We start from the raw sequence: 55853 nt of genomic DNA, 5'->3' as shown, positions 1-55853 counted from the left end.
CGAGCGTGAGTGTGCCGATCGTGCAGTCCTGCAGGGCCAGCCGGGTTGCCCGCACGCCCGTGAGGTCCAGCTCTCCGATGATGCACCCGCTCACGAGCACATCCGTCAGCTGCGCGCTGCGGAAATTCACATAGTCGAGCTTGCCTCCGTCGAGATGCACACCGTCGAGCCGGCTGTCGTAGAGCTCCGCCGAACCCCACCGCGTGCTCCGCAGCGACGTCTCACGCCAGCTGCTCCGCGGAGCGCGGAAGACCGGGGCGAAGAGGTCGTCGACGGCGCATTCGATGAACCGCGCGCCGCGCAGCTCGGTGTCGTTGAGTGACACTCCCTGCAGGATGCATTCCTGCAGCGTGATCCCGGCGAGCTCCTCACCGTCGAAGGATGCGCGTTCATACAGCTCCCCTTCCCGGTGGTCGCCGTCGAGCAGGTGGGGCTCCTCGACCCGGGTGACGTCCCGCGGTGCCCGCAGGGAGAGTCGCGGGGCGATCGTGGCGCTCGCCCGTGCATTCCTGGCCATGGTCCCTCCGTCGTGACATCACGTCGTCCATCCGTCATCGGTGCGACTGCACCGGCTCGCCAGTCTAGTTGCGCCGTCCGGTGCGGCCGGCGCCGCGGCGCTGCTGCGCTGGGCGCGAACAGGCGTGGCCCGTGCTTTACTGGCATTCGTTCTTCCAGGGGGAAACAGATGGGCAGCGACCGCATGCAGAACACGCACGACCCGCGCTACGACGGGATCTACCAGCGCGGGAATCCTGCGGAGGCCGCGTCCAAAGCGGTGTCTCCCGCGCCGCACGCGCCGGCACTGCCCCGGCCGACAGAAGACACCGCTGCCCCCTCGGTGATCCGCGAGGTCGGATCCGAGGCACCCGGGCAGCCAAGGCTCATCCCGCCCCGCAATCCCTTCGACGTCTGGGCCTGGGTCGTCGCGGCCGTGCTCGTGGCCCTCGGGGTGTACTTCCTCTCGGCCCCGATGATCCACGAGCAGCAGTACATGGAGCAGCTCACCCTGGGGCAGATGGGCACGCCGTACAGCAACCCCTGGTTCAACTACACCGTCACGGCCGCCCCTCCCCTGATCTTCCTCGGCGTCGCGACCGCCGTCGTCCAGCTCTTCGTGCTCTCCATCCGCCACACGCTGCGTACCCGCTGACGGCCGGTGCCGGGGAGGCAGTGCTGCCGTCCCCGTAGGGTGGACAGCATGGAATCGCCGATCGAAAGTTACCTCAGGACCATCCACCGGGAGATCTCCGATCTGCGGGACGGGAAGCCCTACAGCACCATTCCGGCGATGGCGAACGTCGACCCCGACAACTTCGGCATCTGCCTGACCACCGTCGACGGGTACATGTACGAGATCGGTGACACCCGGGAGGAGTTCACCATCCAGTCGATCTCCAAGCCGTTCACCTATGGGCTGGCACTGTCGGACCTGGGGATGGAGGCGGTCGATGCGAAGGTCGACGTGGAGCCCTCGGGCGACTCCTTCAACGAGATCTCGCTGGCACCGGGCAGCGGACGCCCCTCGAACGCGATGATCAACGCCGGCGCCCTGACGGCGACCTCGCTCGTCCAGTCCCGGGGCGGCAACACGCGCTTCCGGCGCATCGTGAACACCTACTCGCAGTTCGCGGGCCGGCAGCTGGGCGTCAACCAGGAGATCTTCCGCTCCGAACTCGAGCACGGCCACCGCAACCGTGCCCTGGCCTACCTGCTGCGGTCCTTCGACATCATCGAGGACGATCCCACGCCCGTCATCGAGGACTACTTCCGGCAGTGCTCCGTGATGGTGAACTGCATCGACCTCTCCGTCATGGCGGCGACGCTCGCCAACGCCGGGCGGAACCCGCTGACGGGTGTCGAGGCGATGGACCTGTTGGCCGTCGAGAGGGTCCTGTCCGTGATGACCACCTGCGGCATGTACGACGACGCCGGATCGTGGATCAGCACCGTGGGAATGCCGGCCAAGAGCGGAGTGGGCGGCGGCACCATCGCCGTCCTGCCTGGCCAGGTGGGCCTCGCCGTGTACTCGCCACCGCTGGACGAGCACGGCAGCAGCGTGCGGGGCATGGCCACGAGCCAGCGGCTGTCCCGTGACATGGAACTGCACTTCGTGCGTGCGGCGCGGGCCGGGCGGTCCGCCATCCGGGCCACCTACGACATCACGGCCGCACCCTCGGGCATCCGACGGACCGACGAGGCGATGGAGGTCCTCCGCGACCAGGGGCACCGCGCCATGGTGATCGAACTCAACGGGGACCTCCTGTTCGCCGGCACCGAGTCGATGGTCCGCGCACTCAGCAGCCTGGACGACGGCGTCGACTTCGTCATCCTCGACCTGCGCCGGGTGGACGAGGTGGCCGACGTCTCCCTCCGCCTGCTGGGCCAGTGCCGTGAGAACCTGGCGAAGGTGGACCGCGAGCTGGTCCTGATCGACGGCGAGGGCACCCTGGCGGAGACCTTCCGGGACGTCGATCGCCCCGTGCCCACTTTGGATACGCGCACCGCCGCCGTCGAATGGTGCGAGAACGAACTCATCACGCGGTACGGCGGGGACCTCATCCTCCCGTCGGAGGTGGAGGTGGCACAGTGCCCTGCGCTGAGTCCCCTCAGCGACGAGGACGTCGAGGCGCTCACGCACCGGATGGAGGACCGCACCTACGAGAAGGGCCACGTGGTCCGCCGGGTCGGGCAGTCCTTCGGGGGCGTCTTCTTCATCCTCTCGGGCAAGATCGTGACCTCCGTCCCCGGGCCCTCCGGCGAGCGCCTCAAGCTCACCACCCTGAGTGCCGGGATGACCTTCGGTGAACTGGCGCTGGGCAGCGACAACCGGCAGGAGACCACGGTGAAGGCGCTGGAGACCGTGCACGTGAAGGTGCTGACCGCACAGGCCATCCGGACCGTCGAGAAGGAGGACCCGCGGCTCGCCGTCGAACTCTGGAAAGCCCTGACCCGTGATGCCTACACGCGCGTGGACCTGTACCTGCGGGAGACCGCGGTGCGGATCCGCGACTAGAGCGGACGGCTCCGACCCCGTACGCGACTAAGGGGTCGCAGTGCACGGAAGCCGAACCGGACCACGAGCCCTTGCCTCTCCCCCGAGTGTCAACTAGTGTTGACAAATGGAGGTGAAGGGATTGAAGACACTCGTTGGATCGATGGATGGTAAGGGACCCGCTGAATCCCTGCAGATCGTTGCTGAACTACACCGGGAGGTAGGGCGTGCAGAGGCCGGCCTCGTCCGGAGCGCCCGTCAGGCCGGATTGTCATGGGAGGCCATCGCCCAGTGCCTCGGGGTGAGCAAGCAGGCAGTCCACCGGAAGTACGGCAAGCAGTAGCGCGAGGCCCAGGGCTCCTCGGTCCGCAGGAGATTCACCGTCCCGGGACCTCTTGGCGACCTTTGCCTCCTGCCGCCCTCATGCCGTCGTGATCGCCCGCCGCTTCATGCCGAGGAGGGCCGTGAGAGCGGCAAGGACAGCGATGTCGAGCATCCACCACGCACCGGTCCAGTCCCTCGTCGTACCGTTCGGCACTGGGGTGCGGGAGAACGGGGAGATGTGCCGGACGTCCTGGTCCAGGCCCACCATCCCACCGAAGATGCCGAGGACGACGCCGGCTCCCAGGAGTGCCCAGCCCATCGCGATGGTGGCCGAGGGTCGGAGGACGAACACCAGCGCGGGGACGGCGAGGTAGATGAGTGCTGCGGGAAGCTGGGCCGCGGCCGTCTCCCACACGGTCCACCCCTCCACGGAGGTGCCGTGCGAGACGGTCAGGGAGACCCAGGCGCCGAATGCCGTCAGGACCATGACCAGCACCACCGAGGCCGCTCCCAGCACCAAGGCGATCCTCCGGCTGCGCCAGGAGGAGGCGGGCGGCACCGCGGAACTACTGCTTGCCGCCCCCGTCGGCCGGATGCGATGACTGGCGAGCTACCTTCGTTTCGCCGCCGGAGAGATTGGGCCACAGCCGCACGTCACCGGGGACGTAAGCCAGGCGGCGGTGCACCTGCACTGACTGCGCCCATGGGCCGAGACCGAAGATGCGGGCCGTCATTCTGGAGCGCCCATTCCGTCCTGGCCACGCCCAGCAGGATTCGGCGCGTACTCGGCATGGACCATCCAAACCGAGCGAACGCGGGCATGTCCTCATCAGGTCGGGCTCGACCAACCTGTACGCCGAGATAGCGGTGGATGAGGAGCAGGTGAACAACCTCGAGGTGGATTGGGGTGCGCTGACCGACTTCTTGCGGGTCGTCACCAATAACAGCGAGGACAGCGTGGGCGGAAGCCCGTAGCCCCTCGGCTCGTGATGTACAGCAGGGCGGCCACGCGGACGGGGGCCGCCCTTTCGTTTGTCAAAGGCGGACGCAGTATCTGCACAATATTGGCTCTCCTGGCCGTCTGAGTATCTCCTCACTCCAGGACCACGGGTAACACTGGTCACATCTCAATTACCTAGTTCTGAAAGCCCGGCGCTGCGGTCTCATCCACTCGTGGAACAACGCTCCGGGCCCCTTCATGGTGCTGTGTTGTCTGGGGAGGCGTCAGCTCGGTCGCATGGCCTTCTCAGCCACGCCCATCAGAAAGTGAACGTCATCAAAAAATCAACAAGCGCTCTACTTGATCGGTCCTCTCCATGAGGAAGTCATTGACCGCGGTCGCCCTGTCTGCGTTGGTTGCCACAGGGTGCTCAGCACCAACATTTGAAGGGACTCGTGCAGCGGTAAGCGCACCAGTCTCCATCGCTCCGGTAGCGGACACGTACGTTCAGGCTGATTTCCCAACCACGAACTACGGCAACAGCGTCCGTTGGAGCACAGAGGGCCGCAACTCCATGCGGCGCAACGCCCTCCTCAAGTTCCATGTGGTCGTACCGGCAGGAGAGCGGATCGTATCCGCCAAGCTCCGGGCCTACGCAGAGGCGAGCGCAACAGCCACTGAGTTCGTTAACGTTTACAAGACGACCGGCGACTGGACCGAGACGGGTGTCACGTGGAAAAACGCACCCGCCCGTGGGACGTGGCTGGGCAAGACTGGTGGCTTCGCAGGTAGCTCGTGGGTGGAGTGGGACGTGACAGCCGCTACGGTGGCTGGGGCGAACAACTTCACGCTCGAATCGGGTGCCCAGAAGTGGATCGGGTTCAAGTCCGACGAGTCCCCTGACCCCGCTCTCCGCCCGAAGCTCGTCATCACCACAGAGCCGACCGGGACCACCCCGACAACGCCTCCTCCTCCCCTAACGGGTGATGGTACGACAGCTGCTTCCACCCAGAACTGGGGTCCTGTGGTAGCTGGGGACGAGTTCAACTACACAGGAGCGCCTGACGCCGCTAAATGGAGTGTCTACAACTCGGCTGGTCACGCAGGTAAGGGACTCCGCAGCCCAGCGCAGGTCACCGTCGACGGGACGAAGGCAGTCCTGACTGGCACCCCGGATGGTACGACAGCCGGGCTGAGCGCGAAGTTCGCCAACCAGATGTACGGGCGTTGGGAAGTCAGAGCCGCAGGCTCAGGCGACGACGAGTACCACATGGTCAGCATCCTCTGGCCTGACAGTGGGAACTGGCCGTGCGACGGTGAGGTTGATTTCGCTGAGACAACCGGCGACTGGAACGTCATCAAGTTCTTCACCCACTACTCGTGCGACAACCTGCAGACCTCAGGGTCGAAGGCCCTTGATGTCAGCCAGTTCCACAACTACGCGGTCGATTGGTCCCCAGCCGGGATCGTCGGATACGTGGATGGTGTGAAGTGGTTCGAGGACAACACGCCCGGCCATCAGCCTCCCGGCCCGATGCACCAGACTCTGCAGCTTGACTGGTTCCCGAACAGCTCCGCTAACGGTGCAGGTGAAATGCGGGTCGATTGGGTCCGCGTCCACAACCCCGCAACCATCACGCAGCCGACTCCTACGCCTACCCTGACACCGCCTCCTTCGACAGGAGGGTCGTTCGACTTCGCCGCCGTGGGTGACATGAATCCGTCAGGCAACACATCAACGACCTCAGCTTCGGGCAAGAACGCCAGCAGCATCAAGGCGGGACTGGCCGATGGGACGCTCGACAACTTCATCGGTATCGGTGACTTCCAGTACAGCGCCGGCAACTGCACGAACAGCAGCTACACGGGTGACACGTTCGCCAAGTGGGAAGCCGCAGGATGGGGTCCCGTAAAGGCGAAGACCCTGTGGACGGCTGGACCGAACCACGACCACGAGCCCGGACGTAACGCCGAGTTCGACAAGTGGATGGATGGTGCGTGTGGAAGCACCGCCAAGTCGGCCACCAGCACTGACCTGACCCGCACGAACGCTGAAGGCTCAGGCACGGCGGCAGGTTTTCAGGCGGCTCACGAGTGGTACTCCGTAGACAAGGGCAACTGGCACATCCTGTTCGCCCCCACCGGAGCGTGGCGCTACAACGCCATACGTGCTCAGGCGATGACAGCCGAGATTGACGCCAACCTTGCAGCCGCCAAGGCTCGGGGGAAGCACCTGGCAGTCGTCTACCATGACCCGTACTTCACGTCGAACACGTCCTCACACAGCCGCTTCACGGAGGCCAAGCCTTGGATCGACGTGTTCCACAAGAACAGGGTGAAGGTCCTGCTCTCGGGTAGCCAGCACAACTACGAGCGCACGTGCCCGGTCAACAACGCTGACCAGTGCACCACCGATGGGATGCAGCAGTTTCAGGTATCCACGGGCGGTATCGGCCTGAGGGCGTTCACGTCCAGCCCGGCGTACGTCCAGAAGCGTTTCAGCGATACGTGGGGTCACCTGCGTATGAGCCTGAATGATAACGGCTCGTACACATGGCGGTTCGTAGCCGTACACGGTGGCACAGGAACCGATAGCGGTTCCCGCCAGTAGTCCAGCTAACTGTGGGGGCTGCCGTGTGGTGGCCCCCACAATCCCATATCTGAAAGGAGGCGAATCGTGAGCGTCACCATGTTTGCGGCTGGTATCACCGAATCGGCCGCCTCGATGGCGCCGGTCCAGATCCAGTAGCCTTACGGTCGCAGACCCTGTCTTGCCACCCTGTCGCGTAAGCAGAGGCGTCGACTTATGACGAAAGAGTCGGCTTCAAGACACTTCTGGGTGAGGCATCGTGGCGCCATGATCACATTGGGTACCGCTCCGCCGGTCACGCTACCGCGCATGAGACCCTGAAGGCCGGAGGCCAAGCCGATCAAGGCTAAGGGCTCGAGTGCGACCGGCTCGCCGAACGCAGCAGGGCCGGTAGAACCTGCGCGAGAATCTCCTCGCCTACATCAACGCGTTCTCCGACAACGTCCGCGACATCTTCACCAAGTACAAAATCGAGGACCGCATCGAAGAACTGGAGGAAAGGAATCTCCTCCTGCTTGTCCTTCAACGGTTTGCTGAGGTCGATCTCCACCCCGCACGGCAGGACCACGTAAGGCACCTAGACTGGCGTTTGGCCCGGCCACCAGGACGGGCCGGTGGAGTGAGGACGGACATGCGATGACGGTGCTGATAGCGGGCTGCGGGGACCTGGGCACCGAAGTGGGGCTGCGGCTGGCAGCTCGCGGCGAGCGGGTGATCGGATGGCGCCGCTCACCCAAACGCATCCCCGAAGGCATCGAGGGTAGAGCCGCCGACCTGACGCAGCCGCTGCCACCGATCCCGCAGGACACCGACGTCGTCGTCATCGCCACCGCCGCCGGTGACCGGAGCGAGGCCGCCTACCGCAGTGCGTACGTCGACGCCACCCGCAACGTACTGGATGCCCTCGAGCGCGACGGCGTGACGCCCCGACGCATCCTCTTCGTCTCCTCGACGGCGGTCTACGGGGATTTCGACGGCGACTGGGTCACCGAGGAGTCGCCGGCGGAGAGCCCCGCCCCGACCGCCCGCCTCGTCCGCGAGGCCGAGCAGGTGCTCCTCCGCCGCTCGGACCGCGGCACGGTCCTTCGGCTGTCCGGCATCTACGGCCCGGGCCGCACGCGACTGATCGACCAGGTGAAGGGCGGGACGGCGGTCCTGCCCGCCGGAACCCAGTGGACCAACAGGATCCATCGCGACGACGCGGCGGCGGCGATCGTGCACCTGACCATGGACCTCGACGATCCCGCGCCGATCTACGTCGGCAGCGACGAACAGCCCGTGGACCTCGGCGACGTACTGCAGTTCCTCGCCGCCGAACTCGGCCTGCCGGAGCCGCCGACCGGCGAGACGTCATCCACCCGGGGTGGGGCCCGCCGCATGGACAGCAGCCGACTGCGGTCCACCGGTTTCTCCTTCGCCTACCCGACGTACCGGGAGGGCTACCGGGCCGTCCTCGCAGGGCAGGGCGTCAGGCACCCCTAGGCGAGCCGGCGGCCGCAGGGACGTCCGCCTTCGCCGTCAGGCGCCCCAGCCGCACCAGGGACCAGAGGAAGATACTGACCACGAGCAGGTTGCGGAGGGTGAGCAGGACGGCGACGGCGGGGTTGAGTTCGTAGCGCAGGGCGTCGTAGAAGACCGGATACACGAGGGTGGTCAGGCCGGCCGTCACCAGCATCGCGATCGCCGGGTAGCGCCACTCGGCCGCGCGGTCGAGCACGAGTCCGGCGGCGATCACGGCGGCGATCCACAGCATGAACTGCGGCGAGCCGACCTTGTTGAAGACCACGAGCGTACTCACGAGGGCCAGTGACCCGGTGGCGAGCAGGGCGCCGGCCTGGGCGCCGCGGTGCAGCGCGATCGCGAGGAACGCGGCGACCAGGACGATGGTCAGGGCGAGCAACGGCGTCATCAGGTCCCCGACCAGTCCGCTCAGCGCACCCCGCACTTCCATGGTGTTGATGACCTCGTCCTCGAAGAAGTAGGCGCCCGACGTCCCGGTGATCGCCTGCCACACCCCGGGCGTGCTGAGCGGAGCCTCGAGCTGCATGCCGCGCGCGCCCTGGGCGCTGAGGAATCCGGTGAGGTTGCGGATGTCCCCGAAGGCCGCGACGACGCCCGCGATGCCCGCGGTGAGCGCGACGCCGGCACCGAGGATGCGGAGCCGCCCGCGCCGGAGAACGACGAGCGACGCGAGCACGACGGCGGCGGGCCACACCTTCATCCACGTCGCCGCGCTGAGCACGAGCGATGCCACGAACGGGCGTGCGGCGACGATGAGCAGTGCGGCCACCACCAGGGGTGCGGTCAGGCCGTCGATCCTGCCGACCGCCACCGGCCCGAGGAGCGCCGTGGCCGCAAGCCACCAGTACGCGGCGGTGAACGACGACGGCGTGCGCTGCCGGACCAGGGCCGCAGTGCCGACGGCGTTGAGGCCGGCGAAGAGCAGGAACCAGGCGAGCTGGTACAGGGAGGAGCCGAAGACCGTCGCCACGACCATCGGCACGAGGGCCCCCACGGGATAGACCCAGGCGGTGTCGATGCCCTGCCAGACGCCGTCGGCCAGGGCCTGGTACGCCCACTCACGGTAGAACCGGAGGTCGCTGAGCACGTCCCCGCCGAGGAGAAAGGGCAGCAGCCGGGCGAGGAACCCCAGATGGACAAGGGCGAAGAACAGCCAGACCGAGCGCACGCTGTTGCGGGTCTCCGGATGGGGCAGGCGGATGCGCACGGGAGCTCCTGGTCGGCGGGGTGGCGGCAGCGGCAAGTCTCTCATTTCCGGCGTCGGCTCCGCTAATTCCCGGGGCGGACACCTCTCAGGGTGCGTCCGCCCGAAGACCCAGCTGGCCGGCAAGGCGCTGGACGGTGTAGTCGAAGAGCACGTCGGGACGCGCGAAGGTGGAAGGCCCGTACTGCCCGAACACCTCGAACGACACGGCGCCGAACAGCGCCGACCAGGCCTGCACGGTCCCCGCGATGAGTGCGTCCGGAGCGGCCAGGGCCAATTCGTCCCGGATGGCCTGGAAGTCGGCAGCGAGCTCCGGGGGCGCTCCGGCCTGGCCGCCGTCGAGGTCGCCTGCACGCCAGGCGTCGTCCAGGATGCGCGCGAGCAGCGTGACGACGCGGGTCCCCTGGGGCGTGGTCCTCTCCGCCGGAGCCGCGTAGCCGGGGACGGGGCTGCCGTAGAGGAGCGCGTAGCGCGACGGTTCGCGAACGGCCCAGCGGCGGACGGCGCCGGCGAGGGCGGTGAAACGGTCGGCGGCGGTGCCGCCCGCTGCCTCGACGGCGGCATCGACCTCGTCGCCGAGTTCGGTGTAGGCATCGACCACCAGGAGCGTCAGCAGTTCGTCGCGGTTGGCGACGTAGCGGTAGACCGCCGAGGACACGACCCCGAGTTCGCGGGCCACGGCGCGGAGGGAGAGCGCCGCGGCTCCGACCTCGCCGAGCTGCCGGCGTCCGATCCGGGTGATGTCCATCAGGGTCTGCTCGCGTGCCCGTTCGCGTGGTGTTCCAGCCATGGAGCCACTCTGGCAGGCGGAAGAGAGCACTGTCAACAAAAGAGAGCAGCGCTCTTGACAGGTCCGTGAACCGGGCACACGCTTGGACCTGAGAGCACTGCTCTCACCCCTCCTCCCGAAAGGCACATCATGTCCCCCTACATCGTCACCGGAGCAGGACCGGTCGGATGGACCGTCGCCGAGCAACTCGCGGCACGCGGTGATGCGGTGCGGATCCTCACGCGGTCGGGCAGCGGCCCCGATCATCCCCTCATCGAGAGGCGTCGTGTGGACGTGTCAGACGCCTCCCTCCTCGCGTCCGCCGTCGCCGGAGCCACCGCCATCTTCCACTGCGTCCACGGCAGCGCCTACAGCGCCGCGACCTGGAAGCGCGAACTCCCCGCGGCGGAGGCCGTGGTGCTCGAGGCGGCAGGCCGTCAGGGCGCCGTCGTCGTGTTCCCCGAGAGCCTGTACTCGTACAGCCACCCCGAGAGGGTCATGACGGAGGACAGCGAGCGTTCCGCCGCGGGCGGCAAGCGCGGAGTCCGTACCGCCCTCCTGGCCGCGAGGGCGGCGTCCCCGACGGACACCGTCTCCGTGGTCGCGTCCGACTTCTTCGGTCCCCGGGTCCGGATGGCCCACGCCGGTGAGCGCATGGTGCCCGCGGTACTGGGTGGGAAGCGGATCCAGGTCATCGGCAACCCCGACGCCCCGCACTCGTTCACCTACGTCCCGGATCTTGCGGCCGCCATGATCGCGGCCGCGGACCTGCCGCGGAAGCGGAACCGGGTGCTGCATGCCCCGACCCTTCCCGCGCTCACCCAGCGCGCGCTCGCCGAGGCGGTCGCGGCCACCGCCGGGGTCGGCGCGCCCCGGATGACCGGCACGCCGGGCCGGCTGGTGCGTGCACTCGGCCTCGTGGTGCCGTCCATGCGGGAGCTGGGCGAGCTGTCCTACCAGTTCGACCGGCCGTTCGTCCTGGACTCCTCGGCATCGGAGCGGGTGCTGGGCCTGTCGCCCACTCCGCTGGATACCGCCGTCGCCGAGACGGTGCAGTGGTGGCGCGGTGAACCGGCCGCCGCCTAGGAGTTCCGCCCGGGCGGCCGGGACGGCACATACCCCAGGGCCTTGTCGACGACGCCGGGCAGCGGCCGCCCCTCCACCCAGAGCAGGAAGTTCCGCTCGAACTGCACCGCGAGGTCGTCCAGCCAGGAATCGGCGTTGCTCGCCATGTGCGGGGTGACGAGCACCGACGGCAGTGACCACAGCGGATTATCCGGGGGCAGCGGCTCGACGGCGACGGTGTCGAGGACGGCGCCCGCCAGCGTCCCGGTCCGCAGGCTGTCCACGAGGGCCGCCTCGTCCACGAGCCGGCCGCGGCCCACGTTGATGAGGACGGCGGAGGGCTTCATCGCCCCGATCACGGCGGCGCTCACGAGGTTCTCGGTGGCAGGAGTCAGGGGCGCCACGAGGATGATCCAGTCGAAGCCGCCGACCACGCGGGCCAGGTCGGCGGAGGCGTGCACGGAGCCGAAGTCGTCGTCGTGCTCCGCCGCCGTCCGCCCCGCCCCCTCGACCTGCACCCCCACGGCCTTCAGGAGCCGCGCGGTGTGCCGGCCGATGCTGCCCGTCCCCACGACCAGGGCCCGCGAGCCTGCGATGTTGCGACCCTCGCGCCACACCCATCGGGCGTCCCGCTGCTGGTCGTGCAGCGGACCGAAGCCCTTCGCGGCGTACAGCATGGCACCGAGGACGTACTCCGCCATGGGCTGGTCGAAGATGCCGTGCGCGTTGGTCACCACGACGTCGGACGCCACGAGTTCCGGGAAGAGGAGCTTGTCCACTCCGGCTGCGGCCACGTGCAGCCAGCGCAGGGAACCGGCCGCATGCCACGCGGCGGGCAGGGCCCCGGAGAAGTAGTCCCAGAGGTAGAGCACGTCGGCGCCGTCGAGGGCCCTGTGCAGGGTCGGTGCCTGGGCCACCCGCACGTCGGCGAGCTCGGCGACGCGCTCGAGTCCGCGCACCGGTCGTTCGCCCTCGAGCACCGCCACCACGGGCCGCCTAGTCATCGGGCTGGTCCGATCGGTGCCCCACGGCACCACTGGTCGGCAGGGCGGCGTCCGGTATGCGTCCGTCCTCCGCCGGCTTCGCGGGAACCGCATCGGGATTCCCGGAGGCGACGCCGGTCTCCGGCCGGTTCTCGATGGACAGGTCGCGCAGGTACCGGAGCACCACGATGGCCACCGCGGTCGTCGGGACGGCGAGGAACGCCCCGATGATACCGAACAGCGTGCCGCCCGCCGTGACGGACGCCAGGACGACCGCCGGGTGGATCTCGAGCGTCCGGCCCACGAGCAGGGGCTGGATGAAGTTGCTCTCGAGCTGCTGCACGAGCACCACCAGCCCGAGCACGATCAGGGCCGTGAGCCAGCCGTAGGCGAGGAAGGCCACGAGGGTCGCGACGAGGCCGGAGACGATGGCGCCGACCACCGGGATGAACGCGGAGAAGAACACCAGCACGGCCAGCGGGATGGCGAGCGGAATGTGCAGCAGCACGAGGCCCAGCCCGATGAACACGGCGTCCACCAGCGCGACGGTGGCCTGCGCGAAGATGTAGGAGGACAGCGTCTTCCAGGAGCCGCTCGCGATCATGGAGGCATGCGCGTAGGCCGCGGAGTTGGTCCAGCGGGATGCCCACGGCAGGAAGCGGTCCCCGTCCTTGAGGCAGAAGAACGTGAAGACGAGTGCCAGCAGCACGACGACGGTCCCCGAGGTCAGTTCGCTCAGTCCCGTGGTGATGCCGGTGACGACGTTCCCGACATTCGCCTGCAGCTGCCCCAGGGCGGTGTCGACGATGCCGTCGAGGTTCGCCGCATCCAGGTTCAGCGGCGGACGCGCGATGAAATCGATGAGGTCGGCCACGTTGTCCCGGGCCAGGCCCGAGAGATCGGTGATCCCGCTCGCGATGGCCGGGACGGTCAGCGCGCCGATCCCGACGACGATGCCGATGAACCCGAACAGCGTCACGAGCGCGGCGAGGACCTTCGGGAGGCCCCGGCGGAGGAACCGGTTGACCGGCCAGAGGACCGAGGCCAGCAGCAGCGCGAACAGCGTGGGCAGGATGATCGACCACAGCGCCCGGGTGAGGTACCAGAGGATCACCAGGCCCGCGAGGACGACGATGCTGCGCCCCGTCCACACGGCACTGACCCTGAGCCCGTCCGAGAAGGCATGGGGCCGAAAGCGGCGGGCCACCGAGGAGCCGTGCGGGTCCGCGGAGGCGCCCGGCGCGACGCGCGGCCTCCACCGCCGGGGGCGGACTGCGGCTGGAGACGGATCAGGGGAGTTCGCGCGTGTCACGTAGCCATCCTGCCCTAATCCGGGATGCCCCGCGCCTGCAGGGCGGACGTGGATGGCCCTTGCATGCTCCGCCCCGCGGGATGGAATGCTCTCCCGCCCTCCGGCGCGCTCCGATCCGGCACCGGGACCGTCTGTCGCACAATGGGGGCATGAGGCGAACCCCCCTCCCCGTCCGGCCCTCCCCCGCGCGGGGCACCTTCCCGAACCGGTCCCGCACCTGCGCCAATGCGTGCAGTCCCTGGCGTAGGAGCGCGTAGTGGCACCGCAGGAACGTGCCGTGGCCACACGGTCGGCGATCATCCGTGCCGCTGCCGGGGTGTTCGAGGAGCACGGCTACGGCGGCACTTCCATCGCCGCCGTGGCCACGCGCGCGGGCGTCACCAAGGGGGCGCTGTACTTCCACTTCGCGGCGAAGGAGGACCTCGCCGTCGCCGTGATCGCGGAGCAGAACGCCATCGCCTCGGCGGAGGGCGCCCGGGTGCACGCCCTGGGACGCCCCGCCCTGGAGACGATGATCCTGATCGGCCGCGTTTTCGCGGTGCAGCTCGTCGAGCATTCGGTCATGCGCGCAGGGGTCCGGCTGACGTTCGAGGCATCGGCCTTCGGGCACGATGTCCATCAGCCGTACCGCGACTGGACCTCCTGGTTCAGTGAGTTCGCGCGCACGGCCATCCAGGACGGCGACCTGCGTCCCGACCTCGACGCCGAGGCATTCGCCCGCCTGCTCGTCGGTGCCTACACCGGGGTGCAGATGGTCTCGAACATCCTGACCGGCAGGGCGGACGTCCTCGACCGGCTCGGCGACCTGTGGGAGATGTTGCTGCCGGGAGTCGTGGCCCCCGATCTGCAGGACGATGTACCGCGATACGTCGCCCTCTTCCGCAAGGGCCTCGAATAAACCGGCCATACGGTTTTTTTCGGCGACCGTCAGGACTAGGCTTGGAAGTGGCAGCGCAGGGGCTCCGTGGGGGAGGTCCCTGCCGGACCCGAAGGGTCCTGCCTGCGGGCTCCCCGCGGGTGCGAACGGCATCCCCGGGGCGCCCGCCTTTCCCGCTGCAGTTCCCGGAGCGACGGAAACCGCCACGGTCCCCCTCCACGGAGGGTCCCGCACTAGGGTGGAGGAAAACCTCCGACCCCAGCAAAGGGAATCCATGCGCTACGTGAAACTCGGCTCCACTGGCCTCGACATCTCACCGCTCGCCCTCGGCTGCATGAGCTACGGCACCCCCGACCGCGGGAACCACGCATGGACCCTGCCCGAGGAGGAGAGCCGCCCCCTCATCCGGGCCGCCGTCGACGCCGGTATCAACTTCTTCGACACCGCGAACGTCTACTCGGACGGATCCAGCGAGGAGATCGTCGGACGCGCGCTGGCCGAGTTCACGCGGCGCGAGGAGATCGTGATCGCCACGAAGGTCCACGGCCGCATGCACGAGGGGCCGAACGGCGCCGGACTGTCCCGGAAGGCGATCCTGGCGGAGCTGGACAACAGCCTCCGGCGCCTCGGGACGGACTACGTGGACCTGTACCAGATCCACCGCTTCGACCCGCACACTCCCCTGGAGGAGACCCTCGAAGCACTGCACGACGTCGTGAAGGCGGGCAAGGTCCGCCACATCGGGGCGTCGTCGATGTATGCCTGGCAGTTCTCCAAGGCGCTCTACCTCCAGCGCATCAACGGCTGGACCCGCTTCGTCACCATGCAGGACCACTACAACCTCATCAACCGCGAGGAGGAGCGCGAGATGTACGGGCTGTGCGCGGACCAGGGCATCGGCGTGCTGCCATGGAGCCCGCTCGCGCGCGGCAAGCTCGCCCGGCCGTGGGACGAGACGACGTCGCGCTCCGAGTCGGACTCCTTCGGCAAGACCCTCTACGGCACGCTGGATGCCGACCGGCGCGTCTCGGACGCGGTCGGCGCCGTCGCGGAAGCACGCGGTGTGACCCGCGCCCAGGTGGCCCTCGCCTGGGTCTCGCGCAATCCCGTGGTGTCGGCGCCGATCGTCGGCGTCGGCAAGCAGCGCCACCTCGAGGACGCCCTCGCCTCGCTGGAGCTCGAGCTGACCGAGGACGAGGTCCGCGCCCTGGAGGAGCACTACGTCCCCCATGCCCTCGTCGGCTTCTGATCCCCCTGCGGACCCATATGCGGGTTGACCTCGTCTTCTTCAGCGGGCGCGTGGTCTTCGGGCGGTGAGCGCTTCCGCTGCGAGCTCCTGCAGGCCTTATAGCGCGAGGTCCTCCGGACATCAACAGTCTGTGCAGCGTCGAAGCTGTGCTGTAGGTTGTGTGCACCCTGACCCGGAAGGTACACCATGACCATTTCCAGACGGCAGATTCTCGGCGGAGCAGGATTCCTGGCTGCAGCCGCAGCCCTCAACGGCTGTTCCGGGTTCTCGGGCGGAGGAAACAGCGATAACGGGGAGGGCGGGGAGAATACCCTCACCTTCACGACCTGGGGTAGTCCTGCCGAGGAGGAGGGCTTCCGGCGCGGCATCGCGGCCTTCGAAGGCGCCAATTCCGGCGTGAAGGTCGAACTCAACCTCGTGCCCTACGAACAGATCTTCCAGAACATCGACGCGCAATTGCAGGCCGGCACCGCACCCGATCTGTTCCGCGTGGACTACGGCACCATCGGCGCCTACAGCAGCCAGGACCAGCTCCTGGACCTCACCAGTTACTTCGACACCGCGGCCAGCGAGGAGTTCCTGCCCGCGATGTGGCAGGCCGTACAGTTCGACGGCAAGCCCTACGGCGTGCCCCACCAGACGGACACCTCGGCCTTGGTCTACCGCACGGACCTCTTCGAGCAGGCGGGCATCACGAGCGTCCCCGACAGCCTCGATTCCGCCTGGACGTGGGACGAGTTCCGGCAGGTGGCCGAGCAGCTCCGCGGTTCCCTTCCCGACGACCTCTACCCCTTCGTGTACAACTGGCAGCTCGGCGGTTCCACCCGGTGGCTCAGCTGGTTGTTCCAGGCGGGCGGGCGGCTGTTCAATGACGACCTCACAGGGTCGGCCATTGAGTCCGAGGCCGGGACGAAGGCCCTCTCCTTCACTCAGGGGTTCTTCGCCGACGGCCTGGTTCCTCCGAGCAGTTCGGTGAAGTCCTCCACCTACGCTGACGGCGCGTTCTCCGCAGGGACCACCGCCATGGCCTTCGTCGGGAACTTCGTCCTCCCGAGCCTCGATGAGGCCGTCACCGATTTCGAGTGGAGCGCCACCTATCTGCCGCGCGACGAGCGCGGAGCGTGTGATCTTGGCGGCAACGCCCTCGTGGCGACGAAGAACGCCCGTAATCCGGACCTCGCGGCCGACTTCCTGAAATTCATGACCCAACCGAAGCAGATGTCCGACTTCTGTGCGCGTGCCATGGAGCTGCCGACCCTGAACAGCCTGGTGGGGACGGAACTGGACTACCAGACGAGGCCGGACATCGCGGGCATCTTCGTGGAGCAGGCGACCACGCTCGAGCCGGGTGACGTACAGCAGCTCACCGCTCCCGCCATGGCGACGATCAATCCTAAGCTCCGGGACGAGCTGGAGGCCGCGTTCACGCAGGGGCAGCCGGTCGAGAAGACGCTGGCAAACATTGCTGCCGCCGTCGATGAAGCAGTCGGCTGATGTCCGCCGACACCTCGTCCCGCGAGGAGTCGACCGACGATACCGGGCCGCCGTCGTCCCCGGCGGCCACCTACGCAGCGGCGTCAGGGAGGGCATCCCGGCGGCAGCGTGCCGCCCTCGCCTCCTACGGCTTCCTGGGGCCCAACCTCGTCCTTCTCGGGGTCTTCCTGTTCCTGCCGCTGGTCTGGGCCTTCCTCATCAGCTTCCAGGAATCCAACGGGTTCGGCGCCAGTGGCTGGGTAGGGCTCGATAACTACCGGCGCCTCGTCACGGATCCCACGTTCTGGCGGTCGGCGCTCAACACGGCGGCCTTCACGCTGATCACCGTGCCGCTGAGCCTGGCCCTCGGACTCGGACTCGCCGTCCTCATGAACTCCGTGCTTCCCGGGCGGAGACTGTTCCGCACCCTCATCTACCTGCCGATGGTCATCTCCGGAGTCGCCACCGCCCTCATGGGCGTCCTCCTGTTCGACGAGGCGACCGGCATCATCAACAAGCTCCTGCGCGGGGGCGGTCTCGCGGCCATCCCCTGGCAGTCGCAGGGATCCGCGGCCTTCGCCTCGATCATCCTGGTGACGCTGTGGATCCGCGTGGGGTTCAACATGGTCATCTACCTGGCCGGGCTGCAGGGCATCTCGCCCGAGCTGTACGAGGCGGCCCGCCTCGAGGGCGCGAATTCCTGGCAGCAGTTCCGCCACCTCACCGTGCCGCTCGTGGGCCCCTCCACCTTCTTCCTGCTGATCATGGACGTCATCTACTCCTTCCAGGTCTTCGACACCATCTTCGTGATGACCGGCGGAGGGCCGGGGCGCTCGACGTCGGTGCTGGTCACCTACGCCTACGAGAACGGGTTCGTCACCCGGAACCAGAGCTACGCAGCAGCCATCGGCATCGTGATCTTCCTTCTCACCCTCGTCTTCACGGCGATCCAGTGGCGCGGCAACCGCTCGCGCGACACCGCCGGATAACGACACCCCCCATCCCGGATCACCAGGACAGGATTCCCATGGCCCATCCACTCCCCCTGCGGGGCGACGGCGCGTCGACCGGTGCTGCCGGGCATGACGCCGGTCCCGGCGGCTTCGTTCCGCGCGTCAAACGCGTCCCGCGGGCTCAGCTGGCGGCGGCCATCGCTCGCCTGGTGACCGCCGTCGTCGTCGGCCTCGTGATGATGTTCCCGCTGTACTGGATGGTCACGCTCGCCTTCTCCCCGAACGCGGACGTCTTCAGCCGGGAGCTGCGCATCTGGCCGTCCTCGTGGACGCTCGACAATTTCCGCACCGTCTTCGGCAGCTTTCCCACCGCCACGTGGTTCGGCAACTCGGTGGTCATCACTGCGATCGTCACGATCCTCACGGTCACGGGAAACCTGTTGGCAGGCTACGCCTTCGCGAAGCTCGACTTCCGCGGCAAGGGCGCCATCTTCCTGCTGGTGCTGAGCACCATGATGATCCCCGTGCAGGTCCTGATGGTGGCGCAGTTCCGGCTCGTCACCCAACTCGGCATCTACGGCACGTTCTGGGCCGTCATCTTCCCGTCAGCGGCCTCGGCCTTCGGGATCTTCCTTGCGCGGCAGTTCATCATCGCGATCCCGGACGAGCTCATCGAGGCGGCGAAGGTCGACGGCGCTGGGACCGTCCGGATCTTCCTGCAGATCGTCCTGCCGCTGTGCAAGCCGCTCATCGCCGTCCTCGTGCTGCTCACCGTGATGTACCAGTGGAACGACTTCGCGTGGCCGCTGATCGCTCTCAAGGACAGCCAGCTCTTCACGCTTCCCATCGGCCTGCTCTATCTCCGCGGTCAGTACGGGGCGGATTACGGCGCCATCATGGCGCTGGCGCTCATCTCCATCACGCCGATCATCATCATGTTCCTCGCGTTCCAGAAATACTTCGTCCAGGGACTCGCGCGGAGCGGTATCCGCTGAACCGCACCGTGGAGGAGCCGATGGCCCCTGCGTGGGTCCGCACCTTCGCTAGGCTGGGAGGGACGTTCCCCAGCCGAGCCGAGGAGATCCATGCCCCGCCTGCCCCGTTCCCATGCCCGGGCTGCCGGGCTGTGCGCGGCGGTCCTCGCGCTGGCCGGCTGCACCGGCGGCCCGGCGCTCGGTCTCCTCGAGAAGGAACAGACCGAGCAGGACATCCTGACCATCCAGACGGACCTCGACGGCATCGACCTCGCAAGCACCCGCTTCCTGGTCGAACGCGACGGCGTCGAGTACTTCGCAGCCAAGCCGGTGGAGGGGATCGGGACCGGGGACACGGTCTGCCTGCTCGCCGAGGAGGGGCTCGGTGTAGGCCTCGAGTGCGCCCCGCTCGAACGCGGAGCTGCCGGGGCCACGATCCGCGACAGCAGGGTCACGGCCGTGCTGCTCCCGGACGACGTGGACCGCGATGCGCTGACCGATGAGGGCTTCGAACTGCTGCACCCGAACCTCGCAGTCCGCCCGGCAGGCGCCGGCTAGGGCCACCCCGGCGCACCCATCATCGGTCGCCGCCCGAACGGCGCCTGCAGCCACTGCGATCCGGAGAAAGAGTGGACACTGCAGTCCCGGCCGCGCCTAGCATGGGAGGAACAGACCCACGGAGGAGGAACCATGGCAGTAGCAGGGGATGACGGCGGCGAGATGATCGTCGGCGACGTGACGCACACGGGCGGCCGCGCGGTGGCGGTCGGGCTGTCCTCCTCGGCGGACGGCCAGGGCCGGCCACTGATCAGCATCGGGTGGGTCGAGCAGGGCGAGCGCCTCGAGCTCAGCGTGGAGGAGGCCGTGGCACTGAGGGATGAACTGACGCGCATCATCGACGACGCGGACGACCGGGAGGCCTGAACCGGGATCTCCCGACGCTCCGCCCGGTTCTCGCCCGACGCTCCGGCTGGATTCCCGTCGGCCCGGCTAGGCCTGGATCTGGGTCTGCCCCACGGTGATCCTGTGGTTCTGCTCGCACTGGAAGACGGCGAGGGTTCCGGCAGGGACCGGCCCCTCGGCGGGCCATTGGTCCTCGCCCAGTTCGATCAGGGCAGAACCGCAACTCGGGCATCGTGCTTCCATCGCGTGCGTCCTTTCAGATCCCCGGGTCCGTCGACGGACCCGGCCACTGGACCAGTACACACGGCCCGCCGCGCGAACGCCACTGGAGCGGAGCGCCTCCGCGCTCTGGACGGCGTGCCCGCCGGGGGCTAGGTGTACTGGGCCGGGTGCGGTGGGGCGGCAGGCTTCCCCTCCATCTGTACGCCCGTGCGGCCACCGGATACAGGCGGGCCCTCCCCTGTCGCCGCTCCCTGCCGGTGCCTATAATCGGGCGAGCCCAGCGGAAGGACGCAGACGACATGGACCTGGTGGAACAGGCGGCCGCCCTCTATGCGCTGCCGCTCGATCGGTTCACGGAGGAGCGGAACGCCGCCGCGAAGAAGGCGACGCAGGAGGGCGACAGGGAACTCGCCGCAACACTGCGCAGACTGCCCAAGCCTGCCTCGGCCGCATGGCTCGTCAACGTGCTCGTCGACCGCCGCCGTGAGGAGGTGGAGCAGGTGCTCGAACTCGGTGCCTCGCTCAAGGAAGCGCAGGCCAGCCTCGACCGGGCGCAACTGCATGCGCTCGGCCAGCAGCGCCAGCGCCTCCTCGCCGCCGTCGCCCGTCAGTCCCTCGATGCCGCCGCGGACCTGGGGCACGACGTCGGGCCCGCCGCCCTGCCGGGCGTGGAGCAGACCCTGCGGGCTGCCCTGGCCGACCCGGCAGCTGCCGCAGCGGTGCTCACCGGGAGGCTCGTGCGGACGCTCGAGGCCACCGGCTGGGATCCCGTGGACCTCGAAGGCGCCGTTGCCGGCCCCTTCACTCCCCCTGTCCAGGGCGGAGATCCGACCGGGACGGAGGACGGCCTGCCGGCCCGCGCGGGGCACCCGAAGACCGCCCGTCAGCGCAGGGACGCCGAAGCACGGCTTTCCGCGGCGCGTGAGGCACGCGCCGCCGCCGAGGACGCGGCGGCGGACCTGCTACGGAAGTCGCAGCGCCTCACCGTCCGGAGGGACGGGCTGACCGCTTCTCTGGAGGACCTCGAGGAGCGCCTGGACGCGCTCCGGCGGGAGCTCGCCGACCTCGACGCCGAGGCTGCAGCCCTCGACCGGAAGGTGTCCGACGCGACCCGCTCGGTCGCTGAGGCGAAGGACGAGGAGGACTCCGCGGAATCCGACGCCGCAAGCCTTGACGGCTGAACGGATCCGGCGCCGTGAGCGTACCTGCGGCGCCGAAAAGGACAAGCGGTGCCGGCGTGGAGGCAGGCCATCGACGCGCGTCAGTCGAAGTGCGTGGTCACCGGTGCATCCACGGTGCTGGTCAGGACGTTCCGGGCGAGGTCCCGGAGCTTCATATTGCGGGCGGTCGATGCCGCCCGAAGGATCCTGATCGCCTCATCCTGGCTGCACCGGTTCTGGGACATGATCACGCCCGCGGCCAGATCGATGGTGGTGCGCGACTCCATCGCCGCGGCAAGGTGCTCCGCCCTGTCCGTCAGCCGGGCGAGGCGGATCGCAAGCTGCAGCGAGGTGGATGCCCCGCCGGCGAAGCGTTCCGCACGTGCGACCCTCTCCTCGGAGAAAGCGCCCGGCCGGCGCGAGAAATAGGCGACGACGGCCTTCTCCGGCCCACGCAGGCGGACCGGGACGCCGAGGGCCGAGTGGATCCCCTTCTGGAGTGCTGCCGGACCGTAGAGAGGAGATGTGGCGTCGACGGCCGAATCCTCCATCAGGACGGTCCTTCCCGTGGACACGGTCTTCACGCAGGGTCCGTCGTCGAACCGGCACTGGAGCTCTGCAAGGTGGCGTGCGGTCGGGCTCGTGCCCGCAATCGTGGCCTTGGTCCGGGGCCGCAGGAGGATCAGGCCGGCGAGGATCTCGCTGCGGCCGTCGGGCAGCGCCGCCGCTGCAGCTTCCACGAACTTCTCGAGGAATTCGTCGAGACCGGCGCTGGCGGCCAGCATCTGCTCGAGTACATTCCCCGCATCCACCTCGGGTCGCACGCTGAGACCATCATCCATGGCACATTCCCCTTGAACTGCGTGCACGCAAGGCAGGCACTGCGACCAGGAAAGCTGCGCCCTGCTGAACAACTCGACTCAATGCTAGCCAGCACTGTGCCCCGGCGACAGGGTGCGCCCACCGACAGCGGGAAGCGAGTAGTCGGGGTGATCGACGCCCGCAACGGGCGATTTGCCTCGTTCCGCCGAGTTGACTATCTTGAACGGGTCTAGAAGTAGGCGCTGATTACCGTCGGCATGACCGGCACCAGGACATCTCGAGGCTACTTAAATTCTGAGCCCCACCTCAACGAACTCGCGGTAGTGTTCGGTCGGGTTCGCGGACTCCTGCTCACCCAAGAAACCGTTCAGCACGCCGTGGACCTCCTCGCCGAGGCGGCTCGGGACCTGATCCACGGCGCTGTCGGAGCAGGCGTCTCCCTGATCCACCATGGACAGCGCACGAGTACCGGCGCGACCGACACCCTGGTTCGGCGCCCGGACGAACTGCAGTACGAACTGCAGTACGAACTGTCCGAAGGCCCCTGCCTCAGCGCCTGGTCGACCGGAGCGCCGGTGCGGGCGGACGACACCACCGCGCCGGACCAGCGCCGGCCCCGGTGGGCTGCCGCCGCGGCCGAGATGTCCGTACGGTCCTGCCAGAGCGTGCCGTTGATTCAGGGCCGCACCACCATCGGTGCCATGAAGGTGTACTCCACCGAGGCCGGCGCTTTCGACGAGACCACCGAGCGCGCCCTCACCCGCTTCTCGGTTCCCGCCGCCGCGCTGCTGAGCCACGTGCAGACCACGGACACGCCCCGGCAGATCCGCTCCGAACTGGCGGTCGCCCTGCAGATGCGCGACCGCGTGGGCATGGCGAAGGGCATGCTCATGGCGCAGCTCGGTGTCGACGACCGCGGAGCTTTCCGCGAACTGATGGCACGCGCCGAACGGGCCCGGCGCTCGGTCGCGGACGTCGCGTTGGAGCTGACCGGAGGGTCGACGGCTCCCTGAGGTCGGTCTCCCGTCCCGGCGTCGCTGTCTCCCGGTCCCGCCCGGCTTCACCGTCCCTCGGCGGGTGCCGGAACCGCCCGGTTCCGGCATCCGCCGTCGTCAGCGCAGTCCCGCCGCGGGGCCGACGAGCGAGACGATGTTCCCGAGGAGCGCCGCGTTGAAATCGACGCCGAGCTGGTTCGGGATGGTCACCAGGAGCGTATCGGCGGCCTGCACGGCAGCATCGGCCGCGAGCTGCTCCGCGATGACATCCGGAGGTCCGATGTAGCTGCGGCCGAACCGGGACCGGGCACCGTCCAAAATCCCGACCTGGTCCGTCGAATCGCGCTGTGCCCGGAGGCCGAAATAGTACTCGTCGCTCTCGCTCACGATAGGCAGGATGCTGCGGCTAACCGAGACCCTCGGCGACCAGGCGTGTCCGGCCCCGGCCCACGCCTTGCGGAAGATCTCGATCTGCTCGGCCTGGAGCTCGTCGAACGGTACACCCGTGTCCTCCGTCAGCAGCGTGGAGCTCATCAGGTTCATGCCCTGCTCCGCCGCCCACTGCGCGGTGGCCCTCGTGCCGGAGCCCCACCAGATACGCTCGGGCAGCCCCGGCGAGAGCGGATCGATCGCCAGCTTCCCGGTGCTGCCGGTCATGCGTGGGTTGGCGTCGGCGATGCCGGAGCCCGCGATCGCCCGTCGGAACAGCGCGGCCTTGTCGCGCGCAAGGTCGGCGTCGGTGGAGCCCTCCTCCGGGAGGTAGCCGAACGTGCGCGAACCGTCGAGCGCGGTCTCCGGTGATCCCCGGCTGATGCCGAGCTGCAGGCGCCCATTGCTGATGAGGTCGGTGACGGCGGCTTCCTCCGCCATGTAGAGCGGATTCTCGTAGCGCATGTCGATCACGCCGGTACCCAGCTCGATGGTCTTCGTCCGCGCCGCCATCGCGGCCAGCAGCGGGAAGGGCGCCGAGTACTGCGGCGCGAAGTGGTGGACGCGCATGTACGCGCCGTCGACACCGAGCTCCTCCGCGGCGACCGCGAGCTCGACGGCCTGCACCAGGGACTCGCGTGCGTTCGGCACCGACGAACCACGGACGTCCTGGTAGTGGCCGAATGACAGGAAACCGATCTTCTTCATGTCCGGTGAAGCGCTGGACAGCGCCCCGGCATTCCCGCGTCGGACGTCCGGCCCCGCCTAGTCCAGCGGGGCGGGCCGGACGCGCACAGGGGCGAGCCCGCGCACCAGCACGACGGCGGTCAGCGCACCGGCCGCCATGATCGAGGCGAGGACGACGATCTGGAAGCGACCGGCCTCGAGCGGGGAGATCCCACCGAAGATGGCGCCGACGAAGGCGCCCGGGAGCGTGACGAGACCGGTGGTCCTCGTCTGGTCGGTGGACGGGATGAGCGCCGAGTGGACAGCGGCCCGCGCCATGTCCAGGGTGGCCTGCCGGGGCCGGGCTCCCAGCGCCAGCCAGCCCTCCACCTCGTCCCAGCGTTCCAGCGTCGATTCCCGAAGGCGGCGTCCGGCGAGCGTCGCGATGGACATCGTGTTGCCGATGACGATGCCGCCGAGGGCGAGCAGGTAGCGCGGTTCCGCGAGGATCGCTCCCGTGGCAAACACGACGACGAGGGCAACGACCACACCCAGCCCCATGCCGAGGACCACCAGCGCGGCGTGGGGACCCGTGAACCCGATGCGCCGGGTAGCCGTCAGTGCGGCGACGATGAACATCACGAGGAGCGCGCAGGCCACCCAGAGCGGACTCGTGATGACTCCTCCCAGGATGAGGCTGATCAGCCCGAGTTGCACCGCCCCGCGCAGGACGGCGAGCGCGGGAGCAAACCGGTGGGGTGACCGCGACCAGGTGAGGACGCCGACGGTGACCACCATCAGGAGCACGACGGCGCCCGCCGTCGGGGCGAGGCCGGCGAAGGTGTCCCGGATGGCAGTCATCCGGCCAGCCTAGCGAGGACCGGGCATGCTGGCGGCACGGGTGCAGGTCGCGCCGGAGGGCGGGACCACGGACCGCCAGGTTGTGCGAGACTTCGGCCATGACGATCCCCATCAAGGCCTACGCCCACGTCCGACTGACGGTCACCGACATCGACGCCTCCCGTGCGTTCTACGACGCGCTGTTCGGCCTGCCGGTCGCCTTCGAGGTGCCGGAAGGGGCTGACGAGGCCACCCGTGAGCAGCTTGGCTTCCTGTACGACGGCGTCATCTACCAGCTCGGAGACAGCCTGCTCGGCCTCCGTCCCGTGGCCGACGACACCTTCAGCGAGGACCGCGTGGGCCTCGACCACCTCTCCTTCAGCGTCGACGGCCGGCAGGTACTCGACGACGCCGCAGCCCTACTGGACGGCAAGGGCATCGGACATGGCGGCGTGAAGGACATCGGCGCCGGGTACATCCTGGAGTTCCGGGATCCGGACAACATCGCGCTCGAACTCTTCGCGGCGAAGGGCTAGCCGCCGGTCCCGAGGCGCCGCGAGCGTTCCCTGGGAAAGCTTCAGTGCCGGGGTAGCCAGCACCACTGACCGCGCGGTGCTGGCCTTGCAGAGACGGCAGTTTGCTTCCGTTGGCGGGTACTCGGAATGGCGCGTTTCTGCCCTTATTCTGTCGGTGGCGCGCGAGATGATGAGTCATGGAAGCGGTAGCGCAGCTGACGGATGAGCTTGATGAAGCTCTTGCCGAGCTCGCCTCCCTCGAGGCGGAGAAGGCGCGATTGCAGGCGTGCGTCGTCGTGGCCGTGGAGCGGGTCCGATCCCTCATCGATCGCAGGGCCAGTGCACGTTCCCTGCAGCCGGTGCGGAGCCGCGGCAACCTGGGTGACACGCTGGCCGCGGCCGAAGTGGCCTGCCTCCTCCGCACGTCAGAGCGAAGCGCCTTCCTGCTGGTCCAGCAGGCCCGGGTGCTCTGCACCTACCATCCCGCCACCCTCGCGGCCCTGCGCGACGGCAGCATCTCCTGGAGCCACGCCACAACCCTGATCCACGAATACTCCGGAGTGCCTGCCGCGACTGCCCTGGCCGCGGAAGCCGCCTTGCTGCCTGTTGCGATCCGCACGACGACGACGAAGCTGGCCTACCAGGCGCAACGCCTCCGGACCCAGTACCACCCGGACAGCATCGACCAGCGTGCCCGGTCTGCCGAGGCACGGCGCCGGGTGGAGCTGGAACCGGACGACGACGCCATGGCCTGGCTCAGCGTCTACCTGCCCGTTACCTCGGCAGCCGCGATCGACGCCCATCTGACCGGCGCAGCCCGGCAGTTGCAGGGGCCCGCCGAGCGCCGCACTCTGGCTCAGTTGCGCACCGACATCCTCGTCGACCTTCTGCTCCCCGTTCCTGTATCTAACCCCCGGTTGGTGCAGCCCGGTCCGGATGCAGAACTCCGGGAGCATTCGGGGGTCACCGTGCCCGTGTCCCCCGGGCATCCGGTGAGGAACACCCGCATGGCGAGGATGCTGGCTGGAGTACCCGCGGCGTCGAGCCCTTGACCGCGACCCCTCTCCCTGACGGCCTGCGGGCGCACATCAACGTCACCGTCCCGGTCCTGTCACTGCTCGGCGTCGATGATGCACCCGCCCAGTTGGAGAGCTACGGGCCGATCCCGGCCGAACTCGCCAGGCGCATCGCAGCTCATGCCCCCTCCTTCACGAGGCTCCTGACGCACCCGGAAACCGGCGCCGTCCTCAGCGTCGGCCGCACCTCCTACGCCGTGCCCTCCGACCTCAAGAACTGGCTGCGCGTCCGTGACCGTACATGTCGACACCCTGGCTGCAACATCCCCGCCTCGCGCAGCGAGTTCGATCACACCACGCCGTGGGCGCGCGGAGGCGGGACGAACCACGACAACCTGGCACACCTGTGCCGCAGGCACCACATGTTCAAGAGTGAAGGGCTGTGGCACTACGAACAGGCACGCCCCGGATTGCTCACCGCGACGTCCATCGCGGGCCGGACGTACACCGCCCCAGCGGACGACCCGCCGTTCTAGCAACGGATCAATCGATGGAAGCGGCGCCTGATATGGCGCGATGCCTGCGCGACGGCAACGTAAGACCGCCACGCAGAACGACGGCGGGCCCCCCTTCCGGAGGGCCCGCCGTCGTGTTGTCTGCAGTGCAGGGAACCGTCAGGGCAGCTTGACCGCCAGGACGTTGCAGCGGGCGGACAGCAGGATGTTCTGCGCCGTCGAGCCCATGATCAGCTTGCCCACCGGCGTGCGGTGCCGCAGGCCGATCACGATCAGGTCGGCGTCCAGTTCCTCCGCCGTGTCCACGACCTCCTCGGCCGCGGTCGCCTCCGAGATGCTGTGCCGCACGGAGTAGCGTACGCCGGTGGCGTCGAGCATCTGCTCGAGCTTCGAGACATCCGCCGAGTCCGCGTAGGCCGGGTTGACCAGCCGGTCGGCACGCGTGGTGTTGATGACCACCAGTTCCGCGTTCCGCCGTCGGGCCTCCTCCACTGCTTCGGTGACAGCGGCGTCGCCCAGGGCGTTGGGCACGTAGCCCACGACGATGGTGCTCATCGGTCGGTGTCCTCTCGGGTAGGTGCGGTCGCGGCGGGTGCCACAGCGGCCTCGGGTGCTGCCACGGACCCGCGGACGACCTCGGGTGCGTCGGCGTTCTCCGCGACCATCGCCTCGAACTGGCGCTGGCGGCGCTTGAGCAGGAAGGACAGCGCGAAGATGATGATCAGCGCGACGTAGATGGTCGCAGCGACCGGCGACTGCACGAGGGCCACGGGATCGCCCTGCGAGATCGCGAGCGACCTGCGGAGCTGGCTCTCGAAGATGGGACCGAGGATCAGGCCCACCACCATCGGGGCGATCGGGTACCCGAAGCGCCGCATGAAGAACCCGAGGATGCCGACGACCAGCAGGATGATCACGTCGATCGGCGTGAAGTTCACCGAGAAGGCGCCCAGCACGGCGAACACCAGGATGCCCGCGTACAGGTACGGCCGGGGGATCTGGAGGATCTTGACCCAGATGCCCACGAGCGGCAGGTTCAGCACGAGCAGCATCAGGTTGCCCACGTAGAGGCTGGCGATGAGCGCCCAGACGAGCGAGCTGTTGGATTCGAAGAGCTGGGGTCCGACGGGGATCTGGTACCGCTGGAAGGCCACGAGCATCATGGCGGCCGTCGCCGTCGTCGGGATGCCCAGCGTCAGCAGGGGCACCAGGACACCGGCGGCGGCGGCGTTGTTCGCGGCTTCCGGGCCGGCCACGCCTTCGATGGCGCCCTTGCCGAACTGCTTCTTGTTCTCGCCCTTCGCGAGCTTGCGCTCGGACGCGTAGGACAGGAAGGTCGCGACGTCGGCACCACCGGCGGGGATGGTACCCACCGGGAAGCCGATCAGGGTGCCGCGCAGCCACGGCTTCCAGGAACGGCGGAGGTCGTCCTTGCGGAGCCAGCTCGTCCAGCCACCGGTCACCGGGATTACCTTGATGGGTCCGTGCCGGAGGCGGGATGCGACGTACAGTGCCTCGCCGACGGCGAAGAGACCCACCGCCACGAGGACGACGTCGATCCCGTCCGCCAGGAAGGGGCTGCCGAACGTGTACCGCTGCTGGGCGGTGAGCGAGTCGAAGCCGACCAGCGCGATGAACAGGCCGAGGCCCAGCGAGGCGAGGCCGCGCAGCACGGACGAGCCGAGGAGCGCGCCGACCGTCAGGAAGGCCACGACCATCAGGGCCACGTACTCGACGGGACCGATCTGCACCGCGAACGCCGCGACATAGGGGGCGAGGAAGCTGAGCAGGACCGTGGCGATGGTGCCTGCGACGAAGGATCCGACAGCTGCCGTCGCCAGCGCTGCCGCTCCCCTGCCGGCCTTGGCCATCTTGTTGCCCTCGAGCGCCGTGACGATGGAGGACGATTCTCCGGGGGTGTTGAGCAGGATCGAGGTGGTCGACCCGCCGTACATGCCGCCGTAGTAGATGCCGGCGAAGACGATGATCGCGGCCGTCGGCTCGAGACTGTACGTGATGGGCATGAGCAGCGCGACGGTCATGGCCGGGCCGATGCCCGGCAGGACGCCGACCGCGGTTCCGACGAGCACGCCGCCGAGTGCGAACAGGAGGTACATGGGCTGCATCGCCGTGGCGAAGCCCTGCATCAGCATGAGGAAGTTATCCACCGAAGACACCGAACCCTTCGAGGAAGCCGGGGGGCAGAGAGACACCGAGGAGCCCGCCGAAGACGAATTGCAGCACCAGCGCCAACAGGATCGCGGTGATGAGGTTACGCCACCACGGGCGGGCGCCGAGCGACCAGGCTGCTCCGAAGAACAGGATCGCGGCGGCGACGGGCCACCCGAGGGGAACGATCAGGAACGCGTGCAGCAGGACCAGCCCGGCGAGCTTGCCGACCGTCAGCCAGTCGGTGCTCGCCTCGAGGTCCACGTCCTCGCCCTCGTCGGCCGAGCCGCGGTGGCCCCGCAGGACCTGCAGCACCAGGCCGGCGCCGACGACGACGAGCAGGCCCGACACGGCGAACGGGAAGGCCCGCGGCCCGATGTCGCTGGCCGACGGCGGGGTCTGGATCCCGGCGCCGGACACGAACCCGAGCACACCCAGGCTGACGATGATCAGCGCGAAGACTAGCTCGCCGACCGGCAGGCCGGGAGCGGCCGCGGTGCCGCTCCCGGGTGCGTTCTGTACTGAGCTACTCATCGGCTACAGCAGTCCGATGTCGGTGAGGGTGGTCTTGACGCTGGCGATGTCCTCGTCGAGGAAGCTCTGGAACTCCTCGCCGGCCAGGAATGCGTCCGACCAGTTGTTCTCCTCGAGGGTCGCCTTCCAGGTGTCCGTCTCGTGGAGGTCGGTGACGAGCTCGGTGAGCTTCTCGGCCTGCGCCTCGTCGATGCTGCCGGGGGCGACGACGCCGCGCCAGTTGGTCAGCACGAGGTCGATACCCTCCTCGGTGAGGGTCGGGGTGTCGGGCAGCTGCGGGGCCGCCTCCTCGCCGGAGACCGCGAGGGCCCGCAGCTTGCCGGACTCGACCTGCTCCGCGTACTCGCCGACGCCGGAGATGCCCGCGTTGACCTTGTTGCCCAGGAGGGCCGCCAGTGACTCGCCGCCACCCGAGTAGGGGATGTAGTTGAGGTTGTCGGGCGCGATGCCGGCTTCCTTGAGGATGGAGCCGGCGAGGATGTGGTCGGCGCCGCCGGCGGAACCGCCGGTGATGGAGACGCCCTGGCCCTTCGCCTCGATGTCGGACAGCAGGTCGTCGATGGTCTGGTACGGCGAGTCGGCGGGGACCACGACCACGAGGGGCTCCTCGGTCAGGCGGGCGATCGGCGTCGTGTCCTCGATGCGGTTGGCCGCGTTGTTGGTCTCGACGGCGCCGACCATCACGTACCCCATGACCATCAGGGTGTTGGGATCGGTCTCGGTGGCGAGCTTCGCCAGGCCGTTGGTGCCGCCGGCTCCGCCGACGTTGACCACGGAGGCGCTGCCCACGAGCTCGTTCTCCTTCAGGTCGGACTCGATGGCGCGGCCGGTCTGGTCCCAGCCTCCACCGGGATCGGCGGGGACCACGATGTTGAGCTTCTCGATGGTGCCTTCCGCGTCATCGGCGGTGGTGCTCTGCGTCATCGAGCTGCAGGCCGAGAGGGCGAGGGCCGAGACGAGGGCGAGGGTTGTGAGGGTCGAACGGCGCGCCGTTGTGCGATCGATCGTCATGATGTTCTCTTCCTTGAGATGTGTTGTGAGGTGTGATGCGGGTCACCACTGCTGTCTTCAGGGTAGGAAGGCCCCGATCCGCCGGTAAAGCATGCGGTCGTAGTGCTCGTATTGGTCTTTGTGGTCACAGGATCCCTGGCGCCCACATGTGACGCGACACGCCGTGTCACACTAAGAGGATGATCCGGACGATGTCGCTTCGATCGCAGCTGTTCCTGCTGCAACTGGCCATCGTGCTCGTCATCGTCGCCGTGGCCGGTTCCACCGCCGTCACCATGCAGCGCCTGCAGATCCGGGAGCAGTACGAGGACCGCATGGTCGGTGTGGCCCAGTCGGTGGCGCAGCTGCCGTCGGTGGTCGAGGCTTTCGACCAGGCCGACCCCAGCGCCACCATCCAGCCCATCGCCGACCTCATCCGCCAGTCCACGGGCGTGACCTACGTCGTGGTCACGGACCGCGAGGGCATCCGCTACTCCCACCCGAATCCGGAGCTCATCGGCGAGCGGGTCTCGACCGACCCGTCGATCCCGCTCTCGGGCGAGACCTTCGTGGGCACGCAGACCGGAACCCTTGGCAAATCCTGGCGCGTGAAGGTGCCGATCTACGGCACCGACGGCGGCATCATCGGCACCGCGTCGGTGGGCACCCTCGAATCGGAACTCGACGCGGACCTCTACGAGGACCTCCCCCGCCTGCTGGCCTGGCTGATCGTGGCGGCGCTCGTCGGATCCGCAGGGGCCATCTGGATCTCCCGGCTCGTGTGGCGGCGCATCTACCGCCTCGAGCCCGAGCAGATCGCCTCGCTCCTCGAGACCCGCGACGCCATGATCCACGGCATCAGCGAGGGCATGGTCGCCGTCGATGCGAACAACCGCATCGCGCTCCTCAACGACGAGGCGAAGAGGCTGCTGGAGCTCGACGACGCCGCCACGGGTCGGCTCGTGGACGACGTCATGGAGCCGGCCCTCGCACGTCTCCTGACCGATCCCGCCGACACGGACGAGACCGTGCTGTCCGGCGAGCGCGTGCTCCTCGCCCGGACCTCCGATGCCCTGGTGGACGGCACGCGCGTGGGCCGCGTCATGATCCTCCGCGACCGCACGGAGCTCTACCAGCTGCTCACGGACCTCGACGGTGAACGCGACGTCACCCAGGCGCTGCGGGCCCAGGCGCACGAGTTCGCGAACCGTATGCACACCATCTCCGGACTGCTCGAGCTGGGCCGCACCGAGCAGGCCGTCGACTTCATCTCCCGTTCGGGACACGGAGGCTCGCTCGTCTCGGGGTCCATCGCCCCCGGCATCCAGGATCCCGACGCCGCCAGCCTGCTCATGACCAAGAGCACCATCGCCGCCGAGAAGGGCATCACCCTGTCCATCGACGACACCTCGGTGCTCGAGCCGGACGGGACCACCGACGTCGTCACCGTCCTCGGTATCCTCATCGACAACGCGATCGAAGCGGTGACGGGCATCGGGCGCCCCGACGGGCAGGTCGCCGTCCACCTCGACTCCGCCGAGGACGCCACCCGCATCACCGTCTCCGACAACGGTCCCGGCGTCGCCGCCGAGGACGTCGACGGCATCTTCTCGTCCGGCTACTCCACCAAGGACGGCGGCCATCCCGGCACGCGTGGTTTCGGGCTGGCGCTCGTGGACCGCATCGCGCGCCGCCGCTCGGGCCAGGTGGTCGTCGACGACTCCGAGCTCGGCGGTGCCGAGTTCACGGTCTGGCTCGCGCCGTCGCTCATCGACGCTCCCCGCCCCCTGCAGGTGCCATGAGCGACGCGACATCCCGAGGAACCGTCCCGTGAATCCTGCCGCTCCTCCGCCGATCCCGACCCTGGTCGTGGACGACGATCACCAGGTCGCCGGCATCCATACCGGCTTCCTGCTCGCCCATGGTGCCTTCGACGTCGTCGGAGCCGCCCACACCGGCGCGCGGGCGCTCGAACTCGCGGACGAGCTCCGGCCGAGGCTCGTCCTGCTGGACATCCACCTCCCGGACATGACGGGCATCGAGGTGCTCCGCGCACTGCGGAACCGCCCGGGCGAGCCGTTCGACGTCATCGCCATCACCGCAGCACGCGAACTCGACACCGTGCGTGCGGCGGTGGCGGGCGGGGTGCTGCACTACCTCGTGAAGCCGTTCAACGCCGCGGTGTTGAACCAGCGGCTCGACTCCTACGTGGCGTACCGGCGGAACCTCGACTCGCACGCGGCCGACGGTTCCGCATCCCTCGACCAGGGCAGGATCGATGAACTGCTGCGGACGACGGCGGGGGCCGGGGCCGTCAGCACCGATGCGTCGCCCGGCGCAGCGACCATCGCGACACCCAAGGGCCTGTCAGCCCCCACGCTCGACGCCGTGATGCTCGACCTCCGGAGCCACGGCCGTGGCACCTCGGCGTCGGACGTCGCCGACCGCCTCGGGATGGCACGCGTCAGCGCCCGGCGGTACCTCGAGTTCCTGGTCTCGCGGGGGCAGGCGCGCATCGTCCCTCAGTACGGGTCTGCGGGACGCCCGGAGAAGTTCTACGTGTGGACGGACGAAGCCCGGCGGGCCTGAGGAATAACCGCCGCGAACGGGGCGGTTGTGCTGGGCATGATGAACAACACAGCAGGCCGGCCAGGCGCGTCGCGCAGCACCATCGGTTTCATCGGCAGCGGCCATATCGGCTCGCAGCTCGCACGCCTCGCCGTTGCGAACGGCTACCACGTCATTCTGAGCAACTCCCGCGGTCCGGAGACGCTGCAGGACCTGATCGGCGAGCTGGGCGACTCCGCGCGCGCCGGGTCCGTCGAGGACGCCGCAAGGGAGGGTGACGTCGTCGTCGTCACCATCCCGCTGAAGGACATCGGCTCGGTTCCCGTGGAGCCGCTCGCCGGCAAGCTCGTCATGGACACCTGCAACTACTACCCTCAACGCGACGGGCAGATCGCCGAGCTCGACGACGAGAGTACGACGACGAGCGAACTCCTGCAGCGCCACCTCCCGGGTTCCTCGGTGGTGAAGGTCTTCAACAACATCCTCGCCGCCCAGCTGACCACCGACGGGACTCCCGCCGGCACACCGAACCGCCGTGCGCTGGCCATCGCCGGTGACGATGCGGACGCCAAGCAGGCCGTGGTGGGGTTCCTCGACGAGTTCGGCTTCGACGCCGTGGACGCGGGACCGCTCGCCGAGGGCTGGCGCTTCCAGCGGGACACTCCGGCCTACGTCGCAGCGCACGACGCCGACGGCGTGCGCGAGGCTCTCGGGCAGGCCAGGCGTTACGCCGACAGAGCCTGACCTGCCCCGCCCGGCCATTCGTCGGGCTTCCCCGCCTGCGCACCTGCCGCTGCCCGGCGATAGCACGGGAACGGCCGGCTCCGCCGCAGCCGGTGTCGCCGAACGGCTGGTACCCGGGACCGGGTACCTTTGTTCAAGTGTTCCATGGCCCTTCAGGGGCCGGTGAGCGTCTCAGTGCTGCCATCCCGGCGCACACAAGTCACCGAAGCGGCGCCTCGCGCACGCCGAGCAGGAAGTGGAGTGCTGGAGCATGCAGCCGTCACCGAACGATTCTTTCCAGAGCGATCAGGAAACCGCCGACCAGAATGCCACATCGGGCGGCCGGACCCTGCTTATCCGGGCGATCGTCCTCGTCACGGCAGTCCTGGGGCTCAACTACATCGTCTGGCGGTGGCTGTTCTCGATCAACTGGGACGCCTGGTGGATCGCCATCCCGCTGGTGCTCGCCGAGACGTACTCGCTCATCGATTCCCTCCTGTTCGGCTTCACGGTATGGAAGCTGAAGAAGCGCGTGCCGCCGAAGGCTCCCGAGGGCCTCACCGTCGACGTCTTCATCACCACCTACAACGAGCCGCTGGATCTGGTCCTCACCACGGCCCGTGCCGCGAAGGCCATCAGCTACCCGCACAAGACGTGGATCCTCGACGACGGCAACCGGGCGGAGGTGCGCGAGGCCGCCGAGGCCGAGGGCATCGGCTGGATCACCCGGTCCGCCGACTGGAAGGACATGCCGCGCCACGCGAAGGCGGGCAACCTCAACAACGCACTGGCCTCCACGGACGGCGAGTTCCTGCTCATCCTCGACGCCGACCAGATCCCCGATCCGCTGATCCTGGACAGGACCCTCGGCTACTTCACCAACGAGAAGATGGCGCTGGTCCAGACTCCGCAGTGGTTCATCAACGTGCCGGACTCCGATCCGCTGGGCAGCCAGGCACCGCTGTTCTACGGGCCGATCCAGCAGGGCAAGGACGGCTGGAACGCAGCCTTTTTCTGCGGGTCGAACGCGCTCATCCGCCGCGAGGCCCTCATGCAGCTCGGCGTCACGCGGTATGTCACGGAGATCGAGCTCGCGCTCTACAAGGCGCTAAAGACCTCGGACAAGGTACTCGCCAGGGCCAAGAAGAACCTCGGCCCGGGCAACGACCGCGTGCGGGACGCCCTGGACCTCGTCGCCAAGGACCTCCGCAGGGTCCGGCGCCGGCTGCAGAAGGGCCACGGCATCTCCGAGGTCACCTACGAGTTCCAGCAGCGCGTCGCCACCGTGACCCGGGACCTCGTCGCCGCCGACATCGCCGCGTTCCGCGCCGACCTCTCCTCGCTCGAGGACCTGGACATCGACGGCCTGGAGGCGAACCTCCAGGATGCGTCGGTCAGCACCCCCGGCCTGGCCGTCGTCGACGACGCCGCGCTGGACCAGCTCGCGCAGCGTGCCTGGTCGCCCCTCGCGGCGATCGACACCGTCCGTGTCCTGATCGACTCGGTCAACGCCGACCGCACCGGGGAGGCCCAGGCCGTCATGCCGATGGCCACCATCTCCGTCACCGAGGACATGGCCACCTGCATGCGCCTCCACGGACTCGGCTGGGAATCGGCCTACCACCACGAGAAACTGGCCGACGGCCTCGCCCCCGAGGACCTGAACTCCATGCTCACGCAGCGCCTCCGCTGGGCGCAGGGCACCGCGCAGGTGATGTTCCGTGAGAACCCGTTCGCCCAGAAGGGGCTCTCCTTCGCGCAGCGCCTCATGTACGCGTCGACCATGTGGAGCTACCTCTCCGGGTTCGCGGCCGTCGTCTACATCGGCGCGCCCATCATCTACCTGATCTTCGGGATCCTCCCGGTCAACTCGATCAGCACGGAGTTCTTCGTCCGGCTGATCCCGTTCCTGCTGGTCAACCAGCTGCTCTTCGCCGTCGTCGGCAAGGGCGTCAAGACCTGGCGCGGCCAGCAGTACTCGCTGGCGCTGTTCCCCGTCTGGATCCGGTCGATCACCTCCGCGTTCGGCAACGTCTACCTCGGCCGGAGCCTCGACTTCGCGGTGACGCCGAAAACGCTGCAGCAGGACGCCCAGCTGCGGTGGGACCTCGTGAAGCCGCAGCTGTGGGCCATGGGCCTGCTCGTGGCGGCCGTGATCATCGGGATCATCCGGATGGCCGTGGGCCAGGCCGACCTCCTCGGGACGTCGGTGAACATCGTCTGGGTGATCTTCGACCTCGTCATCTTCAGCGTCATCATCGAAGCCGTCCGCTACCGCGGGTACGAGCACTACCAGTCCGACATCGCGGCAGCGAAGGCACAGCGGGAATCCGCCCGATGACCGCGGCCACGTCGCGGACGCACGCCTGGCTGGCCGCCTGGGTCCTGGTGGCGTCGATGGTCGGCCTCCTCGCCGGCGCAGTCCCCGCGCAGGCGGCCGGTCTGCCGGCGACCACCACCACCTCCGACCAGCCCCCCGTCGAGGACCCGACCGCCCTGTCCGATGGCCGCTATTTCGGTCCCGAACTCGACTGGTCCTCCGACAACGCCCGCGCCTACGCGGACCGGACGGGGATCACGCCGTCGTTCTTCAGCCGTCCGATCCCCTACCCGCTCGACGAGGCCGCCGAGCGCGACCTCTTCGACCTCGCACGGCAGGAGGCGCCGCTGGGGTCCCTCGCCATGGTCACCCTCGAGCCCACGAAGCCGCTGGACGAGCTGACCGACGACGACGCCGGGCACCTCGCCGAGACGCTCGCCCGCGTCAGCGACGAGTTCCGCACCGGATTTTTCCTCCGCTTCGCGCCCGAGATGAACGGCACCTGGTTCGGGTGGGGGCAGCAGCCCGAGGAGTACGTCGGCGCGTTTCGGACCGTCGCGGACGCCGTACACGCCGGGGCCCCCGGCGTGGCTCTGGTCTGGTCGCCGTCGTACGCGGCCGGCTACCCGTTCACCGAGGCGTACGGCGCGGTGGAGGGTCGTCAGTCCGGGGCCGTGACGCGCCTGGACACGAACGGCAACGGCCTGATCGACACCGGTGACGACCCCTACGAGCCCTATTACCCCGGCGACGACGCCGTGGACTGGGTGGGCCTGACGATGTACCACTACGGCAGCTACGAGCAGAGGCCCACGAGGAACGCGGACGGGACACGGGAGTACTCCGGCGCGATCAGCACGTCCGTGCTGCCCGAGCCGGACAAGTTCGCCGACCAGCTCGCGGGCTCCTACGGTGCGGCTCCCCGCGCACCGCGCATCGACTTCGCAAAGCAGTACGCAGCGGGGAAGGGCAAGCGGTTCCTCGTGCAGACGGCCGCGCTGTACGACCCGGAGGACGCCGACAGCGCACCCGAAGCGGACATCAAGCGTGCCTGGCTCGACCAGCTGTTCGACCCGGCGATCACCGAGGAGTACCCGGAGATCGGGATGGTGGCCTGGCTCGAGGCGGAGCGCCCGGAACCCGAGGCCCAGGGCCACACGGTGGACTGGAGGCTCGGCGCGGACGACGCGACGAAAGCGGTACTGACGGATACTCTCGACGCGGTGCCGGACGTCCGGCTCGGGCCCGTGACGGAGGTCGTCCCCCAGGAGGACGCCAACGCATCGACGAAGCAGGTGTGGCAGGCGGCCGCCCCGGTCAGCGCCGTGATGGGTTATCTGGTCGCGTGCATCGTCGGGCTCTTCGCCCTGATCCTCCTGGCCGGACTCGCCCGGCGCGTGGTCCCGCAGTGGCGGTATCCGGACGAGCAGGCTCCCCGCGACGGCCGCATCGACCTGCTGCGCGGCTGGATCATCACCTCCGTGGTCGTCACCCACATCGAGGTCGCCGGTCCGTGGTCCTTCATCTCACGCAACCTCATCGGGACCATCACGGGCGCCGAGCTGTTCGTGATGCTGTCCGGCGTCGTGCTCGGCATGGTGCACCCTCTGGCCGTTCAGCGCCGCGGAGCCGGAGAGGCGGCAAAGGGAACCACCCGGCGGGCGGTGAAGCTCTACCTCACGTCCCTGGCCGTGGTCCTCACCGTCTACCTGCTGTCGCTGGTGCCCTTTCTCGACGCATCCGTCCTCACCACCTTCACGGACCGCGGGACCGGCGCGGCAGGCATCGGCGCCACCGGCCGCGTGTACGACCTCTACCCCAATGTCCAGCGGCTGTTCGACTACCCGCCGCCCGGATACGCGGTGCGGGACCTGCTGCTCCTCAACATGGGACCGTGGGCCTTCAACATCATGGGCCTCTACGTGGTGCTGACGCTGACGGTCCCGCTGCTCGTCCTGCTGCTGAGGAAGAAGCTGTGGTGGCTTCTCCTCGCCATCAGCTGGGCGCTCTACGCCCTCGACGCGGTCTTCTCCCTGCGGGTCTTCGACTCACAGTTCCAGGACGTCTTCCCGCTGCTCACCTGGCAACTGATCTTCGTCCACGGCGTCACGATCGGCTACCACCGCCGGGCGATCATCAACGCGCTCAGCACTCCCCGGGGGAAGATCCTCCTCGGCGTGGGCACCGGCGCGTATGCGCTCGTCCTGGGAGGGCTCTGGCTGAACTCCACCCTGGGACTCGGCCTGCCCTTCATCCCGGCCGGCTTCTACGAGACCCTGTACGAATCCGCGTATGTGCGGGTGTTCCTGCAGCCCGGCCGGCTCCTGAACCTGGCCTTCTTCATCGTCGCCGCGCACGTGATCCTCACGTCGTTCTGGAAGCCCATCAACAGGTTGGCCGGCTGGCTGTACATCCCGCTGGGGCGCGCGAGCCTGTACGTCTTCGTCGTCCACGTGTACTTCGTGCTGGCGGTCGCGAACATCCCCGGGCTCGACCGCGCGAGCGCCTGGCAGGGACTCGTCATCCACGCCGTCGTGACCCTGGTCATCTGGGTCCTGGTCAAGCGGAGGGTGCTGTTCGGAATCATCCCGAACTGACCCTGATCCCCGGGTCGCGAGCGCAACCATTCCGTCCGGATCGATCGAGCTCGTCGTGGGCCCCGCAACGGCGGTTTTGGCGGTAGACTTTAACAAATCCCGCAGCAGCACTGCAGGATCTGGGCCGACTAGGCCCGCCCGTCCCAGTTCTGGTCTCGCCGTTGACGACCCCGTCCGGCCAGCTTCCTCGGACACGTTCTCCCGGTGCAGGATCAGTGCTGATCAACGCCGCCGCTGTCGATCCGCACCGTGATGTCCATTCACGGCTCCCGCCACCCCTGAAGGCGATCAGCACCATGACCTTCCTCCCCGCCCACGCGCGCCTGTCGTCCCTGAGCGCGCTCCTCTTCGACCTCGACGGCGTCCTTACGCCGACCGCCGAGGTGCACATGCACGCCTGGGCCCGGCTGTTCACCGCCTACCTCGAGGCGCGGGGGATCGAGCAGCCCTACACCGATGCGGACTACTTCACCTTCATCGACGGCCGCCCCCGCTACGACGGCGTGCGCGCATTCCTCGCCTCCCGCGGCATCACGTTACCCGAGGGCCTGCCCGAGGATCCGCCCGAGCTCGACACCGTCTGCGGACTCGGCAACCGCAAGAACGAGGCGTTCAACGAGACCCTCCAGGCGGAGGGGGTCGCGCCCTATGAGGGGTCCCTCGCGTTCCTCGATGCAGCCATCGCCGCCGGTGTCCAGGTCGCCGTCGTCACCAGTTCCCGCAACGGCGTCCCTGTCCTGGCAGCCGCCGGGTTGGGCGGTCGCTTCGAAGTCGTCGTGGACGGCGTCCTCGCGGCCGCCCGCGGCATCGCGGGCAAACCCGCTCCCGACACCTACCTCTACGCCGCCGAGCTGCTCGGCCTCCCCGCCTCGGCATGCGCGGTGGTCGAGGATGCTCACTCCGGGGTCGCTGCCGGCCGCGCGGGCGCCTTCGGTCTCGTGATCGGGGTCGACCGGGGCGTCGGTGCCGACAGCCTCCTCGCCCATGGCGCCGACACCGTCGTCGACGACCTCGCCGAACTCATCCCCTCACTCCCTGCCCGGCCGGCCGTCGCCGATCCGGGCGCGCACCTCGTACCCCAGGACATCCCTTCATGAACCTCATCTCCTCCGATCCGCTGGAGCGCAACCACTTCCTCGTGGACGAGTGGGCGCTCGTCGAGACGTCGTTCGACGTCTCCCTCCAGGGCCGCACCGAAACCCTCTTCTCCGTCGGCAACGGCTACCTGGGCCTGCGCGGCAACCTGGATGAAGGCAGGGACGGGTACCACTACGGCACCTTCATCAACGGCTTCCACGAGACATGGCCCATCCAGCACGCGGAGGAGGCCTTCGGCTTCGCCCGCGTGGGGCAGACGATCGTCAACGTCCCCGACGCGAGGATCATCCGCCTGTACGTCGACGACGAACCGTTCGTCTTGACGGAGGCGGAGATCCTCCGGTACTCGCGGCGCCTCGACTTCGCCGACGGCGTCCTGGTGCGGGAGCTCGAGTGGCGCACCCCCTCGGGCAAGCGTGTCCTCGTCCGGACGCGCCGCATGGTCTCGTTCACGGATCGCCATTTGGCGACCGTCGACTACGAGGTGGAGATGCTCGACGGCGAAGCATCCATCCTCATCTCGAGTCAGATCCTCAACCGCCAGGACGGCATCGACGAGGATCAGGTGCTCCCTGCAGCCGACAGCACGGCGTTCGACCCGCGCAAGGCGGACTCCTTCAAGGAGCGGGTACTCCAGCCGCGCCTCAAGCGCGTCGACGGATCGCGCTACCTGCTCGGCTACCGCACCACCAATTCCTCGATGACCATCGCGTGCGGCGTCGAGCACAACCTGGTCACGGACAACGAGTGGGATCAGCGGTCCCATCTCGAGGACGACCTCGCCAAGCACGTCTACCGGGTGAAGGCGAAGCCCGGCCGGCCCATCCGGCTCGTCAAGACCATCACCTACCACACCTCCCGCGGCGTGCCCGTGCGCGAGCTCGCCGACCGCTGCGGCCGCACGCTCGACCGCGCCCGGGAAGTCCCCGTCGAGGAGCAGTACCGGAAGCAACGGGAATGGCTGGCCGACTTCTGGTCACGCTCCGACGTCGAGGTGGAAGGGCAGCCCGCCATCCAGCAGGCCGTGCGCTGGAACATCTTCCAGCTCGCCCAGTCCACGGCCCGCACCGACGGCGGCGGCATCGCGGCGAAGGGCGTCTCCGGCTCCGGGTACGGAGGCCATTACTTCTGGGACACCGAGGTCTACGTCCTTCCGTTCCTCAGCTACACCGCTCCCCTCGTCGCACGGAACGCCCTGCGCTTCCGCCAGTCCATGCTGGAACCGGCCCGCTCGCGCGCGGTCGAACTCAACCAGCGTGGGGCGCTGTTCCCCTGGCGCACGATCAACGGGCAGGAGTCCTCGGCCTACTACGCCGCGAGCACCGCCCAGTACCACATCGACGCCGACATCTCCCATGCGCTCATGCAGTACGTCGCCGCGACAGGCGACGAGGACTTCCTCATCCGCGGAGCCATCGACATCCTCGTCGAGACGGCGCGGATGTGGGCGGACCTCGGTTTCTGGCGCAGCAACGGTGATGACAACTTCCACATCCACGGGGTCACGGGTCCCGACGAGTACACGACCGTCGTCAACGACAACCTGTATACGAACGTCATGGCGCGCGCCAACCTCAAGTCGGCGACGCGCGCGGTCGAGTCGCTCCGCGCGGACGACCCGGTCGCCTATCAGCGGATGGTCTCGCGCCTGAACCTCTCCGAGGACGAGATCTACGAGTGGGCGCTCGCCGCCGAAAAGATGTACATCCCGTTCGACGAGCGGGCAGGCATCCATCCCCAGGACGCCGCCTTCCTGGAGAAGGAACTGTGGGACCTCGAGAACACCCCCGCGAGCAAGCGACCCCTGCTGCTGCACTACCACCCGCTGGTGATCTACCGCTTCCAGGTCCTCAAGCAGGCCGACGTCGTCCTTGCCCTCCTCCTGCAGGGCAATGAGTTCACCCCGGAGCAGAAGCGCGCCGACTTCGAGTACTACGAAGCCCTGACGACGGGGGACTCGACCCTCTCCGCGGTGGTCCAGTCGATCATCGCGGCCGAGGTCGGGTACCAGGACCTGGCGATGAAGTACTTCCTGTCCGCCCTGTTCGTGGACCTCGCCGATCTCCACCGCAACACCTCGGACGGCATCCACGTCGCATCGACCGGCGGCGTGTGGAGCGCCCTCACCTACGGGTTCGGCGGCATGCGTGACCACGGGGGCCGCATCACCTTCGATCCGCGCCTGCCCGAGGGCTGGACCCGCATGACGTTCCGGGTGACACTGCAGGGTACGCGGGTGCGTGCCGACGTGACCCAGCATGCGATGATCCTGACGGTCGAAGCAGGCCGGAGTGCGACGGTCTCCGTCCGCGGTGAGCGCGTGCATGTGGGTGCGGACCATCCCGTCATGGTCCCGCTCGACCACCAGGGCGCACGCCTGACCGGCACTCCGAGCACACGTGACATCGAAGGGACCCGCCGGGCGGACGGCACCCTGGTGACGGCGTCGATCCCCACCATCTCGGTGGGCTCGTAGCAGGACACCTCGGTAGGCTCGTAGCAGCACACCTCGGTGGGCTCGTAGCAGGACACGAGGCCGTGGCTGTCCCGCTGCGGGTGCGCTGACGCTGCTACCTGCGCCACAGGTCCGGGCATCCGGCGCGGGTCCCGAACCCGGGGTACACGCGCCACGGGTCTGGGCACCCGCGCCGCAAACACCACCCAGCAACTCAGGTGCCGCCGCGCCAGATGCGCCGCCAGAAGGAGACCTTCGGCGGTTCGGGCGGCGCGGCGGCCTCCGCCGCACGCCGGGCAGCAGCCCGGCGCTCACGCCACCGCTCCACCTCCGCGTCAACATCGCGCAGCTTGGTGATGACCGGGGGGCCGCCGAGGAGCTGGCGCCTCGCGTCGATCACGCGGTAGTTGAAGTCCTCGAGGACCTCCCGCACCTGCTTCTCGGTGTACTGGCGGTCGAGGCGGTCGTCGAGCTCCGCGTCCTCCGTCCGCAGCAGGATGGCCCGCGGGCCGAGTCCGGTGATGTTCTCGCGCTGGATCAGGCCCTTGACCCACCAGTCGGGGTCATGGCTCTCCCCCAGTCCCGGGATGGGCTTGCCCGCGAGCGCGAGGTTGTCGAAGTCGCCGCGCGCCACGGCCCGGTCCACGATCAGCCGCGCGCGTTTGACCTCGTCCTCACCCTCACGCAGCGGGGCCATCTCGCCGGAGGCGGAGTCGCCGTCATCGTTCTGCCGTTCCAGCTCGGCCATCGCGTCACCGGCGTCCCCCCGCGCAGCGCGGACCTGGGCCGCCTTCCGCAGCCGCTCCTCGTGCTCCTGGGACCTGCTGATGTCGCTGCCCTCCGGGTCGATCGTGCCGGTCTTTCCAGTATTCCGACGTCCCACCGGCCCTCGCAACCGATTCTCCCGCGGATGAACGGGCTCGCGTTTCGGCGTCGTGCGCACCGCGGCGCTACCTCTGCCACAGGTCCGCACACCCGGCGCGGCGGCCCGGATCCGAGGTACACGCGCCACGGGTCGGGACATCCGCACCGCGAACACCACCGACGACGCCCGTGGGCCACCAACGAACCCCGGGCACCTGCACCGCAGGTCCGCGTATCCGGCGGGGCGGCCCAGAGCCGAGGTACACGCGTCACGGCTCTGGTCACTCGCGCCGCGAGCACCCAGAGCCGGAAGGAGACCCACCGGAACGGTGTTGACGCGCTATGCGATCCAGGCCGTCGTGTCCGCCGGGAGCCTGCCGTCCACCAGCGGCGAGCTGCTCAGCAGCACCGTGCCCGCGGGCAGGTCAGCGGGCTCCGAACCGAAGTTGGTGACGCAGTGCCAGCCGCCCGGGCGCGTGAAGTGCAGGATCTCGGGTGACGGCTCCTCGATCCACTCGAAGTCTTCCTCCCCCTGCAGTTCGCGGCGCAGCTGGAGCGCCCGGCGGTAGAAGCTGAGGGTGGAATCGGGATCGCCCTCCTGCACCTCGACGGCGTACTCGCCGAACCATTCGGGCTGCGGCAGGTGCGCGCCGCCGAAGCCGAAGCCGAAGGACTCCCCGTCCCGGGTCCAGGGCAGCGGCACACGGCAGCCGTCACGGCCCACGTCCACCCCGGTGTTGCGGAAGAACGTGGGGTCCTGGCGGTCCTCGTCGGCGATGTCGGCGACCTCGTGCAGGCCGAGCTCCTCCCCCTGGTACAGGTAGGCGGAGCCCGGCAGCGCGAGCATGAGCTGCGTGACGGCGCGGGCGCGGCGTTCCCCCAGCTCGCGGTCCAGCTGGGGTTCGGTGCCGCCGCTCAGCAGCCAGGCCGAGCCGTCCTGGCTGTCCGTGCCGCCCTGGCCGGGCTTGCTCACACTGTCCGGCCCGGCGGGCGGCAGGCCGTAGCGCGTGGCATGCCGGACGACGTCGTGGTTGGAGAAGACCCAGGTCGACGAGGCACCGGAGGTCTTCGCCTCGACGAGGTTCTTGGTGATCGTGTCGCGGAACTGGTGGGGATCCCAATCCGCCTTCAGCAGGTCGAAGTTGAACGCCTGGCCGAGTCCCTCGGGACTGGCGTAGCGGGCGCGGCGGTCGGCATGCACCCAGGCCTCGGCGACGGCGGTGCGCGGCGGTGTGTACTCGTTGAACACCGTGCGCCACTCGGCGAAGACCTCGTGCACCTCGTCCCGATCCCAGAAGGGGTGCTTCCCGTTGTGGTTCCCGCCCTCGGGGCCGAGGTCCGCCTTGGACGGCAGCGGCTCGCTCATGTCCTTGGTCAGGGCGTGCGCCACGTCCACGCGGAAGCCGTCGACGCCGCGGTCGGACCAGAAGCGCAGCGTCGCCGGGAAGTCGTCACGGACCTCGCGGTTGTCCCAGTTCAGGTCGGGCTGCTCCCGGGCGAAGATGTGCATGTACCACTGGCCGTCCTCGACCCGCTCCCACGCCGGTCCGCCGAACACGGAGTCCCAGTCCGACGGCGGCTCGTCGCCCTCGGGTCCCTTGCCGTCGCGGAAGATGTAGCGGTTGCGGGCCGCGGATCCCTTCGGCGATGCCAGCGCCTCCTGGAACCAGGCGTGCCGGTTGGAGGTGTGGTTCGGCACGATGTCGGCGATGAGCTTGATGCCGGCCCGGTGCAGGGCGGCGACCATCTCGTCGAAGTCCTCGAGGGTGCCGAGCTTGGGATCGACATCGCGGTAGTCGTCGACGTCGTACCCGCCGTCCGCGAGCGCGGAGGGATAGAAGGGGCTCAGCCAGACGGCGTCGACACCGAGGGAGGTGAGGTACGGGATCCGGGAGGTGATGCCCTTGAGGTCACCGATGCCGTCGCCGTTCGAGTCGGCGAAGCTGCGCGGATAGACCTGGTAGACGGTCGCCTGGCGCCACCAGTCCGGGTCCTGCATGCGCTCGGCGAGCGCCTCGGCGGACAGCTCCGTAGCGGCATCGACGGCGGATTCAACGTCGGGATTAACGGTGGATGTCACGGGTGTCGTCCCTCTGTGGTGTGGAAGTGTGGGCACTGGGGTTCCCGGCGCGGCCCCTGAACGAATCGGCCGGTTACGCACCCAGGCTTTATTTTTACGATAGAAATAAGAGGCGTGTCAATGGACGGGAAAGCCGAAGGAGGACTTGCGATGGAGGCGGTCCGGTCGCTAGCCCTGCACAGCCCCGCCCGCGCCCTGGCGCGGGAAGTCCTCGTCCGCGGCCCCATCTCCCGTGCCGATCTCGCTGCCCGCCTGGGTCTGTCGATCGCGAGCCTGACACGCCTGAGCAAGCCGCTCCTGGACGCCGGTGTGCTGCGCGAATCGGAGGAGCACGTCGCCGCACCGATCGGCCGGCCGACGCGTCCGCTGGAGATCAGCCCGGACGCGCACCGATTCGTCGGCATCAAGCTCACCGGCCACAGCGCGGCGGCCGTGGCGACGAACCTCAAGTCCGACGTCGTGGACACGAGCGAGCGCGTCCTGCCCGGCCAGGACGTGGACGACGTCGTGGGCACGATCGTCGAGGCCATCACCGACCTCGGCCCCCTCGACGCCTTCAGCGGCGTGGGCATCAGCATCGGCGGCAAGGTCGGCTCCGGTGCCCGGGTGGTACGCGCCCCCTTCCTCGGCTGGCGCGATGTACCCCTCGCCGACCTCCTGCACCAGAGGACCGGTCTGCCGGTCGTGGTCGAGAACGACGTCGTCGCCCTCACCATCGCCGAGCAGTGGTTCGGCGCCGGGCGTGGCGAGAAGAACTTCGCCGTCCTGACGATCGGTGTCGGCGTCGGGTACGGCCTCGTCATCAACGACTCCGTCATCGCGCCGCCGGACGCCGGGCTGGGCCTCGTTGGCCACTACCCGCTGGAGGCCTCGGGGCCGGAATGCCCCGACGGCCACGAAGGCTGCGCCTCCGCAGTCCTGACCATTCCGGCCATCTGTTCGCGGTTCACCGCGGCGACGGGCGAGCAACGGCCCTACGGGGAGGTCCTCCGCCTCGCAGCGGAGGGACACCCCGCTGCGAGCAGGATCGTCGAGGCGGCCGGCTGGAGCCTCGGCCTGCTGGTGTCCGCCGTCGCGAACCTGACGATGGTGGACCTCGTCATCCTGTCGGGCGAGGGCATGGATCTCGCGGAGGTCGCCGCCACTCCCCTGCAGGATTCGGTCGCCTACCACCGGGACCCGGAGGCGGCGCCCCTCCGGTTGAGGCGGCAGCCCACGGACTTCGCGCAGTGGGCCCGCGGCGCCGCCGCCGTCGCCATCCAGCGCACCATCCTCGGCACCCTCCGCTGAGGCATCCCACCGACGGCGGCGCGGCGCAGGCCGGCGCTACTTCCCGACGCCGTCGGCGAGCCCCCGCACGAAGTACTTCTGCGTGAGGAAGAAGAGCAGGATGACCGGTACGGCGGCGATCGTCATGCCGGCGAAGACCACGGGGTATTCGGTCCCGTGCTTGCTCATCAGGTTCGTCAGCCCGATGGGCAGTGTCTGCAGGTCGCCGCCGCTCGTGAAGACCATGGCGAACAGGTACTCGTTCCAGGTGAACAGGATGTTCAGGATGACGCTGGAGACGAGGATCGGCTTGCACATGGGCAGGATGATGCTCCAGAACGCCCTCGCCTTGCCGGCTCCGTCCACGGCCGCCGCCTCGTCGATCTCGAGCGGAAGATCGACCATGTAGGCGCGGATCAGGAACGTGGTGAAGGGGATGCGGAACGCCACGTAGAGGATCAGCAGGGCCCAGAACGTGTTGTAGAGCCCGAGCGCCTGGAACATCTTGACGAGCGGGATCAGCGCGACGGCGGGGGCGAGCATGAGGCCACCGAGGATCAGGGCCAGCACGGTGCGGCTGAAGGGGATCTGCATCCGGGTGAGCCCGTACGCGGCCCACGCGCTGATGAAGACCGTGGCGATGGTCGATGTGACGGTGACCAGGATGCTCGTCACCAGGTAGCTGCTGACGCCGCGGTTCCACGCCTTCACGTAGTTGTCCCAGCTGAGCTGGAGCGGCAGCGCGAAGGGGTTCCCGAAGAGTTCGGTGTTGGTCTTGAATCCGTTCAGCACCATCCACAGCAAGGGATAGATCACGACGACGGCGAGGGCCAGCAGGAACGACGCCACGAAGGTTCGCGCGACGACGCCCAGAAGGCTTGTCCGGGTTACCATTCCACTCTCCTCTTTCGCGTGATGGCCAGTTGCAGGAGCGCGACGCCCAGTGTCAGGAGGAAGATGACCGTGGCGATGGCGGCTGCATAGCCGAAGTCGTTGCGGCCGAAGCCCATCCGGTAGAGCCAGCTGACCAGGACCTGGCTCGAGTTGTTGGGGCCTCCGCTGGTCATCACCATGACCTCGTTGAACACCTGGAAAGCGCCCGAGAGCGTCACGATGATCATCAGGCCCGTCATCTCGCGGGTGAGCGGGACCGTGACCTGGAGGAACCTGCGGACCGGGCCGATGCCGTCGAGCGAGGCGGCATCGTAGAGGTCCTGGGGGATGCGCTGGATGGCGATCGCGAAGAGCAGCGTGGAGTAGCCGAAGCCCTGCCACTGGCTCATGGCGATCACGGCCCAGATGGCCGTGCCCTCCTGCCCCAGCCAGGCCTGCGTCAGGAAGTCGAGCCCGACGCCCCGCAGGGCCGCATTCAGGATGCCGAGTTCCGGCTCGTAGATGAAGTAGAACAGCAGTCCCGCGACCGTCAGGGAGATCGCGGACGGGACGAAGTAGATGGCCCGCAGCGCACGCCGCCACCGCTCGGACCGCAGGCCCTCCACCAGCGCGGCGAGGAGCAGCGCGCCGAAGACCTGGCAGACCAGCGAGACCGCGGCGTAGGCGGAGTTGTTCAGCAGGGCGTGCCAGAACACCGGATCGCCGACCAGCTTCTCGTAGTTGGCCAGCCCGACGAAGGAGGACCCGCCTCCATAGATGTCCCACTCCATGACGCTGTACTGCAGGTTCTGGAGCAGGGGGAGGTAGACGAACACTCCCAGGATCAGGAGTGCCGGAGCAACCCACGCCCAGCCCCGCGTCCTGCGGCGCCGCCGCACCGCCGCTTCCCCGGTCCGGGGAAGCAGGGGTGCGGCGGGTTCGGCCCTACTTGGCGCTGTCTGAAGCGGCGCGGACACTGCTCAGAACCTCTTCGGGAGTCTCGGATCCGGACACCAGCGCCTCGCCGCCGGCGAGCCAGGCGTCCGCGACGTCGGGCACCGTGACGGCGTCGAGCCACCCGAGCAGGTAGCTGGCCTCGTTGAGCTTCTCGACGCCCTCGACGACGGCGGGGCTCGCCGTCGACTCGGAGACGGCACCCACGATGGTGCTCGGCTGGCTGAAGGGCGCCCCGGCGAGCTTCTCCGCGTTGGCCTTGGTGGTCACGAACTTGAGGAAGTCGACGGCGAGCGCCTGGCGCGGGGACCGGGCGTTGACCATCATGCCCTCGGGGGATCCCTCCAGTGCGGCGGGGTCACCCTCGGCGCCCTCGGGCGCCGGCAGGGCGAAGATCCCGAAGTCGTCGGCGGTGATCTTCGAGGAGTCCGTGACCACCGAGTCGAACTCCAGGATCTCCTGGAAGTACATCGCCGCCTGGCCGGCCGACTGGGCCTGCTGGGCGGTCGAGTACAGCACGCCGTTGGAGTCCGATCCGGTGGCGGTGCAGTCCTGGACCACGGCCTGGAACTCCTCGAGCGACTTCGCGTAGCCCGGGTGGCCCCAGGTGGCGGTCGCGGGGACGAAGTCCTTCTCGAGGACGTCCTGCGGCACGTTGTAGGCGAAGAGCTGCTGGAGGAAGTGCAGTCCGGGCCAGCCGTCCTTGTTGCCGAAGGCCAGCGGCTCCACGCCCTGCGCCTCGAGCTTCGGGCAGGCGGCGATCAGTTCCTCGAACGTGGTGGGGACGGCGACACCGGCCGCGTCGAAGAGGGCCTTGTTGTAGCCCATGAACTTCCCGTTGTTGTACAGGGGGACGGCGTAGTACTTGCCGTCCTGGGCGAAGGCATCCAGCGATGCGGCCCCGAACGTGCCGCCCCACTCCGAGTCGGGGGACAGCACCGCGCTGAGATCCGTGGCCAGGCCGCCCTCGATGAACTTGTCGGCGTAGTCGCCGGTCCACGAGAAGTAGATGTCGGGCAGTGCCGAGGAGGCGACGAGGGTCTTCGTCTTGTCCTTGATGCTCTGGTCCGTCTCCTGGATGATCTCGAAGTCCACATCCGGGTGCAGGGACGTGTACTCGGCGGCGAGGTCCTCGAAGTAGGGGGACAGCGGTTCGCCGCCGAACTTCGTCAGGATCGAGAGGGTTCCCTCGTATTCGGGCGGAGCGGTGAGGTCTGCTGCCTCGACCTCGGCTCCCCCTCCGCAGGCCGTCAGGCTCACCAGTGCTGCGGCGGTGACCGCGCATACCCTCAGTCGGACGTTCTTCATGGCCGATCCTCCTTCATTGACCGGGACCTGCCCGGAAGCCTCCGCTGCGGATCGACGACTGCCCGGTGGGCCGCTCCGTCTCCGCGTGGTGCGGATCACAGTAGCGCAACATTGATACCGGTACCAGTAGGAGGGGCGATTATTTCCCGGCGTCGATTCAACGCCCCCGAGAATCAGAAGGAATGGTTGACGCTGCAGATTTTCCCGTGCAACGATGTGCCGGTGATACCGGTATCAGTCCGGTCACCTCGCCTCTTCCGAAGGGATCATCATGCTGAAGTTCGATGAGGACCAGTTCCTCACCCGCGCCCGGAGCTTCCTGGGCCTCCAGCCGCGCATAGAAGAAATCGTCGCCGGCCTCTCCGACGTCGACGCCGTCTTCCTCATCGGGTCGGGAGGAACCTACGCCGCGATGTGGCCCTACGAGCACCTCCTGCGCCGCAACACCAGGATCCCGGTCCGCTCCGCCATCGCGGCGGAACTGGTCCTCTCGGGCGATGCCCTGCTCAACGAGCGGGCGGTCGCCGTCTTCGCCTCGGCCTCGGGCACCACCGAGGATGTCATCCAGGCCATCGAGTACTGCCGCGCCCGCGGTGTCCGCACCGTCGGATTCACCGGGATCGCCGACAGCCCGATCGCACAGGCCGTCGACTACGCACTCATCACCGAGCCCGACGCCTGGCCGTTCGACCTGGGTCTGCTGCTCTTCACCACGCGGTTCCTGTCCGAACGCGGCGAGTTCGCCGGCTACGACAAGCTCGTCGACCAGCTGCCGGCCGTCCCGGCGGCCCTCGTCGAGGTGGCCCGCCAGGCGGAGCCCCTGGCCGAGGCATTCGCGGCCCGCCACAAGGACACCGACTACCACTTCGTCGTGGGCAGCGGCAACCTCTGGGGCCACGCCTACCTGTACTCCATGTGCATCCTCGAGGAGATGCAGTGGCTGCGCACCACCCGGGTGCACGGTGCGGAGTTCTTCCACGGTTCCCTCGAGCTGATCGAGCCCGACACCAGCGTCCTGCTCCTCGTCGGCGAGGACGAGACCCGCCCCCTGATGGAGCGCGTCGTGAGGTTCTCGGAGAAGTACTCGCAGGCGACCACCGTCCTCGATACCGCGGACTACGCGCTGGAGGGGGTCGACGACGAATTCCGCGGCCTGCTCGGCCCGCTGGTGATGGACACGATCACCAGCCGGATCAGCAAGCACCTCGAGAAGCAGCGCGACCACTCGCTCGACCTGCGCCGGTACTACCGGGTCGTCGAGTACTGAGCCCAGCGGACGGCGAGTCCCTCGTTCCCGGCCGGGTGCCCGTCACCCGGCCGGGACTCCTTCGAGCAGCAAGGCACCCATGCGCGTTCTCGGCTACGGCGACAACATCGTCGACCGCTTCATCGACCGCCGCACCTCCTACCCGGGCGGCAACAGCGTCAACTTCTCCGTCTTCGCGCGCCGCCTCGGCGCCGATGCGGCTTACCTCGGCGTCTTCGGGAACGACCGCTTCGGCGACCTGCTGAAGGAATCCCTCCTCGCGGAGTCCGTCGACATCTCACGCTCGGTCACGAGGAACGGGCCGAGCGGCTGGACGAACATCCGGCTCGAGGCCGGGGAGCGCCAGTTCCTGGACTGGAACGATGGCGGGATCACGCTCGCCGAGCCGCTGCGGCCGTCCGCCGAGGACCTCGCGTACCTGGCCGGGTTCGACGTCGTGCACTCCAGCGTCTATTCCGGCATCGAGGAGCACCTGCCCGCCGTCCGGGCTGCCGTCCCCCGTGTGAGCTTCGACTTCTCCGCGGACGACGACCGGCGGTCCGATGCCTACCTCGCCGCGGTCTGCCCCTCCGTGGACCTGGCGCAGTTCTCCTCCGCGGACCTCGATGATCGGGAGACGCGCGATCTCCTCTCGACGGCGATCCGCCACGGCGCCGGCGCCGCCCTGGCGACCCGCGGCACCGAGGGCGCCCTGTTCCTCGACGGCGGCACGTTCTACGAGGACGGCGCCCAGTACGTCCCGCCGTCGTCCGTCGTCGACACCATGGGCTGCGGAGACGCGTACCTGACGGCGTTCCTCCTGCGGCTGCTGCAGGCCGGCTGGTCGCGCGACCGGCGCGCGGATGCCGTCGACGTCGCAGCCTCGATGCACGCGGCCGCCCGCTATTCCGCGCAGCAGTGCACGGTCGAGGGCGCGTTCGGGCATGGCCGGCCGTTCTCCGACGAGGATCCCGACGAGGCCCGGGCAGCCCTGGTCGGGCCCAGCGCCCCGCTGCCTCGTTACCATTAGCCCATGGCGTCCGAGCATCCTCCCATCAGCGCCCCCACCATCTCAGACGTCGCGGCGGAAGCGGGTGTGGGGCGCGCGACGGCGGCGCGCACGCTGGGCGGTTACGGCTCGGTCAGCGCCGTCGCCCGCGAGCGGGTCCTGGCCGCCGCCGAGCGCCTCGGCTACCGGTCCAACATCCTCGCGCGCAGCATGACCACGGGCGTCACCAATTCCCTCGGGATCGTCGTGGCCGACATCGGGAACACGTTCTTCTCCGGCCTCATCCGCGGAGCGTCGGACGCGGCGAGCGCGAGGAACCTCGACGTGATCGTCATCAGCACCTACGAGGACCTGGCGGCCGAGCGCCACGCCGTCGGCGTCCTCCTCGACAAGCAGGTGGACGGCATCGTGGTGTCCTCGGCCGCGGTCGGCGCGCCCGAGGCCGAGCACCTCACCGAGGCGACCCGGCGCGGCACCCCCGTGGTCCTGATCGACCGGCTTGTCCCGGGGCTGCACCTCGACGCCGTGGTCGTCGACAACCGGGCGGAGGCCCGGCGCGTGACGCGGACGCTCATCGAGGCGGGCCATCGGCGGATCGGTTTCCTGTGGGGCCCGACGACCGACGCCGGGATCGACACCCTGGACGACCTCCTGACCGTCAACACCCGCAGCCTGTGGAGCGATGCGGAGCGGCTGCGGGGGTATCTGGACGCGCTCCGGGACGCGGGCATCCCCTACTCGCCCGCCCTCATCACCACCGGAGCGAAGACGGAGGCGTCGGCGGCGCAGGCCGCCTACGCCATGCTGCGGTCGGACGATCCTCCCACCGCCCTCTTCGCGACCGAGGCGGAAGCACTCATCGGCGCCCTTCATGCCGTCCAGGACCTGGGGCTCTCCTACCCGGGCGACGTGTCCCTCGTGGGCTTCGACGACACGTCCTGGGCGACCGTCATGCAGCCGCCGCTCACGATGATCGCCCAGCCGGTGGACGCGATGGGGCGGTTGGCGGTGGAGCAGGTCGCGTCCCGCATCGGCTCGCCGGAGTACGAGCCCCGGCTGCACATGCTCCCCGCGGAGCTCATGGTCCGTTCGTCCATCGGGCCGCCCTCCCGCGTGCAGCAGGCCACGCCGGCGGGGAAGGCCTGAGCCCTCCCCGTCGGCGCTCTGCGCGTCGCGGGGTTCCCCTCTCAGGCGAAGCGTCCGGGCCGGAAGGTCTCCAGCATCGGGTGCCTGCGGCCGGTCACGATCTCGTTCGCCAGCAGTTCGCCGCCGATGAGCCCGAGGGTGGCGCCGGAGTGGGTGAACGCGACGAAGCATCCGGGCACGGTCCCGAGTTCACCGAACACGGGTTCCCCGTCGCCGGGGATGGGCTTGCGGCCGATCTTCCAGGATGCGGCCGTGAGCCGGGGCTCGCCCTCCAGCAGCTTCGCGGCCTCGTCGGCGAGCTCGTTCACGACCTCCTCCGGGATGGAATACGTCCCGTCGGCGTTCTGCGTGATGCTCTCCTCGTACCAGTCGTGGTCGAGCGCGAAGGTGTTGCCCGGGTTGGGCCGCACAGCCGCCCGCGGGGTGTTCATCACCGTCCTCGCGGGGTGTTCCACGGGAGCGGTGGTCACGAGCATCGACACCGGTGAGGCGTCGGCGATCTCCACGCCCAGTTCGGCGACGACGGCGGGGGTCTGCGGTCCGCAGGCCACGACGACGACGTCGGCCGGGAAGGACCCGGCGTTCGGGGTCTCGATGCCGGCCGCGCGTCCGTCCTCGACTAGGACGCGTGCGGTGCCGGCATGGGTCACGAGCTCGCCGCCGCGGGCACTGAACTCCTCCATCAGGAAGTCGATGAGGTGCGGCAGGCTCACCCAGCCCTCACCCGGGTTGAAGATCGACACGGTGCCGACCGCGTCCTCGCTGATCCCCGGCGTGTGGTCGTTCACGCTGGCCGGGGACACCAGGACCGAGTCGTAGGCGTGGGCCTTCTCGTATTCGTGGCGCGCCACCGTGTCCTGGTCCGAGCCGGCGTCGGCCCAGTGGAGGCCGCCGTCGAAGCGCAGCCAGTCGCGGGACGGGTCCGCGGCGAACAGTGTCCGGTACCGGTCGATGCCGCACACGCGCAGCTGGTGGTACGGGGAGGTCCGCTCCCCCGCGCTGTTCAGCCAGGACAGGGACCTGCCCGAGGCGCCGCTCGCGAGCTCCGCCTCGGTGACCAGGACCACCGATGCGCCCTCGCGCAGGAGGTGCACCGCCGTCGAGACCCCGAGGATCCCGCCGCCGAGGACTGCGACGCGTCGTGTTGGTTCAGCCGTGCTCATGGGTTGATTCCTTTGTGATAGATGCAGGTGATGGAGCCGGAGCCGGGTGTCCGCTCCGGGAGTGCAGGTCCTCGATGATCCGCAGGACGTCGATGGAGTCCTGCGGGTCGACGGGCAGCGGACCCTCGCCGCGCAGGGCGCGGGCCAGGAGGTCGTAGAAGGCGGGATAGTCCCCGCGCTCGGCCGGGACGCGGCGCTCCGAGGTACCGTCCGAGACGGTGCCCCAGGCCTCCTCCGGTTCGACGCCGTACTCCTCCGCGGCGGGATCGGCGCCCACTGCCAGGGCGGGCTCCTGGCGGTCGAGCCCCCATTTCGTATAGGCGCCGGAGGACCCGGAGACGGTGAACCGGGCGCCGGGCCGGGCTGCGAACCCGCTCATCCAGAGCCGCGAACGGACCCCCGAGGCGTGGCGCAGGGAGACGAAGCTGTCCTGGTCCGCGGCCGCATCCGCGGTCCTGCGGTCCAGTTCGCCGTACGCTTCCTGCACCGGGCCGAACAGGCGGATGGCCTGGTCGATGAGGTGGGCTCCGAGGTCGTGGAGGATGCCGCCGCCCTCGGCGACGGTCGTGGTGTCCCGCCAGTTGCCGAAGCCGCCCGGCCGCCACCATTCGAAGCGGCTCTCGAACGTGTGGACGTCCCCCAGCTCGCCCGATGCGAGGAGTCTCCCGAGCGTCAGGAAGTCCGCGTCCCACCGGCGGTTCTGGAACACGGTCAGCAGCACGCCGGCCTCCGCCGCCTCCTGCAGGAGGAGCGTTCCCTCGGAACTCGTGGGGACGAACGGCTTGTCGGCGACCACGTGGATGCCCCGCGCGAAGGCCTGCCGCGCCTGCTCGGCGTGCGTTCCCGGCGGAGTGCCGAGCACGACGACGTCCAGCCCGACCTCCCCGGCGTCGATCAGTGCGAACAGCTCGGCAGGGGTGCCGACGATCCGGGCGGAGGGGTAGCTCGCCCGGGCGTCCTGCGCCCGCTGCGGATCGGCGGTGACGATCACGTCGAGGGCGAAGTCCGCGTTCGCCGCGACGAGCGGGGCGTGGAAGACCTTGCCGGAGATCCCGAACCCGAGGATCGCCGTGCGGAAGGGCCGGCGCATCAGAGCACCTCCGAGAGGAAGCGCTGCAGGCGTGCGCTGCGGGGGTTGTCGAAGATGTCCTCCGGTCGGCCGGCTTCGACGACCTCGC

At 68.8% G+C, this 55853-nt stretch carries 53 protein-coding genes (2 of these 53 only partly in view); 30 read left to right on the top strand and 23 right to left on the bottom strand.

Going from position 1 to position 55853, the window contains the following annotated elements:
- A protein-coding gene (locus tag ACX80I_RS10435) for a pentapeptide repeat-containing protein (protein ID WP_459345043.1) crosses the window boundary here: on the bottom strand, positions 1–517 show its 5' portion. It extends 155 nt beyond the left edge of the window; the window shows 517 of its 672 coding nt (coding positions 1–517); it begins with the start codon at positions 515–517; its stop codon lies beyond the left edge, outside the window.
- A gap of 168 nt (positions 518–685) precedes the next feature.
- Between ACX80I_RS10435 and ACX80I_RS10430 the strand changes: the two genes are divergently transcribed.
- The 3 genes from ACX80I_RS10430 (at position 686) to ACX80I_RS10420 (ending at position 3335) form a co-directional block, all read left to right on the top strand.
- Positions 686–1150 carry a hypothetical protein gene (locus tag ACX80I_RS10430; protein ID WP_459345042.1) on the top strand — a complete coding sequence of 155 codons (465 nt, stop codon included), beginning with the start codon at positions 686–688 and terminating at the stop codon, positions 1148–1150.
- Between the two features lie 48 nt (positions 1151–1198).
- Positions 1199–3013 (top strand): glutaminase A, encoded by a 1815-nt coding sequence (glsA, locus tag ACX80I_RS10425; RefSeq protein WP_459345041.1) that lies wholly within the window; start codon positions 1199–1201, stop codon positions 3011–3013.
- Positions 3014–3119: 106 nt separating this feature from the next.
- The gene (locus ACX80I_RS10420) at positions 3120–3335 is read left to right on the top strand and encodes an AsnC family protein (protein ID WP_459345040.1); all 216 of its coding nucleotides are present in this window, start codon (positions 3120–3122) and stop codon (positions 3333–3335) included.
- 78 nt (positions 3336–3413) lie between these two features.
- Here ACX80I_RS10420 and ACX80I_RS10415 read toward each other — a convergent pair whose 3' ends face one another.
- On the bottom strand, positions 3414–3803 hold the full coding sequence (locus tag ACX80I_RS10415) for an efflux permease Rv1217c-related protein (protein WP_459345039.1): 390 nt from the start codon (positions 3801–3803) through the stop codon (positions 3414–3416).
- Here ACX80I_RS10415 and ACX80I_RS17290 point away from each other — a divergent pair.
- Positions 3802–3918, top strand: a complete 117-nt coding sequence (locus ACX80I_RS17290) for an efflux permease Rv1217c-related protein (RefSeq protein ID WP_525929867.1) — start codon at positions 3802–3804, stop codon at positions 3916–3918. The genes ACX80I_RS10415 and ACX80I_RS17290 overlap by 2 nt on opposite strands.
- A 714-nt stretch (positions 3919–4632) precedes the next feature.
- The gene (locus tag ACX80I_RS10410; RefSeq protein WP_459345038.1) at positions 4633–6867 is read left to right on the top strand and encodes a CBM96 family carbohydrate-binding protein; all 2235 of its coding nucleotides are present in this window, start codon (positions 4633–4635) and stop codon (positions 6865–6867) included.
- 325 nt (positions 6868–7192) lie between these two features.
- On the opposite strand, the gene ACX80I_RS10405 is transcribed toward ACX80I_RS10410, so the two are convergent.
- Positions 7193–7423, bottom strand: coding sequence for a hypothetical protein (locus ACX80I_RS10405; RefSeq protein ID WP_459345037.1), 231 nt, complete (start codon positions 7421–7423; stop codon positions 7193–7195).
- 59 nt (positions 7424–7482) lie between these two features.
- Between ACX80I_RS10405 and ACX80I_RS10400 the strand changes: the two genes are divergently transcribed.
- On the top strand, positions 7483–8328 hold the full coding sequence (locus tag ACX80I_RS10400) for an SDR family oxidoreductase (protein ID WP_459345036.1): 846 nt from the start codon (positions 7483–7485) through the stop codon (positions 8326–8328).
- Here ACX80I_RS10400 and ACX80I_RS10395 read toward each other — a convergent pair.
- Positions 8315–9574 carry a glycosyltransferase 87 family protein gene (locus tag ACX80I_RS10395; RefSeq protein WP_459345035.1) on the bottom strand — a complete coding sequence of 420 codons (1260 nt, stop codon included), beginning with the start codon at positions 9572–9574 and terminating at the stop codon, positions 8315–8317. The genes ACX80I_RS10400 and ACX80I_RS10395 overlap by 14 nt on opposite strands.
- 85 nt (positions 9575–9659) lie before the next feature.
- Positions 9660–10361 carry a TetR/AcrR family transcriptional regulator gene (locus ACX80I_RS10390; RefSeq protein WP_459345034.1) on the bottom strand — a complete coding sequence of 234 codons (702 nt, stop codon included), beginning with the start codon at positions 10359–10361 and terminating at the stop codon, positions 9660–9662.
- A 129-nt stretch (positions 10362–10490) separates the two neighbouring features.
- Here ACX80I_RS10390 and ACX80I_RS10385 point away from each other — a divergent pair, with 129 nt between their 5' ends.
- Positions 10491–11426, top strand: coding sequence for an NAD-dependent epimerase/dehydratase family protein (locus ACX80I_RS10385; protein ID WP_459345033.1), 936 nt, complete (start codon positions 10491–10493; stop codon positions 11424–11426).
- Here ACX80I_RS10385 and ACX80I_RS10380 read toward each other — a convergent pair.
- Positions 11423–12409 (bottom strand): D-2-hydroxyacid dehydrogenase, encoded by a 987-nt coding sequence (locus ACX80I_RS10380; protein WP_459345032.1) that lies wholly within the window; start codon positions 12407–12409, stop codon positions 11423–11425. The two genes, ACX80I_RS10385 and ACX80I_RS10380, sit on opposite strands and share 4 nt — an antisense overlap.
- On the bottom strand, positions 12402–13700 hold the full coding sequence (locus ACX80I_RS10375; protein WP_459345031.1) for an AI-2E family transporter: 1299 nt from the start codon (positions 13698–13700) through the stop codon (positions 12402–12404). Before ACX80I_RS10375 ends, ACX80I_RS10380 begins: the two co-directional genes overlap by 8 nt.
- Positions 13701–13956: 256 nt before the next feature.
- Here ACX80I_RS10375 and ACX80I_RS10370 point away from each other — a divergent pair, with 256 nt between their 5' ends.
- From ACX80I_RS10370 to ACX80I_RS10340, 7 genes are all read left to right on the top strand, one after another.
- Positions 13957–14598, top strand: a complete 642-nt coding sequence (locus ACX80I_RS10370; protein WP_459345030.1) for a ScbR family autoregulator-binding transcription factor — start codon at positions 13957–13959, stop codon at positions 14596–14598.
- Between the two features lie 253 nt (positions 14599–14851).
- Positions 14852–15826, top strand: a complete 975-nt coding sequence (locus tag ACX80I_RS10365; protein WP_459345029.1) for an aldo/keto reductase — start codon at positions 14852–14854, stop codon at positions 15824–15826.
- 186 nt (positions 15827–16012) lie between these two features.
- Positions 16013–17320, top strand: coding sequence for an ABC transporter substrate-binding protein (locus ACX80I_RS10360; protein WP_459345028.1), 1308 nt, complete (start codon positions 16013–16015; stop codon positions 17318–17320).
- A complete protein-coding gene (locus tag ACX80I_RS10355; RefSeq protein WP_459345027.1) occupies positions 17320–18288 on the top strand; it encodes a carbohydrate ABC transporter permease in 969 nt (322 codons plus the stop codon). Before ACX80I_RS10360 ends, ACX80I_RS10355 begins: the two co-directional genes overlap by 1 nt.
- Before the next feature lie 38 nt (positions 18289–18326).
- Positions 18327–19247 carry a carbohydrate ABC transporter permease gene (locus ACX80I_RS10350; protein ID WP_459345026.1) on the top strand — a complete coding sequence of 307 codons (921 nt, stop codon included), beginning with the start codon at positions 18327–18329 and terminating at the stop codon, positions 19245–19247.
- Between the two features lie 90 nt (positions 19248–19337).
- On the top strand, positions 19338–19784 hold the full coding sequence (locus ACX80I_RS10345) for a hypothetical protein (RefSeq protein ID WP_459345025.1): 447 nt from the start codon (positions 19338–19340) through the stop codon (positions 19782–19784).
- A gap of 132 nt (positions 19785–19916) precedes the next feature.
- Positions 19917–20150 carry a hypothetical protein gene (locus ACX80I_RS10340; RefSeq protein ID WP_459345024.1) on the top strand — a complete coding sequence of 78 codons (234 nt, stop codon included), beginning with the start codon at positions 19917–19919 and terminating at the stop codon, positions 20148–20150.
- 66 nt (positions 20151–20216) lie between these two features.
- Here the strand turns inward: ACX80I_RS10340 and ACX80I_RS10335 are convergent, their stop codons facing one another.
- On the bottom strand, positions 20217–20372 hold the full coding sequence (locus tag ACX80I_RS10335) for a hypothetical protein (protein ID WP_459313567.1): 156 nt from the start codon (positions 20370–20372) through the stop codon (positions 20217–20219).
- A gap of 278 nt (positions 20373–20650) precedes the next feature.
- On the opposite strand from ACX80I_RS10335, the gene ACX80I_RS10330 reads away from it, so the two are divergent.
- Positions 20651–21532, top strand: coding sequence for a transposase (locus ACX80I_RS10330; RefSeq protein WP_459345023.1), 882 nt, complete (start codon positions 20651–20653; stop codon positions 21530–21532).
- An 80-nt stretch (positions 21533–21612) separates the two neighbouring features.
- On the opposite strand, the gene ACX80I_RS10325 is transcribed toward ACX80I_RS10330, so the two are convergent.
- On the bottom strand, positions 21613–22353 hold the full coding sequence (locus ACX80I_RS10325; RefSeq protein ID WP_459345022.1) for a GAF and ANTAR domain-containing protein: 741 nt from the start codon (positions 22351–22353) through the stop codon (positions 21613–21615).
- A 237-nt stretch (positions 22354–22590) separates the two neighbouring features.
- Here ACX80I_RS10325 and ACX80I_RS10320 point away from each other — a divergent pair, with 237 nt between their 5' ends.
- On the top strand, positions 22591–23346 hold the full coding sequence (locus ACX80I_RS10320) for a GAF and ANTAR domain-containing protein (protein ID WP_459345021.1): 756 nt from the start codon (positions 22591–22593) through the stop codon (positions 23344–23346).
- Between the two features lie 99 nt (positions 23347–23445).
- On the opposite strand, the gene ACX80I_RS10315 is transcribed toward ACX80I_RS10320, so the two are convergent.
- Together ACX80I_RS10315 and ACX80I_RS10310 are read right to left on the bottom strand one after the other, a co-directional pair.
- Positions 23446–24465, bottom strand: a complete 1020-nt coding sequence (locus tag ACX80I_RS10315) for an LLM class flavin-dependent oxidoreductase (protein WP_459345020.1) — start codon at positions 24463–24465, stop codon at positions 23446–23448.
- Positions 24466–24522: 57 nt separating this feature from the next.
- Positions 24523–25284 carry an ABC transporter permease gene (locus ACX80I_RS10310; RefSeq protein WP_459345019.1) on the bottom strand — a complete coding sequence of 254 codons (762 nt, stop codon included), beginning with the start codon at positions 25282–25284 and terminating at the stop codon, positions 24523–24525.
- A 98-nt stretch (positions 25285–25382) separates the two neighbouring features.
- On the opposite strand from ACX80I_RS10310, the gene ACX80I_RS10305 reads away from it, so the two are divergent.
- From ACX80I_RS10305 to ACX80I_RS10295, 3 genes are all read left to right on the top strand, one after another.
- Positions 25383–25799 carry a VOC family protein gene (locus ACX80I_RS10305; RefSeq protein ID WP_459345018.1) on the top strand — a complete coding sequence of 139 codons (417 nt, stop codon included), beginning with the start codon at positions 25383–25385 and terminating at the stop codon, positions 25797–25799.
- Between the two features lie 176 nt (positions 25800–25975).
- The gene (locus ACX80I_RS10300; RefSeq protein WP_459345017.1) at positions 25976–26830 is read left to right on the top strand and encodes a DUF222 domain-containing protein; all 855 of its coding nucleotides are present in this window, start codon (positions 25976–25978) and stop codon (positions 26828–26830) included.
- On the top strand, positions 26827–27330 hold the full coding sequence (locus ACX80I_RS10295) for an HNH endonuclease (RefSeq protein ID WP_459345016.1): 504 nt from the start codon (positions 26827–26829) through the stop codon (positions 27328–27330). Before ACX80I_RS10300 ends, ACX80I_RS10295 begins: the two co-directional genes overlap by 4 nt.
- 138 nt (positions 27331–27468) lie before the next feature.
- Here ACX80I_RS10295 and ACX80I_RS10290 read toward each other — a convergent pair whose 3' ends face one another.
- From ACX80I_RS10290 to ACX80I_RS10275, 4 genes are read right to left on the bottom strand one after another with little or no spacing between them, the layout of a single operon-like run.
- Positions 27469–27864 (bottom strand): universal stress protein, encoded by a 396-nt coding sequence (locus tag ACX80I_RS10290; RefSeq protein WP_459345015.1) that lies wholly within the window; start codon positions 27862–27864, stop codon positions 27469–27471.
- Positions 27861–29477, bottom strand: a complete 1617-nt coding sequence (locus ACX80I_RS10285) for a tripartite tricarboxylate transporter permease (RefSeq protein ID WP_459345014.1) — start codon at positions 29475–29477, stop codon at positions 27861–27863. The genes ACX80I_RS10290 and ACX80I_RS10285 overlap by 4 nt, the downstream gene beginning before the upstream one ends.
- The gene (locus ACX80I_RS10280) at positions 29470–30012 is read right to left on the bottom strand and encodes a tripartite tricarboxylate transporter TctB family protein (protein ID WP_459345013.1); all 543 of its coding nucleotides are present in this window, start codon (positions 30010–30012) and stop codon (positions 29470–29472) included. The genes ACX80I_RS10285 and ACX80I_RS10280 overlap by 8 nt, the downstream gene beginning before the upstream one ends.
- A gap of 3 nt (positions 30013–30015) precedes the next feature.
- Positions 30016–31023 carry a Bug family tripartite tricarboxylate transporter substrate binding protein gene (locus tag ACX80I_RS10275; RefSeq protein ID WP_459345012.1) on the bottom strand — a complete coding sequence of 336 codons (1008 nt, stop codon included), beginning with the start codon at positions 31021–31023 and terminating at the stop codon, positions 30016–30018.
- Positions 31024–31214: 191 nt separating this feature from the next.
- On the opposite strand from ACX80I_RS10275, the gene ACX80I_RS10270 reads away from it, so the two are divergent.
- The 7 genes from ACX80I_RS10270 (at position 31215) to ACX80I_RS10240 (ending at position 42784) form a co-directional block, all read left to right on the top strand.
- Positions 31215–32804, top strand: coding sequence for an ATP-binding protein (locus ACX80I_RS10270; RefSeq protein ID WP_459345011.1), 1590 nt, complete (start codon positions 31215–31217; stop codon positions 32802–32804).
- 28 nt (positions 32805–32832) lie between these two features.
- Positions 32833–33591 carry a response regulator gene (locus ACX80I_RS10265; RefSeq protein WP_459345010.1) on the top strand — a complete coding sequence of 253 codons (759 nt, stop codon included), beginning with the start codon at positions 32833–32835 and terminating at the stop codon, positions 33589–33591.
- A gap of 36 nt (positions 33592–33627) precedes the next feature.
- Positions 33628–34314 carry an NADPH-dependent F420 reductase gene (locus ACX80I_RS10260; protein WP_459345009.1) on the top strand — a complete coding sequence of 229 codons (687 nt, stop codon included), beginning with the start codon at positions 33628–33630 and terminating at the stop codon, positions 34312–34314.
- Positions 34315–34564: 250 nt separating this feature from the next.
- A complete protein-coding gene (locus ACX80I_RS10255; RefSeq protein WP_459345008.1) occupies positions 34565–36634 on the top strand; it encodes a glycosyltransferase in 2070 nt (689 codons plus the stop codon).
- A complete protein-coding gene (gene opgC, locus ACX80I_RS10250; RefSeq protein ID WP_459345007.1) occupies positions 36631–39210 on the top strand; it encodes an OpgC domain-containing protein in 2580 nt (859 codons plus the stop codon). The genes ACX80I_RS10255 and opgC overlap by 4 nt, the downstream gene beginning before the upstream one ends.
- Positions 39211–39506: 296 nt before the next feature.
- Complete coding sequence (locus ACX80I_RS10245) at positions 39507–40307, top strand: HAD family hydrolase (RefSeq protein ID WP_459345161.1); 801 nt, start codon at positions 39507–39509, stop codon at positions 40305–40307.
- The gene (locus ACX80I_RS10240) at positions 40304–42784 is read left to right on the top strand and encodes a glycoside hydrolase family 65 protein (protein ID WP_459345006.1); all 2481 of its coding nucleotides are present in this window, start codon (positions 40304–40306) and stop codon (positions 42782–42784) included. The genes ACX80I_RS10245 and ACX80I_RS10240 overlap by 4 nt, the downstream gene beginning before the upstream one ends.
- Positions 42785–42977: 193 nt before the next feature.
- On the opposite strand, the gene ACX80I_RS10235 is transcribed toward ACX80I_RS10240, so the two are convergent.
- Both ACX80I_RS10235 and ACX80I_RS10230 read right to left on the bottom strand, forming a co-directional pair.
- Positions 42978–43646: a DnaJ family domain-containing protein gene (locus ACX80I_RS10235; RefSeq protein WP_459345005.1), complete on the bottom strand. Its 669-nt coding sequence runs from the start codon at positions 43644–43646 to the stop codon at positions 42978–42980.
- Between the two features lie 321 nt (positions 43647–43967).
- Positions 43968–45626, bottom strand: a complete 1659-nt coding sequence (locus ACX80I_RS10230; RefSeq protein WP_459345160.1) for a glycoside hydrolase family 13 protein — start codon at positions 45624–45626, stop codon at positions 43968–43970.
- A gap of 231 nt (positions 45627–45857) precedes the next feature.
- On the opposite strand from ACX80I_RS10230, the gene ACX80I_RS10225 reads away from it, so the two are divergent.
- Complete coding sequence (locus ACX80I_RS10225; protein WP_459345004.1) at positions 45858–46997, top strand: ROK family protein; 1140 nt, start codon at positions 45858–45860, stop codon at positions 46995–46997.
- 36 nt (positions 46998–47033) lie between these two features.
- Here ACX80I_RS10225 and ACX80I_RS10220 read toward each other — a convergent pair whose 3' ends face one another.
- Genes ACX80I_RS10220 through ACX80I_RS10210 form a run of 3 tightly spaced genes read right to left on the bottom strand, consistent with a single transcriptional unit; the run spans position 47034 to position 50111 of the window.
- Entirely contained in the window at positions 47034–47870 is an 837-nt protein-coding gene (locus tag ACX80I_RS10220; RefSeq protein WP_459345003.1) for a carbohydrate ABC transporter permease, read from the bottom strand.
- Positions 47864–48826, bottom strand: a complete 963-nt coding sequence (locus ACX80I_RS10215) for a carbohydrate ABC transporter permease (protein ID WP_459345002.1) — start codon at positions 48824–48826, stop codon at positions 47864–47866. Before ACX80I_RS10215 ends, ACX80I_RS10220 begins: the two co-directional genes overlap by 7 nt.
- Entirely contained in the window at positions 48795–50111 is a 1317-nt protein-coding gene (locus tag ACX80I_RS10210; RefSeq protein ID WP_459345001.1) for an ABC transporter substrate-binding protein, read from the bottom strand. Before ACX80I_RS10210 ends, ACX80I_RS10215 begins: the two co-directional genes overlap by 32 nt.
- 271 nt (positions 50112–50382) lie before the next feature.
- Here ACX80I_RS10210 and ACX80I_RS10205 point away from each other — a divergent pair, with 271 nt between their 5' ends.
- From ACX80I_RS10205 to ACX80I_RS10195, 3 genes are all read left to right on the top strand, one after another.
- Positions 50383–51378, top strand: a complete 996-nt coding sequence (locus tag ACX80I_RS10205; protein ID WP_459345000.1) for an SIS domain-containing protein — start codon at positions 50383–50385, stop codon at positions 51376–51378.
- 79 nt (positions 51379–51457) lie between these two features.
- Positions 51458–52387, top strand: a complete 930-nt coding sequence (locus tag ACX80I_RS10200; protein ID WP_459344999.1) for a PfkB family carbohydrate kinase — start codon at positions 51458–51460, stop codon at positions 52385–52387.
- Positions 52388–52390: 3 nt separating this feature from the next.
- Positions 52391–53512 (top strand): LacI family DNA-binding transcriptional regulator, encoded by a 1122-nt coding sequence (locus ACX80I_RS10195; protein WP_459344998.1) that lies wholly within the window; start codon positions 52391–52393, stop codon positions 53510–53512.
- 41 nt (positions 53513–53553) lie between these two features.
- Here ACX80I_RS10195 and ACX80I_RS10190 read toward each other — a convergent pair whose 3' ends face one another.
- The 3 genes in view from ACX80I_RS10190 to ACX80I_RS10180 are tightly spaced (each overlapping or abutting the next) and all read right to left on the bottom strand, a layout consistent with a single transcriptional unit that may run on beyond the window.
- Positions 53554–54675 (bottom strand): NAD(P)/FAD-dependent oxidoreductase, encoded by a 1122-nt coding sequence (locus ACX80I_RS10190; protein WP_459344997.1) that lies wholly within the window; start codon positions 54673–54675, stop codon positions 53554–53556.
- Entirely contained in the window at positions 54662–55765 is a 1104-nt protein-coding gene (locus tag ACX80I_RS10185; protein WP_459344996.1) for a Gfo/Idh/MocA family protein, read from the bottom strand. Before ACX80I_RS10185 ends, ACX80I_RS10190 begins: the two co-directional genes overlap by 14 nt.
- Positions 55765–55853: the 3' portion of an amino acid ABC transporter ATP-binding protein gene (locus tag ACX80I_RS10180; protein WP_459344995.1), read on the bottom strand. Its footprint extends 679 nt past the window's final position; 89 of the gene's 768 nt are visible here — the last part of the coding sequence; its start codon lies beyond the right edge, outside the window — the gene reads right to left on this strand; its stop codon occupies positions 55765–55767. Before ACX80I_RS10180 ends, ACX80I_RS10185 begins: the two co-directional genes overlap by 1 nt.

It is taken from the genome of Arthrobacter rhamnosi, from assembly GCF_054510855.1.
The sequence above is the reverse complement of the archived record's forward strand: the minus strand, read 5'-3'. Positions and strand labels throughout refer to the sequence as shown.

Coding starts and splice junctions, on each gene's coding strand:
- ACX80I_RS10200 (WP_459344999.1), top strand. CDS start 51,458: ATGCGCGTTCTCGGCTACGGCGACAACATCGTCGACCGCTTCATCGAC.
- ACX80I_RS10320 (WP_459345021.1), top strand. CDS start 22,591: ATGACCGGCACCAGGACATCTCGAGGCTACTTAAATTCTGAGCCCCAC.
- ACX80I_RS10185 (WP_459344996.1), bottom strand. CDS start 55,765: ATGCGCCGGCCCTTCCGCACGGCGATCCTCGGGTTCGGGATCTCCGGC.
- ACX80I_RS10300 (WP_459345017.1), top strand. CDS start 25,976: ATGGAAGCGGTAGCGCAGCTGACGGATGAGCTTGATGAAGCTCTTGCC.
- ACX80I_RS10360 (WP_459345028.1), top strand. CDS start 16,013: ATGACCATTTCCAGACGGCAGATTCTCGGCGGAGCAGGATTCCTGGCT.
- ACX80I_RS10330 (WP_459345023.1), top strand. CDS start 20,651: ATGGACCTGGTGGAACAGGCGGCCGCCCTCTATGCGCTGCCGCTCGAT.
- ACX80I_RS10280 (WP_459345013.1), bottom strand. CDS start 30,012: ATGAGTAGCTCAGTACAGAACGCACCCGGGAGCGGCACCGCGGCCGCT.
- ACX80I_RS10315 (WP_459345020.1), bottom strand. CDS start 24,465: ATGAAGAAGATCGGTTTCCTGTCATTCGGCCACTACCAGGACGTCCGT.
- opgC (WP_459345007.1), top strand. CDS start 36,631: ATGACCGCGGCCACGTCGCGGACGCACGCCTGGCTGGCCGCCTGGGTC.
- ACX80I_RS10390 (WP_459345034.1), bottom strand. CDS start 10,361: ATGGCTGGAACACCACGCGAACGGGCACGCGAGCAGACCCTGATGGAC.
- ACX80I_RS10245 (WP_459345161.1), top strand. CDS start 39,507: ATGACCTTCCTCCCCGCCCACGCGCGCCTGTCGTCCCTGAGCGCGCTC.
- ACX80I_RS10290 (WP_459345015.1), bottom strand. CDS start 27,864: ATGAGCACCATCGTCGTGGGCTACGTGCCCAACGCCCTGGGCGACGCC.
- ACX80I_RS10275 (WP_459345012.1), bottom strand. CDS start 31,023: ATGACGATCGATCGCACAACGGCGCGCCGTTCGACCCTCACAACCCTC.
- ACX80I_RS10255 (WP_459345008.1), top strand. CDS start 34,565: ATGCAGCCGTCACCGAACGATTCTTTCCAGAGCGATCAGGAAACCGCC.
- ACX80I_RS10210 (WP_459345001.1), bottom strand. CDS start 50,111: ATGAAGAACGTCCGACTGAGGGTATGCGCGGTCACCGCCGCAGCACTG.
- ACX80I_RS10365 (WP_459345029.1), top strand. CDS start 14,852: ATGCGCTACGTGAAACTCGGCTCCACTGGCCTCGACATCTCACCGCTC.
- ACX80I_RS10345 (WP_459345025.1), top strand. CDS start 19,338: ATGCCCCGCCTGCCCCGTTCCCATGCCCGGGCTGCCGGGCTGTGCGCG.
- ACX80I_RS10340 (WP_459345024.1), top strand. CDS start 19,917: ATGGCAGTAGCAGGGGATGACGGCGGCGAGATGATCGTCGGCGACGTG.
- ACX80I_RS10430 (WP_459345042.1), top strand. CDS start 686: ATGGGCAGCGACCGCATGCAGAACACGCACGACCCGCGCTACGACGGG.
- ACX80I_RS10420 (WP_459345040.1), top strand. CDS start 3,120: ATGGAGGTGAAGGGATTGAAGACACTCGTTGGATCGATGGATGGTAAG.
- ACX80I_RS10270 (WP_459345011.1), top strand. CDS start 31,215: ATGTCGCTTCGATCGCAGCTGTTCCTGCTGCAACTGGCCATCGTGCTC.
- ACX80I_RS10355 (WP_459345027.1), top strand. CDS start 17,320: ATGTCCGCCGACACCTCGTCCCGCGAGGAGTCGACCGACGATACCGGG.
- glsA (WP_459345041.1), top strand. CDS start 1,199: ATGGAATCGCCGATCGAAAGTTACCTCAGGACCATCCACCGGGAGATC.
- ACX80I_RS10230 (WP_459345160.1), bottom strand. CDS start 45,626: ATGCAGGACCCGGACTGGTGGCGCCAGGCGACCGTCTACCAGGTCTAT.
- ACX80I_RS10310 (WP_459345019.1), bottom strand. CDS start 25,284: ATGACTGCCATCCGGGACACCTTCGCCGGCCTCGCCCCGACGGCGGGC.
- ACX80I_RS10260 (WP_459345009.1), top strand. CDS start 33,628: ATGATGAACAACACAGCAGGCCGGCCAGGCGCGTCGCGCAGCACCATC.
- ACX80I_RS10415 (WP_459345039.1), bottom strand. CDS start 3,803: ATGGTCCTGACGGCATTCGGCGCCTGGGTCTCCCTGACCGTCTCGCAC.
- ACX80I_RS10400 (WP_459345036.1), top strand. CDS start 7,483: ATGACGGTGCTGATAGCGGGCTGCGGGGACCTGGGCACCGAAGTGGGG.
- ACX80I_RS17290 (WP_525929867.1), top strand. CDS start 3,802: ATGACCAGCACCACCGAGGCCGCTCCCAGCACCAAGGCGATCCTCCGG.
- ACX80I_RS10240 (WP_459345006.1), top strand. CDS start 40,304: ATGAACCTCATCTCCTCCGATCCGCTGGAGCGCAACCACTTCCTCGTG.
- ACX80I_RS10385 (WP_459345033.1), top strand. CDS start 10,491: ATGTCCCCCTACATCGTCACCGGAGCAGGACCGGTCGGATGGACCGTC.
- ACX80I_RS10350 (WP_459345026.1), top strand. CDS start 18,327: ATGGCCCATCCACTCCCCCTGCGGGGCGACGGCGCGTCGACCGGTGCT.
- ACX80I_RS10205 (WP_459345000.1), top strand. CDS start 50,383: ATGCTGAAGTTCGATGAGGACCAGTTCCTCACCCGCGCCCGGAGCTTC.
- ACX80I_RS10195 (WP_459344998.1), top strand. CDS start 52,391: ATGGCGTCCGAGCATCCTCCCATCAGCGCCCCCACCATCTCAGACGTC.
- ACX80I_RS10335 (WP_459313567.1), bottom strand. CDS start 20,372: ATGGAAGCACGATGCCCGAGTTGCGGTTCTGCCCTGATCGAACTGGGC.
- ACX80I_RS10305 (WP_459345018.1), top strand. CDS start 25,383: ATGACGATCCCCATCAAGGCCTACGCCCACGTCCGACTGACGGTCACC.
- ACX80I_RS10380 (WP_459345032.1), bottom strand. CDS start 12,409: ATGACTAGGCGGCCCGTGGTGGCGGTGCTCGAGGGCGAACGACCGGTG.
- ACX80I_RS10325 (WP_459345022.1), bottom strand. CDS start 22,353: ATGGATGATGGTCTCAGCGTGCGACCCGAGGTGGATGCGGGGAATGTA.
- ACX80I_RS10220 (WP_459345003.1), bottom strand. CDS start 47,870: ATGGTAACCCGGACAAGCCTTCTGGGCGTCGTCGCGCGAACCTTCGTG.
- ACX80I_RS10190 (WP_459344997.1), bottom strand. CDS start 54,675: ATGAGCACGGCTGAACCAACACGACGCGTCGCAGTCCTCGGCGGCGGG.
- ACX80I_RS10410 (WP_459345038.1), top strand. CDS start 4,633: ATGAGGAAGTCATTGACCGCGGTCGCCCTGTCTGCGTTGGTTGCCACA.
- ACX80I_RS10225 (WP_459345004.1), top strand. CDS start 45,858: ATGGAGGCGGTCCGGTCGCTAGCCCTGCACAGCCCCGCCCGCGCCCTG.